This window comes from Sphingomonas adhaesiva (genome assembly GCF_002374855.1).
Taxonomy (GTDB): Bacteria; Pseudomonadota; Alphaproteobacteria; order Sphingomonadales; family Sphingomonadaceae; genus Sphingomonas; species Sphingomonas adhaesiva.
Genome location: NZ_NWVC01000006.1, coordinates 1 through 54,641, shown reverse-complemented (window position 1 = coordinate 54,641; position 54,641 = coordinate 1). Strand labels below are relative to the sequence as shown.

Below are 54,641 nucleotides of genomic sequence, written 5' to 3'. Positions count from 1 at the left end.
ACGCGATCGGGATAGGTCGCCGCCCAGCTGAGCGCCTGCATCCCGCCCATCGAACCGCCGACCACCGCCGCCAGCCGCGCGACGCCGAGATGATCGAGCAGCAGCGCCTGCGCACGCACCATGTCGCGGATCGTGATGACCGGGAAGTCCATGGCATAGGGGCGCCCGGTGGCGGGATCGGTGCTGGCCGGGCCGGAGGTGCCCATGCAGCTGCCCAGCACGTTGGCGCACACCACGAAGAAGCGGTCGGTGTCGATCGGCCGCCCGGGGCCGACCATCCGCTGCCACCAGCCGGGCTTTCCGGTGCGTGGGTGCGCGCTGGCCAGATGCTGGTCGCCGGTCAGCGCATGGCAGACCAGCAGCGCATTGCCCGCATCGGGCGCGAGCGTGCCATAGGTTTCGTAGGCGATCTCGACCGGCGCCAGCAGCGCGCCGCTGTCCAGCTTCAGCGGGCCGGGCAGCGTCACCCGCCGCGCAAGGCCGAACCGCTGGTCGATGGGGTCGGTGGTGGTAAGCATCGAACCACCGCCTTAGCCCCGTCGTCCCGGTGAAGTCGAGCAGCGCGGCACGCGCGCGCGCGTTGCCACGCGCGCGTCCGCCCCGTACAGCGCAGCGCCATGACGCAGACCCCCACCGCCCCCGTCGCCAAGCCCTGGATCATGGGCATCGCCCCGTACATTCCCGGTCGCGCCACGTCCGAGGACGGGCGCCCGGTGACCAAGCTGTCGTCGAACGAAAACCCGTTCGGCACGCCCGAGGCGGCGCGCGCCGCCTATCGCGATGCGGCGGGCGAGCTGGAACGCTACCCCGATGCCGCCGCCGCCGACCTGCGCGATGCGCTGGCGGCGCATTACGGGATCGAGGCCGACCGCATCATCTACGGCACCGGATCGGACGAGGTGCTACACCTGGCGGCGGGCACCTTCGCGGGCGTGGGCGACGAGATCGTGTTCGTCCGCTACGGCTTTGCGGTGTACGAAATCGCGACGCGGCGCGTCGGCGCGGTGCCGGTGGTGGCGCCCGACGCCGATTATGCGACCGATGTCGACGCGATCCTGGCCGCGGTGACCGAGCGGACGCGCGTCGTGTTCGTGGCCAACCCGAACAACCCCACCGGCACCTATACCCCCCGCGCGGAGATCGCGCGGCTGCATGCCGCGCTGCCGAGCGACGTGCTGCTGGTGATCGACCAGGCCTATACCGAATATCTGGAGCCGGAGGACGACGACGGTGCGCTGGAGCTGGCGCGCACCCAGCCCAACGTGCTGGTGACGCGCACCTTTTCCAAGATCTTCGGGCTGGCGGCGGAAAGGGTCGGCTGGGGCTATGGCGCGGCGGAGCTGATCCGGGCGATGCACCGCATCCGCGCGCCGTTCAGCTTCGGCATCGGCGCGCAGCGCGCGGCGATCGCGGCGCTGGGCGACGATGCCTTCGTGCGCCACAGCCGCGAGCACAACCGCCAGTGGCGCGCCTGGTTCGCGGACCAGATCGCCGCATTGGGCAATGCCGGGCTGCGCGCGGTACCCAGCAAGGCCAATTTCGTGCTGGTGCTGTTCGAAGGCGCGCTGACCGCGGAGGTCGCCTATCACGCGCTGATGGCGGCGGGCTATGCCACGCGCTGGCTGCCGGGACAGGGCCTGCCGCACGGGCTGCGCATCACGATCGGCAGCGAGGCGGACATGCGCGCAGTGCTGGCCGTGCTGCGCGCCGAGGTGGAGAAGGCGGGCTGATGCTGCCGTTTTCGCGGGTCAGCATCATCGGCCTGGGGCTGATCGGCAGCTCGATCGCGCGCGCGGTGCGCCAGTCGATGCCGACCGTGCGGCTGACCGGGCATGACGCCAGCGCCGAGGTGCGCGAGATCGCGCGGCGGATCGACCTGACCGACGATGTCGCCGACACGCCCGGCGCGGCGGTGATCGACGCCGACCTGGTGATCCTGTGCGTCCCCGTCGGCGCGATGGGCGACGTGGCCGCCGCGATCGCCGCCGACCTGCCCGACGACGCGATCGTCAGCGACGTGGGCAGTTGCAAGACATCGGTGGCGCAGGCGCTGTCGGCGGTGCTGCCCGAGGCGCGCGTCGTCCCCGCGCATCCGGTCGCCGGGACCGAGCAGAGCGGGCCGGAGGCGGGTTTCGCCACGCTGTTCCGCGGGCGCTGGTGCATCGTCACCCCCCTGCCCGGCAGCGACGCGGCCGCGACCGCGCGGGTCGAGGAATTCTGGCGCCGGCTGGGCGCCGAGGTGGAGCGGATGGCCCCCGACCACCACGACCTGGTGCTGGCGGTGACCAGCCACCTGCCGCACCTGATCGCCTATACGATCGTGGGCACCGCCGACGACCTGGAGCAGGTGACCCAGTCGGAGGTGATCAAATTCTCCGCCGGCGGCTTCCGCGACTTCACGCGCATCGCCGCATCCGACCCGACGATGTGGCGCGACGTGTTCCTGGCCAACAAGGATGCGGTGCTGGAGATGCTGCAACGGTTCAGCGAGGATCTGAGCCAGTTGCAGCGCGCGATCCGCTGGGGCGACGGCGATGCGCTGTTCGACCGGTTCGCGCGCACCCGCGCGATCCGCCGCTCGATCGTCGACCAGGGGCAGGACGACGCGGCGGCCGATTTCGGCCGCCGACACGACTGACGGGCACGACCGGCGGGCACGACCGGCGGGCGGGTCAGACCGTGCGAAAGAACAGGAACGTCCGGCAATGGCCATCGCCGGCGTCGATCCGCCAGGCGTAGTCGCACCCTTCTGCGAAGGCTTCGAGGTTGGCGAGCGCGCGATGGTACACCGCGCCCTCCCCGCGCGGCGTCGCGATCAGGCAGCCGAGCCGCTGGTCGGCGTGCGTCCGCTCGATCGCGCGCGCGCACGACCAGGCTGCCGCCAGCCCCTGTTCCAGGCGATCGGGCATGAAGCGCGTCTTGATCTGCTTGAACTCCAGCCCCCATTGGAAGCGGTCGCTCCCCATCCACATGTCCCAGCGGCCGCCGACATAGGGGCGCCCGCGCCCGAGGCCGCGCTTTTCCTGCGCGAATTCGGCCAGCGCCAGCTGACCCGAAGCGATCGCGGCGGAGCACAGCAGGCTGACGCTGGCGGTTTCATTATAGGCGAACGGATCGTCGTCGCATTCGCGGTAGAAGCGTTCGGCCAGCAAGGCCGCGTGATCCAGCCACGGCTGGAAACAGCGATATTCGCGGCGCGTTTCGTTGCCCTTCAGCTTTTCCGCCCCGACCTTCACCATCGTGATCTCCCTGCTGCGAGGGCGCAGGAGAGCGGGGGAGCGGCCGGGGACGCAAGCCGCGCGGAACCGTAACCGATCCGATCCGGATCAATCGTTGAGCGCGTTGATCGCCGCGTGGACGCGCGCCTCCACCTCGGCGCGCGGCAGGCCGGGGGGGATCGGCGCGCCGAAGCGCAGCGTCAGCGTGCCGGGCCGCGCGGTGCCCTGGCGCGGCACCAGCCGCCCGGAATCGCTGGCGATCGGCACCACCGGCAGCCCCATCGCCTTGTACAGGCCGACGAACCCGGGCTTGAGCGCGGGGCGTTCGCCATGTGGCACGCGCGTCCCCTCAGGGAAGATCAGCACCGATCGGCCGGAGGCGCGCACCGCCGCGCCCTCGCGCAGCAGCTGGCGCATCGCCTTGCCGCCCGCGTCCCGGTCGATCGCGACCGCGCCATAGTTGCTGGCCATCGCGCCCCACACCGGGATGCGCAGCAATTCCTGTTTCAGGACGATCAGCGGGCCGTCGATCCGGTCGACCAGCTCGAACGTCTCGAACATCGTCTCGTGCTTGGCGACGTAGAGCGCCGGGCCGTCGTACAGCGCGCCCTCCACCCGCACCCGCACGCCCAGGATCGCGCGCGCCAGCCAGCGGTGCATCCGCACCCAGCCGTGCGCGTAGCGCTGCACCGCGCGGCGCCCGAACGGGATCGTCAGCGGCCCGACCAGCACCACCGGCACCGACAGCGCGTAGAAGGCAAAGCGAAAGGCATAGGTGCGCAGCGCGTTCATGCGATCGCCGCCCACCACAGGACGACACGGCGCAGCAACAGCTTGTGATATTCGTTCATCGCCTGACCGATCGTCGGGAAACTGGGGACACCGTCGACCACCACCGACACGTCGCGCCCCAGCGCGGACCCCAGTTCCAGCCGCGCGCGGCGCGCATGCCAGTCCGACGTCACCAGCCGGATCGTGCGATAGCCGTGCGAGCGGACCCAGGCGGCGGTTTCCTCCGCATTGCCGCGGGTATCGACCGCCTCCGCGCCCAGATCGACGCAGCAGGCGATCGTGCGCGCATGGCCCGCGACCCGCGCCAGATCCGCGCGCGTCACCCCCGGGGCGGTGCCGGTCACCAGCATCCGCCGCGCGCGGCCATGTTCCAGAAGGTCCAGCCCGCGCGCGATCCGCCCGGCCGCGCCGGTCGGCACGACGATCGCATCGGTCGTCACCGCATCCGCCGCGGGGCCGGGCAGCATCAGCATGAACGCGGCGAACCCCAGCGCCCAGCCCAGCACCACCAGCGCCGCCAGCCGCCGGATCACAGCTGCCGCCCCATGGTGCGCATGATCGCGCGGCGCGCGACCAGCGCGGCGAGCGCGACGAACGCGAACGGCAGCGCGATCACCGCGCCCCAGCCGCCCTGCCCCAGCGTGACCCCGCCCAGCAGCTGCGATCCGCTGCCCGATGCCTGCATGCCCAGCCCGGCGACCACCAGCCAGCCGGCCACCCCGCCGACGCACGCGCCCAGCGCCGCGTCGCGCGCGATGCGCCGCTGGAACAGCCGCGCGACCTGCACGTCGGTGGCGCCCAGCCCGTGCATCACCTCGATCGTGCCGCGATGCGCATCCAGCCCGGACCGCGCCGCCAATACGATCACCGCCGCCGACGCCGCGGTCATCAACGCCACCAGCGCCGCCGCCAGCAGCGTCAGCAGCCGCAGCAGCCGCCCGACCGCGGCCAGCGCATCGCCATGCCGGTCGACCCGCGCGCCCGGCGCCAGCCGCGCCGCCAGCGCGCGGACGCGGTCGATCGCATCGGCGCGATCGGCCAGGTCGACGTCGATCAGCGCGGGCACCGGCAGGTCGGCATCGCGCGCGGCATCGCCCAGCCACGGCCCCAGCAGCCGCGCCAGTTCCTGCCGCGACACCGGGGTGGCGCCGGTCACCGCCGACGACTGGCGCAGCGCGGCCAGCACGCGCGCGGCGGCGGCGGTGCGTGCGGCGGGATCGGCATCGACGATCTGCACCGTCGCGCGGCCCGCCAGCGCCTGCCCCAGCGCCGCAGCGGCGCGCGCGGTGCCGATGCCCGCCGCGGTCGCCAGCACGGTAAGGAACAGCATGATCGCCAGCACCCACGCCATCGCGCGGCCCTGCCGGGCGGCATCGAGGATGCGGGCGGTCGCGGCGGTCATGCCGCCCCGCGCCCCGGCGGGAAGCGCAGCGCGCCGGTGGGATCGTGCAACTGGCCGTCGACGATGCGCATCATCTGCGCCGCCTTGATCCGGTTCAGCAGCGTCAGATCGTGGGTGGCGACCACCACCGTGGTGCCCAGGCCGTTGAGCGAGCCGAACAGCTGCATCAGCCGTTCGGCCATCGCCTCGTCCACGTTGCCGGTGGGTTCGTCGGCGACCAGCAGTTCGGGGCGGCCGATCACCGCGCGCGCGATCGCGACGCGCTGCTGTTCACCGCCCGACAGCGTCGGCGGGCGCGCATCGGCACGGTGCGACAGCCCGACCCAGGCCAGCATCTCGCGCACCGCGTCGCGCACCTCGCTTTCCAGGACCCCGGCGATGCGCAGCGGCAATGCGACATTGTCGGCGATCGACAGGTGCGGGACCAGCCGGAAATCCTGATAGACGACGCCGATCCGCCGCCGGAATCCGGGCATCCGCGCGCGCGGCAGCGTGACGACATCGGTGCCGAACAGCCGGATCACCCCTCGGCTGGGGCGCTGCGCCAGGTACAGCAGCTTGAGCAGCGAGGTCTTGCCCGCGCCGCTGGCGCCGGTGAGGAAATAGAATTCCCCCGCCGCCAGCGTGAAGCTGAGGTCGCGCAGCACCTCGTCGCCATGGCCGTAGCGCAATCCGACATTCTCGAACTGGACGATGCCCGCCACGCGGCCCTGACCTATCCCTGCCTTGTTCCGCGGCGCGGCGCCGCGCCGATGCCATCGCATGGGGCCGTGTGCGCATCAAGCGCGGCGACACCCGCTTGCCATTGCCGGTAAGCCGGTGTTTAGATTCCGATCCCGTCCAGCCGGTGCCCCGCGTCCATGATCCTTGAATGTCCCGAATGCCGCGCCCGCTATCTGGTGCCCGACAGTGCGATCGGCCCCACCGGCCGCACCGTGCGCTGCGCCAACTGCCGCCACAGCTGGCACCAGGACGGGCCGGAGCTGCCGCCGCCCCCGCCGGCCCCCGAACCCGCCGCCTTCGCGCCCGCCGACCTGCCGCCCGAAACCGCGGTGGTGACGGTGCCGGTGCAGCCCGAGCCGGCCTTCGCCGCGCCGCCGCCGCCGCCCGGCGTGACCGCGACCTATGTCGACCCGGCGGTCGATGCCGGCGCGGCGGACAACGCAGGCTATGACGCCTTTGCGCACCGTCCGCCGTTCAAGCGGACGCGCAACACCACGCGGATGCGCACCATCGCCAGCCTGGCGGCGGGGCTGCTGATGCTGGTGGCGGTCGGCATCATCCTGTGGACCACCGCGCCGGGGCTGGCGCAGCAGATCGGGCTGTCGATCGGCCCGGACGAGCTGCCGCTGACGATCGCCGACAATCCGATCGAGCGGCGCAAGATGGCCAACGGGTCGGAGCTGTTCGCGGTCAGCGGTCAGATCACCAACCCCTCCCCCACGCGCCAGCGCGTGCCCGACATCCGCGCCGACCTGCGCGATTCGCAGGGAAAGATCGTGTTCAGCTGGACGATCACACCGCAGCAACGCTCGCTGGCGCCCAATGCGGTGATCGACTTCAACTCCGCACAGGTGGACGTGCCGGCCAGTTCGAAGCGGCTCGACCTCAGCTTCGTCGGCGAGGCGAGCTGAGCGGCCGGGTGGGGGAGCGGGCCGGCACCGCCCGAAAACGCGCCCGCGAACATATCCGTTGCCAGCCCCCGGTGGCGATGCTAGGGGCGCGTCCCTGCCAAACCCCGGCGCTGCCCGGTGGTCATCACGTGCGGCCGTGGCGGAATTGGTAGACGCGCAACGTTGAGGTCGTTGTGTCCGAAAGGACGTGGAAGTTCGAGTCTTCTCGGCCGCACCAGAATGCCGGCATGTGACCGGCGGCGATGGCACGGGGCGCATGCCCCCTGACGCGGGTTCCGCGCGTTGTCCGCAGCGATGAACCCGCCCGCCCCCGGCACCACCCCGCATATCCACGCGATCGGCACCGCCGTGCCGACGCACGATATCCATGACGCGTTCCGCCGCTGGGCCGGCGCGCGGCTGCCGGTGCGCGAGGCGCAGCTGTTCGAGCGGATGGCGGCGCGATCGGGTATCCGGCATCGCTGGTCGGTGCTGCCGCCCGCGCCGGGATCGCCGGTCGACGACGGGGGCTTCTACGCGGTCGATCCGCTGCCCGGCACCGCCGCGCGGATGGCGATCTATGCCGAGGCGGCGCCCGCACTGGCGCTGGCGGCGATCGCCGACCTGGCGACGCGCGCGCCGGTCGACGGCATCACCCATCTGGTGGTGGCCAGCTGCACCGGCTTCGTCGCGCCGGGGATCGACCAGATCATCGCCGCGCGCCTTGGCCTGTCCCCGGCGGTCGAACGCACGCTGGTGGGGTTCATGGGCTGCTATGCCGCGGTCGCCGCGCTGCGCACCGCGCGGCATATCGTGCGATCCGAACCCGCCGCGCGCGTGCTGGTGGTGACGGTGGAGCTGTCGACGCTGCACCTGCAGGCGGTCGGCGCGCTGGAGCCGTTGCTGGCGATGCTGCAGTTCGGCGACGGCGCGGCGGCGGCACTGGTCAGCGCCGAGGCGCACGGCATCGCGATCGGCGCGCCGTTCGTCGCGACGCTGCCCGATTCGGCTGCACTGATCCGCTGGGACATCACCGATCGCGGCTTTGCGATGCATCTGTCGGGCGAAGTGCCGGGGCGGATCGCCGCCGCGCTGCGCGACCCCGCGCTGGTCGCCGCGATCACCGGCGGCGCGGCGGTCGACGGCTGGGCGGTCCATGCCGGGGGCCGGTCGATCCTGGACGCGGTGCAGCAGGCGCTGGCGCTGGACGAGGAGGCGCTGGCGGCGTCGCGCGCGGTGCTGGCCGATAACGGCAACATGTCGTCGGCGACGCTGATGTTCGTGCTGGCGCGCGTGCTGGCGGGGCCGCCGGTGGAGCGCGGCGTCGCGCTGGCATTCGGGCCGGGGCTGGCGGCGGAAGGCTTTGCGTTCGGGCATGCCGCGCCGTGACGCTGGCGACGCGCGCCTTGGCCGAGGAATGGATGGACGCGGACGACCTGCCCGCCGCCACCTATGCCGATGTCGTCGCCGATCTGGCGCGGGTGAACGTCGTGACGATGGCGGCGCGCCCGACGCTGGCGTTCCTGCGCCGGGTTTGCCGCCCGGGCGGGCGGTATCGCGTGCTCGACGTCGGGTATGGCGACGGCGACATGTTGCGCCGGATCGCGCGCTGGGGCGAGCGGCGCGGCATCGCGTTCGAGCTGGTCGGCATCGACCTGAACCCGCGCAGCGAGGCGGCGGCGCGCGCGCATACCCCGGCGGGCATCGCGATCGACTGGCGCACCGGTGATTATGCCGATCTGGCGGACGAGCCGTGGGACATCATCCTGTCCAGTCTGGTCGCGCACCATATGACGCATGCGCAGCTGGTCGCCTTCCTGCGCTTCATGCAGCGCCATGCGCGGGCCGGCTGGCTGGTCAACGACCTGCACCGCCATGGCTTCGCCTATCGCGGCTGGCCGCTGCTGGCGGCGCTGTTCCGCTGGCACCCGATCGTGCGGCACGACGGGCATTTGTCGATCGCGCGCAGCTATCGCCCCGGCGAATGGCCGCCGATCCTGGCGGAGGCGGGCATTACCGACGCGCGTATCCACCGCGCCTTTCCGTTCCGGCTGTGCGTCGAGCGCCGCTGATCCTGGGCGCCGGGCCGGCGGGCGCCAGCGCGGCGATCGTGCTGGCGTGCGCGGGCGCCGCGCCGCAGGTGATCGAGCGGCACCGCGATATTCCCGATGCGCTGTGCGGCGGGTTCCTGAGCTGGCGGACGCTGGCCGCGCTGGAGCGGCTGGGCGTCGCCGCCGACGCGCTCAACCCGGCGCGAATCGGCATCGTGCGCCTGTTCGCCGCGGGGCGGATGGTGGAGGCGCCGCTGCCCGCCCCCGCGCTGGCGGTATCGCGCCGGCGGCTCGACACCGTGCTGGCCGATGTGGCGAGTGCGGCGGGGGCGCGCATCGAGCGCGGGGTGACGGTGCGCGCGATCGACGATGCGGGCGTGCGCACCGCCGATGGCGCGACGCTGACCGGCGAGGCGCTGTTCCTGGCGAGCGGCAAGCATGACGTACGCGGCGCGGCGCGTCCGGCGGCGGCGCGCGGCGACGATCCGACGCTGGGGCTGCGCTGGCGCTGCCAGCCCGCGCCCGCGCTCACGCACATGGTGGCGGGCGCGATCGAGCTGCATCTGGTGGCGCGCGGCTATGTCGGAATCGCGTTGCAGGAGGACGGCAGCGCCAATGTCTGCATGGCGATCCGCCGCTCGCGACTCGATGCGGCGGGCGATCCGGCAGCATTGCTGCGCGAACTGGCGGCGGAGGCGCCGGCGCTGGCCGATCGGCTGGCGTTCGTGGGTGACGGCGGGGGCGCGGGCGATGCGATCGCCAACGTGCCCTATGGCTGGCGCGCGACCGCGGGGACGGCGGGGCGCTATCGGCTGGGTGATCAAGCGGCGGTGATCCCGTCGCTGGCGGGCGAGGGGATCGGGATCGCGGTGGCGAGCGGCGCGTCGGCGGCCGCCGCCTGGCTGCGCGACGGGTCGGCCGGCGCGCCGGCGTGGCAGCGCGGGTTCGCACGGCGCGCCGCCGCGCCGCTCGGCTGGGCCGGCGCGGTGTGGCGCGTCGCCGAGCGCCCCGCGCTCGCCGCGCTGCTGCTGCCCGCCGCGCGTGCGGGGCGGGTGATCCCGCTGGTCGCGGCGCTGACGCGGATCGACCGGGCGGGCCGATAGGCACGCGCCGCATAGATCTTGTTAACCATCGCCTAAGCCTCTATCCGCCAAGGGCGACGACATGGCCCGCGCCCGTTCCTCCACAACCCGTACCGCCGCCCCGCCGGCATGGCGCCGCCGGCTGATGCTGGCGGTCAAGATCTCCGCGTTCCTGGCGGTGCTGGGGCTGGGGGCGCTGGTGACCGCGGTGTTCATCGCGCGGTCGCAGCTGCCGAGTTTCGAGAGCCTGAAATCCTCCCCCAACGGGCAGATGATCCGCGTGCACGCCGCCGACGGTTCGGTGCTGGTGTCGCTGGGGCCGAGCTATGGCGAGTGGCTGCCGTACGATCGCATCCCCGCGGTGATGCGCGACGCGACGATCGCGGTCGAGGACCGGCGGTTCCGCAGCCACCTGGGCGTCGATCCGATCGGCATCGCGCGATCGGTGATGATCCGCATGGAACGCGGCCGCTGGGTCCAGGGCGGGTCGACCGTCACGCAGCAGCTGGCGCGCAACATCTTCCTGAACAACCAGAAGAAATTCGGTCGCAAATTCCGCGAATGGATCCTCGCGCTGGCGCTGGAGCGCAAGTTCGACAAGGACCAGATTCTCGAACTGTACCTCAACAAGGTCTATTATGGCGGCGGCGCGTACGGGATCGATGCGGCGAGCCGGAAATTCTTCGGCCATGGCGCCGATCGGCTGAGCCTGGCCGAGGCGGCGGTGATCGCAGGGCTGGTCAAGGCGCCGTCCAACTACTCCCCCACCGCCGACGCCGATGCCGCCAAGGGGCGCGCTGGCGTCGTGCTGCAGCAGATGGTGCGCAACGGCTTCGTCACGTCGGCGCAGGCCGCCAGCGCCGACCCGGGTGACGTCAAGCTGGCACCGCCCGCGCGGCAGAACAGCGTGCGCTATTTCACCGACTGGGCGCTGCCGCAGCTGGACCTGTTGATCGACGAGACGGTCAAGCCGCTGGAGGTGTGGACCACGCTGGACCCGGCGATGCAGCGCGAGGCGGATGCCGCGATCCGCGCCAACGTGCCCAAGGGGGCGCAGGGCGCGCTGGTCGCGATCGACCGCGACGGCGCGGTGCGCGCGATGGTGGGCGGCACCGATTACGTCAGCTCGATCTACAATCGCGCCACCCAGGCGCAGCGCCAGCCGGGATCGGCGTTCAAGCTGTTCGTCTATCTGGCCGCGCTGGAAGCCGGGCGCACGCCCGAGGACAAGGAAATCGACGAGCCGGTGACGATCGACGGCTGGTCGCCGCGCAACGATTCGCGCCGCAATTCGGGCGAGGTCACGCTGCGCACCGCCTTCGCCTATTCGCTCAACACGATCGCGGCGAAGCTGGGACAGGCGGTGGGGTTCCAGACCGTCGCGGACATGGCGCGCCGGTTCGGCATCACCACGCCGGTCAACACCCACCCGTCGATGGTGCTGGGCACGTCGGACGTGCGGCTGATCGACATGACGCACGCCTTCGCCAGCGTCGGCAACAAGGGCGTCGACGTCGCGCCGTTCGGCATCACCCGCGTCACCGCCGACAACGAGACGATCTACACGCATGAGGTGGACCGCAGCCGCGTGCTGGTGGCGCCCACCGTCGCGGCGCAGATGACCGACCTGCTGCAGACTGCGGTCAACACCGGCACGGGCCGCGCGGCGCAGATCGGGCGGCCGGTGGCGGGCAAGACCGGCACCACCACCAGCAGCAAGGACGGCTGGTTCCTGGGCTTCTCCTCCGGGCTGACCACCGGAATCTGGATGGGGCGCGACGATGCCCGGCCGATCGCCGGGCTGCATGGCGGCACCGCCCCGGCGCGCGCCTTCGCGCAATTCATGAAGGCGGCGGTCGCCAGCCGGCCGATCGAGCAGTTCGACACGCAGGTGACGCTGCCCGAGGCGCAGCTGGAGCCGGATGCGGAAAGCTATTACGGCGCGCCCGACAATATGAGCTTCGTCGACGACGACGGAAATCCGCTCCCCATGGATGCGCCCCGCGCGCCCGCCGGCGACCAGGATTATTATCCCGACCGCCCGGCCGGGCCGCTGCCGCCGAACGCCGGTATCCAGCAGCCGTTGCAACAGCCGCAGCGCCCGCGCGACGACCTGGCGCCGCCCGACACGGGGGGCGAGCGGCTGGACCAGGACTGGCTGGATCGCGTGACCGGCCAGGGCCAGGGCGCGGGCCGCCGGGATCAGGGCCGGGATCAGGGGCGTGACGCGGGCCGCGACCCGGCGCGCGCTCAGCCGCCGCGCACCCCGCCCGAACGCCCGAACCAGTGAAGCGCCGCGCCGTGCGCGCGCAGCCACGCACGCTCCGGCGCGGGATCGCGGCCGTAAAGCGTCGCAACCAGCGCGTGGAAGGCGGGCGAATGGTTCATGTGGACACGGTGCGCCACTTCATGAGCGGCGGTCGCGCGGCGCACGTCGGCGGGCGCGAGGATCAGCCGCCAGCTGTAGCGGATCGCGCCATGCGCGGCGCAGCTGCCCCAGCGACCGCGAGGATCGCCGACCGTCACCGTGGTCACCTCCACCCCCGCGCGTGCGGCGTAGAAGGCGGTATCGTCCGCCAGCACCGCCAGCGCGTGGCGGCGTAGCCAGGCGGCGACGCGGCGCGGCACCATCTCCGCCGGACCGCCGACGACCAGGCGATCCCCGTCCAGCCGCGGCAGGCGCCCGGCGGCAGCGTCCCAGACGATATGGCGGTCGACGCCCTCCACCGGCACTACCGCATCGGCGACGAACGGGCGTGGGCACGGCAGCAAGGCGCGCTGGCGCTCGATCCACTCCCGCTGCCCGCGCGCCCAGTCCAGCGCACGCCGCAGCGACGCGCGCGGCGGCAGCGTCAGCCGCGCGCGCCCGCTGACCGGATCGAACGACAGTTTGGTGCGGCGCGCCCGGGGATGGCGCACGACATCGACGTCGCCATCCTCCAGCCCGGCGGTCACAGCGTGCGGTCGACCATGTGATGTTCGAGGTCGCCGGCGTCATCCTCGCTGATCGTCCACCCGCGCACCGATTCGCCCGCGCGATGCACCGCCTCGCGATCGCCGGATACCAGATAATGCCAGTCGGGCAGCGGCAGCCCCGCGGCGCGCAGGCGATAGGCGCAGGTCGACGGCAGCCAGTCGATCGAATCGACGTTGCCCGCGGTCAGCCGCACGCATTCGCTGACGAACGCGCGGCGGTGGCGATAGTTGGAACATTGCCCGCTACGCCGGTCGAGCAGGCGGCAGGCGACGTTGGTGGCGATCAGCTCGCCCGTCTCCTCATCCTCCAGCTTGTGCAGGCAGCATTTGCCGCAGCCGTCGCACAGCGCTTCCCACTGCGCGCGGTCGAGCTTGCCCAGCGGCACGTCTTCCCAGAAGCGGCCGGTCAGCGCGCCCATTTCGTCACCTCGTCCGCGATCGCCTGCGGCGGGCCTTCGGGCAGCAGCGCGAGCGGCTTGCCGTCGGGATCGAACAGATAGATCTGGCGGCTGTGATCCATCATATAGCCGTCGGCAGTGCCCGCGCCGCGCGCATAATAGATGCCATATTCCTTGGCGGTCTTCGCGATCGCCTCCGCACTGCCGGTCAGCCCGACCAGCCGGGGGTGGAAGGCGGCGGTGAACTGTTTCAGCACCGCCGGCGTATCGCGCGCGGGATCGACAGTGATGAAGATCGGCACGATCCGCTTGCCCAGCGCCGCATCCTTCGCCTCCACCAGCTTCAGCGCGGCGGAGATGTTCTGGACGTCGACCGGGCACACGTCCGGGCAGAAGGTATAGCCGAAATAGACGATACGATAGCGGCCCGCGAAATCGCGGTCGGTGACGGTGCGGCCGTTCTGGTCGGTCAGCGTGAACGGCCCGCCGATCCGCGCCCCCGCCAGCGGCGGGGTGGCGGCGGGCTGGGCCGAACAGGCCGCGAGCGCCAGCGCAAGCGCGGCGGCGACCCGGCGACCCGCGGACGGGATGGGCATGTTCATGGCGGCGCCAGATGTGATGCGTTATAGGGTGGCGCGCAACCCCGCCTGCAACGATCGAGGCCTATGTTCCGTCGCTCCCTCCGCCCGCTCTTCGGCGCCGCCTTGCTGCTGGCCTGCGCCGCCCCCCTCACCACTCCGGCCGCCGCGCAGCAGCAGTCGCAAAGCTACAAGTTCCTCGACGCGGTCCGGAAGGGTGACGGCAATGCGGTGATCGCGATCCTGGACCAGCCGGGGCAGACGATCATCAACACGCGTGACGTCACCAACGGCGAAGGCGCGCTGCACATCGTCGTGAAGCGCGGCGATTCGGCGTATCTGCGCTATTTGCTGGCCAAGGGCGCCGACCCGAACATCCGCGACGGGCACGGCGACACGCCGATGCTGCTGGCGGTGCAGGCCGGCCAGCCGGAAATGGTCAAGATCCTGGCGACCGCGAAGGCGAATGCGAACCTGGCCAACGGCAGCGGCGAAACGCCGCTGATCCGCGCGGTGCAGCGCCGCGACCTGACGCTGGTGCGCGAAGTGCTGGCGGCGGGGGGCAACCCCGACCAGACCGACAATGTCGCGGGCCTGTCGGCGCGCGATTATGCCACGCGCGACGCACGCGCGACCGCGATCGCCAAGTTGCTGGACGATACGCCCAAGCAGGCGGTGCGCGCGGTGGCGGGGCCGAAACTGCGCTGAACCCGGCGGGCGGGTGGGGTCAGAACCCCTGCACCGCCTCCGGATCGTGCGCGGCGATCAGCCGGCGCGCGGCGCGGCGCGCGAAGGCGAGCGTGCAGCGTTTGCGGACATGCGCGGGGAGCGGATCGGTCCGCGCCTCGCGCACGATCGCGGCATCGTAGCGATCCGCGACGATAAGCCCGGTACGTTCGGGCAGGAACGCCGCGCCGTCGATCGGCGAGGCATCGAACCCCGCCGGCACCGCCCAGTAGAAGCGGTCGCAATGCGCCAGATAATCCTGCCACTTGGCATCGCCGAGCAGGTCGGCGCGCGACACCTTGATCTCCACGATCACCAATTGCCCGCGCGCGTCGATCGCCATCAGGTCGGCCCGCCGGCCGCCGTCGAGCGGCACCTCGCCGATCGCGGTCAGTTCGTGGCGCAGCAGCATCCGCGTCACGCCGCGCGCGACATCGGCGGCGCACAGCGTATCGGACGCGGGATCGAGGCAGGAGGGGGGCGTCGTCAGCATCGCCGCCCCGGATAGAACATCATGCGAACAGACGCAAAGCCTGTCCGCGCGACGCGCGACCGGTTCAGCGATAGAAGATGTGGTTGCCGATCGCCGCGACCTTGACCCGCGACGGGCCGCCGACGTGGCGGGCGTTGAAATACAGCGCCTCGGACGCGTTGCTTTCCCAGGCGTTCTTCAGCGCGACCTTGGCGACGGCGACCGCGGTGCGCCAGTCGTTGTTGACCGGGGCGGTGGGGATCTTCCCGCCCCGAACGAACGAGAACTGGCCGCGCTGGGTGATGACGTCGCACACGCTGCCGCCGAAGCGGCGCGACTGCGAGCGGTTGAGGATCACCTCCGCGACGGCGAGCTGGCCGGCGAGCGGTTCGCCGCGCGATTCGAAATAGATCGCGCCGGCCAGGCAGCGCAGGTCGTCGCCGGCGTTAGACGGCACCGACTGATCGGCGACGGCGGCGGCGAGGGTGGGATAGGCGACCTCTTCCTCGACGTCGTCGGACGGAGTGGCGGAGGCATCGGCGGGAAGCGGGGTCGTCGTGGCGACGATCGCGGGAATCGGGGCGGGAACCGGCGCCGGAGCGGCGAGTTGGTTCACCGAGGCGGTGGTAGGGAGCGTGGGCGACTCCGCGGCCAGGCCAGCGGAGCTCTGGGCGATCATCCCGACCAGCGAAAGAGAAAGCGCGGCAAAGGTAGCGACGCGCGAGGCAAACGACATTCGACAACAACGATATGCGGTGGGTATGCGGAAACGATCGCCGGTGAAGCGTTAAAGCCCCCAGGATCGCCCGGATTTCCCCCCGACTGCGTCACCGTCCGATATCGCACACCGGCGCGGCACAACGCGAAACACGATGCGCCGCCTATTCCCGACAGAAGTTAACAGGGTCAATCTGACAGGATCGTTTCAGCGACGAACCGTTCGGCGCCTGCGACGCTCAGTTCCACGACCCACAGATCGGGATCGCGCGCGCGGCGGGCGCGCCAATAATCCTCGACCTCGCGCTCCTCGCCGCTCGCCGGGCCGCACGCCACCATCGAGTCGCGATCGTCCAGCCCGCGCATCCGCTCGATCGCGCGCATGTGCCGCCCCTCCTCGATCAGGATCAGCAGCGCACCGGTCGCCGCGTCGCCCGACGCGCGCACCATCGCCATCCCGCCCGAATCGTTGACCCGCCGCAGCAGCGCCGCGACCGACAGGTGCGTGGGCAGCCGCGCGCTCACCCGGCGGCGTAGCCCGGCAGCGTGGCGAGCGGGATGCGCGAACGCATGAACGTGCCGGTACCGCGCGCCACTTCCTCGCCATCGGCGGCGACCAGCCGCGCCTCGGCGACGAACACGCGGCGCTGGCCGCTGATCCAGCGCCCCTCCGCCACCACCGGCCCTTCGCCCATCGGACGGGTCAGCAGCAGGCTGAACTGCGTGGTCAGCAGGAAGCGATCGGTGACCAGGCTGTTGCACGCGTAGAAGGCGGCGTCGTCCAGCATCTTGAAGTAACTGGTGCCGTGCGCGGCGCCCGCGGCGTGGAAATGCCGCTGGTCCACGGTGAAGTGGATGCGCGATTCGCCCGCCGCGGGAATCGCCAGCCGCGATTCGAAGAAACGGTTGATCGGCGCCGCGGCATAGAGCGATTCGAGCGCGCGATAATGCGCCTCTGCCCCTTCAGGCGGCGTCACGGCCGACATCCGATGCCAGAAGCGCGTAGATGGCGTCGGGCGACCCCGCCCCGCGCAGCTTTTCGACGAACAGCCGGTCGCGGAATCGCCGCGACACGCGCGCCAGCGCCTTGAGATGTTCGGCGCCGGCGCGCGGCGGCGACAGCATCGTCACCACGACGTCGACCGGGCGATCGTCGACCGCGTCGAAATCAACCGGTTGCGCCAGCCGCGCGACCCCGATGACGATCCGGTCCAGCCCGGCGACGCGCGCATGCGGAATCGCCACGCCGCCGCCGAAGCCGGTCGACCCCAGTTTCTCCCGCGCCGCCAGCGCCTCCGCCACGGCGCGCGGGTCCAGCCCCAGCGCCGGGGCCATCAGGCCGCCGAGCTGGGGAAACAGGCTTTTACGGGAGGCCGCGGACAGGTCCACGGCGACCAGCTCGGGCATGAGCAGGTCACTCAGGTCGGTCATGGACATCGTTTCTATGAAAGGGGCAGGGACGGCATCATCCGCCGCGCTGCGGTTCGACCCAGCCGATCGTCCCGTCCCCGCGGCGATAGACCATATTGTAGGAGCCGGTGCCGGCGTTCTTGAACAGCAATGCCTGGGTATTGCGCAGGTCCAGCATCATCACCGCATCGGACACGCTGGCGTCGGGAACGTCGACGCGGGTTTCGGCGATCACCAGCGGCGCATCGCCGGCGTCCTCCTCGTCCACCGGCTCGGCGAACAGCGTATAGCCGGCATTGTCATAGCCGTTGCGGTCCTGCTCCGCGGCGATCTCGGCATGGGCGGGCGAGCGATCCTTGAGCCGGCGGGTGTAGCGGCGAAGCTGCTTCTCGATCTTGTCGGCCGCGCCGTCGAAGCACAGATGCGCGTCGTGTGCGCCATGCCCGCCCTTCAGCACCAGTCCGCGCGTGACGTGCGCGACAATGTCGCACTTGAAGCCCGCATCGTGCGGACCCTTGCCGAAGGTGACCTCGGCGGAAATGGCGCGGGCGAAATATTTGTCCGCGATACCCTGGAGCCGGTCCTGCACGTGCGACTTCAGCGCATCGCCGATCGTCACCTGATGACCTGAAACCCGGATATCCATAAGCTGCTCTCCATGTCGTCGCACCGGCCAGGCCCCTTATCGCCGGTACGTCGGCGTCAACCGGACGCCGCGGTCCCCCACAACGGTTCTTTTATCTTCTGAACAAACGCCGCATGCGCCGCCAGTTCCTCGGGCGGTGCGGAAAAGACGCGCAACGGGCGCGCGCGCGGCGGCGCGGCGGGGGTGGCGGCGACGACGACCGGCGCCGCCGCCTCGCTGACCAGCCCCAGCCCGATCTGCCGCCCGCCCAGCAATTCGACATAGACCTGCGCCAGCAATTGCGCGTCGAGCAGCGCGCCGTGCAGCACGCGATGCGACCGGTCGACGCCGAAGCGGCTGCACAGCGCGTCGAGCGTGTGCTTCGCCCCGGGGTGGCGCGAACGCGCGATCTGCAGCGTGTCGACCATCCGCGACCGGCATACCGGGTCGCGCCCGCAGCGTTCCAGCTCTCCGTTCAGGAAGGAGAAGTCGAATCCGGCATTGTGCGCGACCAGCGGCGCATCGCCGATGAACTCCAGCAGCCCGTCGACCCCGGCGGCGAATACCGGATGTTTCGACAGGAAGTCGATGCGCAGGCCGTGCACCCGCGCCGCTTCCTCCGGCATGTCGCGTTCGGGATGGAAATAGGCGTGGAAGGTGCGCCCGGTTTCGCAGCGGTTGACCAGTTCGACGCAGCCGATCTCGACCATCCGGTCCCCGCCCGCGAAGCTGAGCCCGGTGGTTTCGGTATCGAAGACGATTTCGCGCATGGTCGTACCGTTATCCGCCCTCACCGCCCCGCACGCAAGCGATCACGCGCCGGACCGCCGCACGCGTTTCGTCCAGCGGCACGTCGGTGGGGATCACCCAGTCGGCGCGCGCGCGCTTGTCGGCATCGGGCAGCTGGCGCGCCAGCATCGCATCGAACTTCGCCGCGGTCATGCCGGGGCGGGCGAGCGTGCGCGTGCGCTGCACGTCGGGCGCGGCGGAGACGACCGCCACCTTGTCCACGCCCCGGTCGCCGCCGGTTTCGAACAATAGCGGCACGTCGAACACGACCAGCGGCGCAGCGGCGTGGCGCGCCAGGAAGGCCGCGCGTTCGGCCCCCACTGCGGGATGGACGATCGCCTCCAGCGCCTTCATCGCGGCATCGTCGCCCAGCACCGCCGCGCCCAGCGCCGCGCGATCGACGCCGTTCGCGCCGGTGGTGCCGGGGAAGCGCGCCTCGATCGCGGCGACGACCGCGCCGCCCGGCCCCTGCAAGCGGTGGACCGCGGCGTCGGCGTCGAAGACCGGCACGCCTTCGTCGGCGAACATCTGCGCCACGGTCGACTTGCCCATGCCGATCGACCCGGTGAGACCCAGCAGGACAGGGCGGGTCATGCCAGCAGCCGTTCGCGCAATTCCTCGTCATGGTCGCGCGGGGGGGCGGCGCCGAAGAACAGCTCGAACGCCAGCGCGGCCTGTCCGACCAGCATCTCCAGCCCGTCGACCGTATCCAGCCCGCGCGCCGCCGCCGCCGCGAGCAACGGCGTTTCGAGCGGGGCGTAGACGATGTCGTACACGACCGCATCGTCGGGCAGCGGCGACAGGTCGAGGTCGAGCGGCGGCTGGCCGGCCATGCCCAGCGCGCTGGTGTTGACCAGCAGCGCCGCCGCCGGCAGCCGCGCGGTCAGCGGCAGGGCATCGCCCTTCAGCCCGAATTGCGCGAGCAGGGCGGCGCCCTTAAGCGGGGTACGGTTGAGCAAAGTGACGCGCCCGACGCCGAGCCGCGCCAGCGCGAACAGCACCGCCCGCGCCGCGCCGCCCGCGCCGACCACCGCCACGGGTCGCCCGGCCAGGTCCAGCCCGGCGATCGGCGAGACGAAGCCGGCGGCATCGGTGTTGGTGCCGACCAGCGCGCCGCCTTCGTCGCGGAACACGGTGTTGATCGCGCCGATCGACGCCCGCAGCCCGCCGGGATCGGGAACGTGATCGAGCGCGGCCACCTTGTGCGGCACGGTGACGTTGCAGCCGCGCCACGCCGGATCGTCGGCACGCGCGGCGAAGAAGCTGGCCAGATCGTCCGGCGCGACGCGGGTGGCGCGATAGTCGGCGGCGATGCCGAGCTTTTCGAGCCAGAAGCCGTGGATCAGCGGCGATTTGGAATGCGCGATCGGATCGCCGATCACCTCGGCATAGGCTTGGGTCACGCCGGCAGCACCTTTCGCACGCGCAGGTAATCGAGCACCGGGAGCAGCGGCATTCCCAGCACGGTGAACTGGCTGCCGTCGATCCGCGCGAACAGCTGCGCGCCCGGCCCCTCGATCCGGTAGCAGCCGACGCAGCCGGCGATCGCGGGCCATTCGGCGTCGAGATAGGCGTCGATGAAGGCATCGGACAGCGGGCGGACGAACATCTTCGCCTTGTCCACCACGCGCCACACCGGCTGGCCGTTCTCCGCGATCACCGCCGCGCTGACCAGATCGTGGCGCGCACCGGACATGCGGCGCAGATGGTCGCGCGCGTCGTCGCGGCTGGTCGGCTTGTCGAGGATCGCGCCGTCGGCGAGCACCGCCAGGCTGTCCGACCCCAGCACCAGCCGGCCCGGATGGCGCGCGGAAACCTTCAGCGCCTTCAGCTCGGCCAGCGCATCGGCCACCTCGCGCGGGTGGGCGCCGGCCATCGCGGCCTTCAGCGCCCCCTCGTCGGCGTGCGCGGGTTCGGCGGTGAACGGCACGCCCGCGGCGGACAGCATCGCGGTGCGCGACGCGCTCTGGGACGCCAGGATCAGCACGTCATTCTCCCGTCGCGCGCGGCGCCTGCCCGCGGCGTTCGTTGACCAGCGCGATGATCGCGGCGGCGGTTTCCTCGATCGAGCGGCGGGTGACGTCGATCATCGGCCAGCCATTGTCCGCGAACATCCGCCGCGCGAAGGCGATCTCACGCGCCACCGCATCCTGATCGACATAATCGGTCTCCGCCGCCTGGTTGAGCGACAGCAGCCGGTTGCGCCGCACCTGGATCAGCCGGTCGGCGCTGGTGGTCAGCCCGACGACCAGCGGGTTCTTCAGTTCGAACAGGAAGCGCGGCGGCGGGCTTTCGACGACGATCGGGATGTTCGCGGTCTTGAACCCGCGATTGGCGAGATAGATGGAGGTCGGCGTCTTCGACGAGCGGCTGACCCCGGCCAGCACGATGTCGGCCTCCTCCCAATCCTCGTGCGCGATGCCGTCGTCATGCGCGATCGTAAACTGGATCGCATCGACGCGCGCGAAATAGGCCGCGTCCAGCACGTGCTGGCGCCCCGGCCGCGCCTTCGCCTGCTGGCCGAGCAGCATCGACAGCGCGTCGTTGACGGGATCGAGCGGGGCGACCGTCGGCAGCCCCAGCGCGCGGCAGCGGTTTTCCAGCGCCGCGCGCGTTGCCGGGTTCACCAGCGTGAAGATGACGAGGCCGGGGTTCTGCGCAATTTCCTGAAGGATGCGGTCGAGGTGCATTTCGGTGCGCACCATCGGCCAGAAATGGCGCACCGTCTCGACATCGTCATATTGCGCGAGCGCGGCCTTGGCGATGTTCTCCAGCGTCTCGCCAGTCGAATCCGAGAGGAGGTGGAGGTGAAGCCGGACCATCAGCGGGTCAGCGGGGCCGATCTGTGGACAACATGGGGACAGGCGCTAGCGCAACTTCGCCGCGCGGCCAAGCGAGCGATCCGACCGTGGATGGATGCGATTCCATCCACAATCCCGTCCCCAGCCGCGCCATTCGTCCACAGCCTGTGGATAACGGGGATGATCGGCGCCGAATCCGCCGCTTCGCGAGGGCGACCCCCGCGTCAAGCTGTTGGCATTTCCGGGGCGAACGCATAAGCCCCGCAACTCACCCGCCATCATCATCAACAATCCCTTTAAGAATCTCTTAATAGGAAGAAGGAACGGTCGCCGATCGTGGACAAGCCGCTGCTCAGCGTCCTGAAGGGCCATCGCCAGGCCCGCCCCCCGATGTGGCTGATGCGCCAGGCGGGGCGGTACCTGCCGGAATATCGCGCACTGCGGGCGGACAAGGGCGGCTTCCTGGCGCTGGCCACCGATCCGGTGGCGGCAGCCGAGGTGACGATGCAGCCGATCCGCCGCTTCGGCTTCGACGGCGCAATCCTGTTCTCCGACATCCTGATGGTGCCATGGGCGCTGGGGCAGGACCTGTCGTTCGGGGCCGGCGAAGGGCCGCGGCTGGCGCCCGCGCTGGTCGACCATGCGCTCGCGACGCTGGCGGCGGTGCCGCAGCGGCTCGACCCGGTCTATGCCACGGTGCGCGGCGTCGCGGCGCAGTTGCCCGCGGACGTCACCTTCCTGGGGTTCGCCGGATCGCCGTGGACGGTCGCGACCTATATGGTCGCCGGGCAGGGCAGCCGCGACCAGGAGGTGACGCGCACGCTCGCCTATCGCGATCCCGCGGCGTTCGATGCGATCGTCGATGCGATCGTGGCGATGACGATCGACTATCTGGCGGGGCAGATCGCCGCGGGGGTGGAGGCGGTGCAGCTGTTCGACAGCTGGGCCGGCAGCCTGTCGCCCGAGCAGTTCGACCGCTGGGTGATCGCGCCCAACCGCCGCATCGTCGAGGGCCTGCGCGCGCGTTGCCCCGGCGTGCCGGTGATCGGCTTTCCGAAGGGTGCGGGGGGCAAGCTGCCCGCCTATGCCGCGGGGACGGGCGTGGACGCGATCGGGCTGGACGAGACGGTCGACCCCGCCTGGGCCGATGCCGTCCTGCCCACCGGGCTGCCGGTGCAGGGCAATCTCGATCCGCTCGCGCTGCTGGCGGGGGGCGAGGCGCTGGACCGCGGGATCGACCGCGTGCTGGCGGCGTTCCCGGAACGGCCGCACGTCTTCAATCTGGGCCACGGGATCGGGCAGCATACCCCGATCGCGCATGTCGAGCGCCTGGTGGCGCGGGTAAGGGGTGAATGATGGCCGGTTTCCTGGGCGCCACCTATGACTGGGTGAAGGCCGCGCATGTGATCTTCGTGATCTTCTGGATGGCGGGGCTGTTCATGCTGCCGCGCTACCTGGTCTATCATCAGGAAGGGCTGGGCGATCCGGCCGAGGAAGCGCGCTGGATCGACCGCGAGGCCAAGCTGCGGCGCATCATCCTGACCCCGGCGATGATCGTCGTCTGGGTGCTGGGCCTGGCGCTGGCGTTCAACGCGGGGATCGCGGACGGGGTGCCGGGGCTGGGGTGGCTGCATGCCAAGCTGGCGCTGGTGCTGCTGCTGTCGGCGTATCACGGCTGGGCGGTCGGCTATGCGAAGAAGCTGGCGCGCGGGCAGGCCACCGTCGCCAACCGCACGCTGCGGATGCTGAACGAGGTGCCGGCGATCGGTGCGGTGCTGATCGTCGTGCTGGTGATCGTGAAGCCGTTCTGATCGGCGCCTCGTTCGGACACGATGCGACCGACCAAGATGCTTGACTAAGAGGATCGCGAATCCTACGTCGCGCCCACGGCGCAGACGGGTCCCCGGCGCGTCGCCTCCTCTACAGCTTCGTTTCTCGAGCGTTCTCCATCGCCGGCCGAGCTTCCCCTGACACCCCGATCATATCGGACACCCCGTAGATGCATCTGAAAGACCTGAAGAAGAAGGCGCCGGCCGAGCTGGTGCAGCTGGCCGAGGAACTCGGTGTCGAGGGCGCCTCGACGCTGCGCAAGCAGGACCTGATGTTCGCCATCCTGAAGGTCCAGGCCGAGAACGGCGAGCAGATCATGGGCGAGGGCACGATCGAGGTGCTGCCCGACGGCTTCGGCTTCCTGCGGTCGGCGCAGGCGAACTATCTGGCCGGGCCGGACGACATCTATGTCAGCCCCAACCAGGTGCGCAAGCACGGGCTGCGCACCGGCGACACCGTCGAGGGCGAGATCCGCGGGCCGAAGGACGGCGAACGCTATTTCGCGCTGACCCGCCTCACCAGCGTGAATTTCGAGGACCCCGACCGGGTTCGCCACCGCGTCAACTTCGACAATCTGACGCCGCTCTACCCCGACGAGCGGCTGAAGATGGAAATCGAAGACCCCACCATCAAGGACAAGTCGGGCCGCGTGCTCGACGTCGTCGCCCCGATCGGCAAGGGCCAGCGCTGCCTGATCGTCGCCCCGCCGCGCGTCGGCAAGACGATCATGATGCAGAACATCGCCAAGGCGATCAGCGCGAACCACCCCGAGGTGTTCCTGATCGTGCTGCTGATCGACGAGCGGCCCGAGGAAGTCACCGACATGCAGCGCACGGTGAACGGCGAGGTGGTGTCGTCCACCTTCGACGAACCGGCGACGCGCCACGTCCAGGTCGCCGAAATGGTGATCGAAAAGGCCAAGCGCCTGGTCGAGCACAAGAAGGACGTGGTGATCCTGCTCGACAACATCACCCGCCTGGGCCGCGCGTACAACACCGTCGTGCCCTCGTCGGGCAAGGTGCTGACCGGCGGTGTCGACGCCAACGCGCTGCAACGGCCCAAGCGCTTCTTCGGCGCGGCGCGCAACATCGAGGAAGGCGGGTCGCTGACGATCATCTCGACCTCGCTGATCGACACCGGCAGCCGCATGGACGAGGTGATCTTCGAGGAGTTCAAGGGCACCGGCAACGCCGAGATCGTGTTGGACCGCAAGGTGGCGGACAAGCGCATCTTCCCGGCGATCGACGTGGGCAAGTCGGGCACCCGCAAGGAAGAGCTGCTGGTCGAGAAGGGCCAACTGTCCAAGATGTGGGTGCTGCGCCGCATCCTGATGCAGATGGGCACCGTCGACGCGATGGAATTCCTGCTGGGCAAGATGAAGGATTCGAAGACCAACGAGGATTTCTTCGATTCGATGAACCAGTAACCGCGCGTGGGTCCTGCCGCGTGGTGCGGCGGGACTCGTGCTGGCAGTCTTCCTTCCGCCACCCCGGCGAAGGCCGGGGTCCATGGTGCCGCACAAGCAACGGCTGGTGCGTTCGCGGAAACATGGATGCCGTAACAAGTCCGGCATGACGGACGGGATTTTATACAGGTCGGATGATGGGGCCATGGCAGGGCCGACCCCTCTTCATGACGATTTCCGCCCTCGGTCCCATGGCATTTCGCGCCCGGAACGTTATCCCGCCCGCATCATTGATGCCGTTCGCTACCGGGAGTGACCTTCTTGAGCCTCATCGCCATGATCGCGGCCGCCGCCGCCGCGCCCATCCAGGGGCCGGGATCGCTGGGCGACATCTGGCAGCATATCGTCGCCGACTTCTCCAACCTGTCCGATCCGGCCGCGCTGGCGGCGTTCGGATCGGTGCTGATGATCGACCTGGTCCTGGCGGGAGACAATGCGATCGTCGTCGGTGCGCTGGCGGCCGGTCTGCCGTCCGACCAGCGGCGCAAGGTGATCCTGATCGGCATCGGCGCGGCGCTGGTGCTGCGTATCCTGTTCGCGCTGATCGTCACGTGGCTGATGGGGATCGTCGGGCTGATCTTCGCCGGCGGGCTGTTGCTGCTGTGGGTCAGCTGGAAATTCTGGCGCGAGATTCGCGCCGGTGCGCACAACGAGGGATCGGCCGAGATCGCCGGCGACGAAGCGTCGGGGCTGAAGCCGGCGAAGAGCTTCGCCGCCGCCGCCTGGGCGGTCGCGGTGGCGGACGTGTCGATGAGCCTCGACAACGTGCTGGCGGTGGCCGGCGCGGCGCGCGAGCATCCCGGCATCCTGGTCATCGGCCTGCTGCTGTCGGTGGCGCTGATGGGGCTGGCGGCCAATTTCATCGCGCGGATCATCGATCGCTATCGCTGGATCGCCTATGTCGGCTTGGCGGTGATCGTCTTCGTCGCGTTCCGCATGATCTACGAAGGCTGGGTGGGGGCCGAGACGACGCCGGGGCTGGTCACGCTGTTCAGCTGACGCGCGGCACGGACATTCGCGGGTTCAGTGCGCGTTCAACGCCGTACCCGCATCAGGCGGGCCGGTAATTTTCGGAGACCGCATGTCGAAGTTCCTTCTGCCGCTGGCGGCGGCGACGGTGATCGTCGCCCCCGTCGCCACGGCGCAGACCAATCCCGATCTAGCCGCGGTGCAGCGGCATCTGTCCGGCGTCGAATCGATGACCGCCGCGTTCAGCCAGACCGATCGCAACAATCAGGTACTGACCGGCACGCTGACGCTGAAGAAGCCGGGCAAGATCCGCTTCCAGTATCAAAAGGGCGTGCCGCTGCTGATCGTCGGCGATGGCAAGGCGTTGACCTTCATCGATTATTCGGTGCGGCAGGTGCAACGCTGGCCAATCGGCAATTCGCCGCTGGGCGTGCTGCTCGACCCGAAACGCGACATCACGCGCTTTGCCAAGATCGTGCCGTCTAACGCGCCGGGGGTGGTGTCGGTCGAGGCGTACGACCCCAGCCGCCCGCAATATGGGCGGATCACCCTGGTGTTCGCGCGGCAGGCGAATGCGCCCGCCGGGTTGATGCTGCAGGGCTGGGTCGCGCTGGACAGCCAGGGTAACCGTACCACGATCCGGCTGACCGACCAGAAGTTCAACGTGCCCGTCGACGATGCGGCATTCCGCTGGACCGACCCGCGCCGGCAGGGGCGCGCCGGCTGAACGGATACTGCCAGTTCCGTTCATCGGGGCGACAGCTACGCTTACCTAAAAGCAATCTGCGGTCGCGGGGCCGTTTCGGGATTTTCCCCCTGTTGCCCGACCCCCGCTTCCCGCCTGCGTGACGAACGCCAGGTCGGCCCTCGCTCCTTGCCCCCGGAGCGAGGGCCTTTCCGTATCGGCTGCATGGCTTGTCGATGAACCGTCCCCGGTCTAACCACCGCGGCGTGAAGATCGTCTCCTGGAACATCAACTCGGTCCGCTTCCGCCTCGACATCGTCGAGCAGTTCCTGCGCGAGGCGCAGCCCGACGTGCTGTGCCTTCAGGAAACCAAGGTCGTCGACGCGGACTTCCCGATCGCGGCCTTCCATGCGCTGGGCTACGATCATGTCCTGCTGCACGGCCAGCGGATGCACCACGGCGTCGCGATCGTCAGCCGCGTGCCCGTGGAGGCCGACGACCGGCTCGACTGGCAGGCCAATCGCGAGGCGCGGCACCTGGGCGTGCGGTTGCCGGGCGGGGTGCGGCTGGAGAATGTCTACGTGCCCGCGGGCGGCGACGTGCCCGATCGCGACGTCAATCCGAAGTTCGGGCAGAAGCTGGACTTCGTCGAGCGGATGACGCGCTGGTCCGAAACGCTCGACTGCCCGACGATCCTGACCGGCGATTTCAACATCGCCCCGCTGCCCAGCGACGTGTGGAGCCACAAGGCGTTGCTGAAGGTCGTCAGCCACACCCCGGTCGAGGTCGAGGCGCTCGACCGGCTGAAGGCGTCGAACGACTGGGTCGACCTGGGGCGGCATTTCCACCCGGCGCCGGCGCGGCTGCACACCTGGTGGAGCTATCGTTCGCCCGACTGGACGAAGAACGATCGCGGGCGGCGGCTGGACCATATGTGGGCGACCGGCGACGTGGCGAAGAGCGCGACCGCGCATACGGTGTTCGAGGCGTGCCGCAGCTGGCTGAAACCGTCCGACCATGTGCCGATCATGACCGAGTTCGCGTGGTGAGCGACGCGCGCGCCACGGCCCGCGCGATCGACGCGATGCGGCGCGGCTGGCCGATCGCGATCGCCGCCCCGGGCGAACCGCCGGTGACGCTGCTGGCGATCGAGACCGCCGACGCCGGGCGGCTGGCGGCATTCGGCCGCGATTACGCGCTGCTGATCTCCAGCGGGCGGGCCGAGACGCTGAAGCTGACCAATCAGCGCGCCGCCGCCGACCCCGACCTGCCGGTGGTGATCGACCGCGCGCCGTGGTTCGACATGGCCACCGCGACCGCGCTGGCCGATCCGCAGCTGGATCTGGCCACGCCGCTCAAGGGGCCGTTCCGCACCATCGCGGTTGATCGCCCGCATGCGCTGGCGGCGGCGCTGCGGCTGGCGCGTGTCGCGGGGCTGCTGCCGGCGTTCTTCATTGATGGCGATGCGGCGCCGGATGTGACGGTCGATGTCGCCGATATCGACGCGCATGAGGATGCGGTGCGGTTGCAGATCGCGGTGCGCGCGCGCTTACCGGTGGCGCAGGCCGAGGATGCCGAGATCGTCGCCTTCCGCTCCCCCGAAAGCGCCGACGAACATGTCGCGCTGGTGATCGGGACGCCCGATGGCCGTGCGCCGCTGGTGCGGCTGCACAGCGAATGCCTGACCGGCGACGTGCTGGGCAGCCTGAAATGCGATTGCGGGCCGCAGCTGGATGCCGCGATCGCCGCGATCAAGGCGTCGGGTTGGGGTATCCTGTTGTATCTGCGGCAGGAAGGGCGCGGGATCGGGCTGGTCAACAAGCTGCGCGCCTATGCGTTGCAGGATCAGGGGTTCGACACGGTCGACGCCAATACGCGGCTGGGCTTCGCGATCGACGCGCGCGATTTCGGCGTGGCGGCCCGGATGCTGAAGCTGCTGGGGCAGGTGCGGGTGCGGCTGCTGACCAACAACCCCGCCAAGGTCGCCGGGCTGGAAGCGGCCGGCGTGGCGGTGGCGGAGCGGGTGCCGCATGCGCTGCCCGCCAATCCGCACAACGAACGCTATCTGGCGACCAAGCGCGACCGCACCGGGCACCAGCTGTAGCGCGTCACGCCAGCAGCGCGGCGACCTCGTCGAAATCGCGGGCGATCGCATGGACGCCGATCGCGCGGAGGCGGTCGGCATGGTCGGGCGCGCAATGCGATCCGGCGACCAGCCCGATGACGAACGCGCCGCTGGCGACCGCGCCGGTCGCGCCGACGGGCGAATCCTCGATGATCGCGCAGCGTTCGATCGGCACGCCGAGTTTGTCGGCGCCCAGGAAGTAGAGGTCGGGCGCGGGCTTGCCGTTGGCGACATGCTCGGTCCCGGAATACAGGTGGTCGCCGAACACGTCGGCGATGCCCAGATGCGCCAGATGCGTGGCGATCCAGTGCACGCGGCTGGACGAGACGACCGCGCGCGGCAGGCCGGCGGGGAGCGACCGGACGAAGCGTACCGCGCCGGCCACCTCCTCGATCCCCTCTACAAGGCAGCGTTCGTTTTCGACCACGCGGGCGTCGTGGAAATCGTCGGGGACGGGGCGGCCCAGGAAGCCTTCCATCTCGCGCAGGAAATCCGCGCCCGACCGGCCCATGAAGCGCGCCATCGATTCCTCGGCGCTGATCGGGTGGCCGATCGCGGTGAGATAGTCGGCGATATGGCGGTTGCCGCTCGCCTCGCTTTCGATCAGCACGCCGTCGAAATCGAACAGCAGCGCGGCGAAGCGGGAGCCGGTCACGCGCGCGCCCCGAACAGGGCGGAGCCGACGCGGATGTGCGTCGCGCCCAGCGTCACCGCGGTATCCAGATCGTCCGACATGCCCATGCTCAACCCCGTAACCCCTTCATCACGCCCGATTTTCGCCAGAAGCGCGAAATAGGGCGCGGCGTCCAACCCGGCGGGCGGAATCGCCATCAGCCCGGCGATCGGCAGCGCGGCGGCACGTGCCTCCGTCAGCAATGCCGGCACGTCGGCGATCGCGCAGCCGCCCTTCTGTTCCTCCATGCCGATATTGACCTGAAGGAAGCAGGCGGGGCGGCGGCCGGTCGCGTCCATCGCGCGCGCCAGTGCGGCGATCAGCGAGGGGCGATCGACGCTGTGGATCGCATCGGCGATCGCCACCGCGTCCGCGGCCTTGTTCGATTGCAGCTGGCCGATCAGGTGGAGCCGCGCGTTGGGAAATTCGGCGCGCAATTCCGGCCACTTGGCCTGCGCCTCCTGCACGCGGTTCTCACCGAAATCGTGCTGGCCGGCGGCCAGGAACGGGCGGATCGCGGGCGCGTCATGGGTTTTGGAGACGGCGATCAGCGTCACCTCGGCCGGGTCGCGGCGGGCGAGGCGCGCGGCGCGGGCGATACGGTCGCGGATCGCGGACAGGCGGTCGTCGGGGGTCATCGGGGGCGCTATACGGGCGGCGATGCGCCCCCGCCACCCCATCCCGACGCCGATCCCGACACGCTGGCTGATGACCGACGAACGGCTGGGCGAGGGGCTGTGGCAGGCGCTGGAGCGGTTGCCGCGCGGGGGCGGGGTGGTGTTCCGCCACTATCGCACCGCGGCGCGGGAGCGGCGCGCGCTGTTCGAACGGGCGGTGCGCGTGGCGCGGCGGCGGCATCTGACGGTGGTCGCGGCCGATTCGCGGGGGCTGCGCGGGGCGGACGGAACGCACCATCGCGTTGGATTCGGTATGGTGACGTGGCCGGTCCACGATGCGCGAGAGGCGGTGCGCGCGCGCCGCGCGGGCGCCGACGTGCTGTTCGTGTCGCCGCTGTTCGCCACCCGGTCGCATCCGGGCGCGCGCGCCAAAGGGCCGGTGCGCGCGCGGCTGGCGGCGGGGCGGGGGCCGGGGGTGCTGATCGCGCTGGGGGGAATGGACGAGCGGCGGTTCCGCCGCGTCAGGCCGCTGGGATTCGCGGGTTATGCCGCGATCGACGCGTGGGCGGCTGGCCCCGTGTCAGGTCAGAAGCGGAAGGCGGTGCCCACATAGACCGCCTGGCTGTCGCGGCGATCGTCGTCGAGGCGCGCGAGCCGGTCACGCTCGGTCTTGAGCCGCATCCCGGCGGTCAGGTCGATATTGCGGGTGAGCGCATAGCTGCCGCCGACATCGAGCGAATAGCTGCTGGACGGTTCGCTGACGATGCGGGCGGTGCCCGGCAGCGCGCGATCGGCACCGGCGCTGATCCGGCCGGTCCATTTGGTGCCCGAATAGCTGAGCGCGACGTCCCCGGCCTCGCGGCTGCCCGGTACGGGGCCGAGATCGACCTTGGCCAGGTCGCCCGACACCGCGAATCGCTTCCACCCGACGGCAACGCCGAGGTTGTAGGCGATCGGCGCCACGCCGACGGTCGGCGCGCTGGCGGCGTAGCGGGTCGAGTCGCGACCCGCCGTCGCGGAGCGCGCACGGACCGCGACGGTGACCGCGCGGTTGCCGTTGCGCGCCTCAGACGGGGTGAAATGGAAATCGCTGCCGTCCAGCCCGCCGCGGGCGAACAGCGCGGCCAGTTTCGGATCGGCGGCGGAGGGGGTGAAGGAGCCGGCGATACGCGGCGTCGTCACCGATTTGCGGGGCGCGCGGACGGTCGTGTCAGCCGCGCCGATCGCCGGCACGGCAGCGACCGCAGCGACCAGAGCGGCCGCGGTCATTCCGACAGCGATGTGGCGCGCATATGCCACGAATCGAACCCATCCCCTTTTGCCCCGGCGTCATATACCGGACGACATGAAGGCGGCGTAACAGGAATCGGTTCCTTGTCCATTACCGCCGGCACGCTTTTCGACAGGCTGTTGCATCATGTCCACAATGTGGCGTGCTTGCGGGGGGCGGGGGGCGCGGGTACTAGCGACAGGGATAGACCCGATTTCCTGAAGGACGATGCCGATGTTCCGCCCCTCGCGTACCGCGGTTGCGCTGTGTGCCGCTCTTGCCCTGGCCGCGTGTGGCGGCGGGCGCGGCGCCCGTCCGCAGGGCGATATCGCCGCGTCGAAGGTGACGACGATCGGCGTCAACAGCTACCTGTGGCGCGCGACGCTGGACACGCTGAGCTTCATGCCGTTGGTCCAGACCGATTCCAACGGCGGCGTCATCGTCACCGACTGGTACGTCAACCCGCAGCTGCCGACCGAGCGGATGAAGCTGACCGTGTCGATCCTGGACCAGGACCTGCGCGCAGACGCGGTGCGCGTCGCGGCGCTGCGCGAGATCAACCGCGGCGGCCAGTGGGTGGCCGCCCCGGTCGAGGCGGCGACGACGCAGAAGCTGGAAGACATCATCCTGACCCGTGCGCGCGACCTGCGCCGCGGCGCGATCACCGGCTGAGGCGGGCGACCACGCGACCATGGCATCCCGTTTCAACGCCCTGAAGGCGGACGCGCACTGGCAGCAGGTGTGGGACGAGGCGCGCACCTTCGCCGCCGACGACCACAGCGCCAAGCCCAAGACCTATGTGCTGGAGATGTTCCCCTATCCGTCGGGGAAGATCCACATGGGGCACGTGCGCAACTATACGATGGGCGACGTGCTGGCGCGGTATCGCCGGATGACCGGGCATGAGGTGTTGCACCCGATGGGCTGGGACGCCTTCGGCATGCCGGCCGAAAATGCCGCGATGGAAAAGAAGGTGCATCCCGGCACCTGGACCCGCGCCAATATCGCCACGATGAAGGCGCAGCTGAAGCGGCTGGGCTTCGCGCTGGACTGGACGCGCGAACTGGCGACGTGCGAGCCGGACTATTACGGCCACGAACAGGCGCTGTTCCTCAATTTCTATCGGTCGGGGCTGGTCTATCGCAAGGAATCAGCGGTCAACTGGGACCCGGTCGACATGACCGTGCTGGCCAACGAACAGGTGATCGACGGGCGCGGCTGGCGTTCCGGCGCGCTGGTCGAGAAGCGCAAGCTGAGCCAGTGGTTCCTGAAGATCACGCAATTCGCCGACGAGCTGCTCGACGGGCTGGGATCGCTGGAACATTGGCCGGACAAGGTGCGGCTGATGCAGGAAAACTGGATCGGCAAGAGCCAGGGGCTGCAATTCCGCTTCGCTTTGTCGGACGGCGGCAGCGTGGAGGTGTTCACGACGCGCCCCGACACGATGTTCGGCGCCAGCTTCGTCGCGGTCGCCGCCGATCACCCGATCGCGCAGGCGGTGGCGGCGGGCAACCCGGACGCGGCGGCGTTCATCGAACGGTGCAAGCAGGGCGGGACCACCGCGGCCGAGCTGGAGACGCAGGAGAAGCTGGGCTTCGACACCGGGCTGACCGCGACGCACCCGTTCGGCGCGGGCGAACTGCCGGTATATATCGCGAATTTCGTGCTGATGGATTACGGCACCGGCGCGGTGTTCGGCGTGCCCGCCCACGACCAGCGCGATTTCGACTTCGCCACCAAATATGCGCTGCCGATCCGGCGCGTGGTGTCGGACGGCGACAAGACCGACGCCGATTTCGCCGAGGCGGAGGCCTGGACCGGGCCGGGGACGCTGGTGAATTCGCACTTCCTGGACGGCATGGACGTCGAGGATGCCAAGCGCGCGGTGATCGCGCGGGCCGAGGATGGCGGCTGGGGCAAGGGCTCGACCGTCTATCGCCTGCGCGACTGGGGCGTCAGCCGCCAGCGTTACTGGGGCACGCCGATCCCGATCATCCACTGCCAGTCGTGCGGCGAGGTGGCGGTGCCGCGCGAGCAATTGCCGGTGACACTGCCCGAGGACGTCACCTTCGACGTGCCGGGCAATCCGCTGGACCGGCACCCGACGTGGAAGCACGTGGCGTGCCCGCAATGCGGCGGTGAGGCGCTGCGCGATACCGACACGCTCGACACGTTCGCCGATTCGTCGTGGTATTTCATCCGCTTCGCCAGCCAGCCGGACGACCGGCCGTTCGACCGTGCGGTCGCCGAAAGCTGGCTGCCGGTGGCGCAATATATCGGCGGGGTCGAACATGCGATCCTGCACCTGCTCTATGCACGCTTCTGGACCCGCGCGCTGCGGCATGTCGGGCTGATCGACCTGGCCGAGCCGTTCACCGGGCTGTTCACCCAAGGCATGGTGACGCACGAGACGTACAAGGCGGCCGACGGGCGCTGGCTGGCGCCTGAGGACGTGCGCGACGGCGTGGAGATCGCAGGCGGCGGGCCGGTGACGGTCGGCCGCGTCGAGAAGATGTCCAAGTCCAAGAAGAACACCGTCGATCCCGAGCCGATCGTCGATCAGTACGGTGCTGACGCGGTACGCTGGTTCATGCTGTCCGACAGCCCGCCCGAGCGCGACCTGGAATGGAGCGAGAACGGCATCGAGGGCGCGTGGCGCTTCGTCCAGCGGCTGTGGCGGCTGTTCGATGGCGAGGCGGCGGGCGATCAGGCGGCGACCGGCAGCGATGCCGCGCTGGACCGCAAGCTGCACCAGACGATCGCGGGCGTGGGTGCGGATATCGAGGCGCTGTCGTTCAACAAGGCGGTCGCCAAGCTCTATGAACTGACCAGCGCGATCGAAAAGGCCGCGCCGTCCGCATCGCGCGACACCGCGATCGCCACGCTGATGCGGCTGGTGGCGCCGATGGTGCCGCATATCGCCGAGGAAGCCTGGGCCGCGCGCGCGCAGGGCGGGTTGATCGCGGATGCCGCGTGGCCGGCAGTCGACCCCGCGATGCTGGTCGAGGATGAGGTGACGATCGCGATCCAGGTCAACGGCAAGCTGCGCGAGACGCTGACGCTGGCCAAGGGGCTGCCCAAGGACGAGGTGGAGGCCGCGGCGCTGGCGGTGGACAAGATCGTCCGCGCGCTGGACGGCAAGCCGCCGCGCAAGGTGATCGTGGTGCCCGATCGCCTGGTCAACGTGGTCCTGTGATGCGGCGGGGCGCCTCCATGCTGGTGCCGCTGCTGCTGCTGGCGGCGGGCGGGTGCACGTTGCAGCCGCTGTACGCGGGCGGGGCCGCTGGGCCGGTGGCGGCGTCGCTGTCGGGGATCGAGGTGGCGCCGATCCAGGGCAAGGCCGGGTGGCTGGTCGCCAATGCGCTGCGCGACCGGCTGGGTGCGATGGGCGGGTCGGGGGCGGGCGCGGCGCGCTATCGCCTCAACGTCGTGCTCGACGACCAGATCATCGGCCTGGGCGCGCGGGCCGACGATGCGGTATCGCGCGAGCGGCGGACGCTGCGCGCACGCTTCCAACTGATAGAGGCGGGGAAGGGCACCGTGGTGCTCGACGCGACCGCCGGATCGGATGCGGGAATCGACGTGGTCGGTTCGGAATATGCGACGATCGCGGCGGAAAGCACCGCGCTGGAGCGATTGTCCGACACGGTCGCCGAACAGATCGTCGGGCGGCTGGCGCTGTACGCGCGGCGCACGCAGGCGGGGGCGGCGGGCACGCCCGCGCCATGAAGGTGACCGAGCCGCGGCTGACGGCTGCGCTCGACCGGCCGCCGGCGGATATCCGGCTCTATCTGCTCCACGGTCCCGACGAATCGACCGCGATGGCGTTCGCCGCGCGGCTGGGCAAGACGCTGGGCGCGGGGGCGGAGCGCGTCGACCTGGACGGCGCGACGCTGCGCGGCGATCCGGCGCGCCTGAGCGACGAGGCGGCGGCCATCTCGCTGTTCGGCGACGCGCGCTGGATTCGGGTGACCGGTGCAGGGGAGGAATCGGTCGAGGCGGTCGAAGCGTTGCTGGCGGCGGAGCAGGCGGGCAACCCGGCGGTGATGATCGCATCGGGCGTGAAGGCGACCGGCAAGCTGGTGAAGGCGGCGATCGAGTCGGACCGCGCGATGGCGTTCGCCTGCTACCCGCCCAATGCGCGCGATGCCGGGGGCGTGGTCAACGATCTGGCGCGTACGCTGGGGCTGCGGATCGCGCCGGCGGCGGTACAGCGGATCGTCCGCGCCGCCGATGGCGACCGCGCGGTGATGGCGCGCGAGGTCGAGAAGCTGGCGCTGTACCTCGACGCCGCGCCCGATCGGCCCGCCGACGCGGACGAGGCGGCGCTGGACGCGATCGGCGCGGACATTGCCGAGGGCGAGATCGGCGAGATCGTGCTGGCGGCGACCGCGGGCGAGGTGGCGGTGCTGGTCGAGGCGTTGCGGCGGATGAACGGCGCGGATGCCTCGCCGATCCCGATCCTGCGCGCGCTGGGGCGGCGGCTGGTGTCGCTGGCGGAGATGCGCGCCGCGGTCGAGAATGGCGAGGGCATCGACCAGGTGATGAAGCGCCACCGCGTCTTCTGGAAGGAAGAGGCCGCGACCGCGGCGGCGGTGCGCAAGTGGAAGCTGACCGATCTGGTCGCGGCGCAGGCCGCGGCGCGGCGCACCGAGCGCGAGGCGATCGCGCTGGGGCCGGCGGGGCGCGTCGCCGCGGACGCGTTCCTGCTGCGGCTGGCGCGGCGGGTCGGCTAGATACGCTCCCCGCTCAGCCGCTGGCACACCATGTCGAGCTGGTCGAGCGTGCTGTAATCGAGCGTGATCGAGCCATGGCCCTCCGGGTGGAAGGCGATATGCACCTTCAGCCCCAGCAGGTCGGCGAGCTGGCGTTCGAGCGCATCGATATCCGCGCTGCCGGTGGTGTGATCGGAAAAGCCCGCGCGGCGCGGCGCCGCGCCGCCGGTGCCGCCGCGCTTGACGTCGGCGGCGAGCTTCTCGGTCTGGCGGACCGACAGCCCCTGCGCCACCACCTGATCGGCGAGCGCCATCGGATCGGCCGCGCCCAGGATCGCGCGGGCATGGCCCATGGTCAGCGCGCCTTCGACCACGCGCGCCTGAATTTCGGCCGGAAGGTCAAGCAATCGCAACAGGTTGGCGACATGGCTGCGCGATTTGTGGACCGCCTTGGCCAGCGCCTCCTGCGTGTGGCCGAACTCGTCGAGCAGCCGCTGATAGGCCTGCGCCTCCTCGATCGCGTTGAGATCCTGACGCTGGATATTCTCCAGCAGCGCGATCTGCAGTGTCTCGCTGTCGCTATAGTCGCGGACGACGACGGGGACTTCGTGCAGCCGAGCGCGCTGCGCCGCGCGCCAGCGGCGTTCGCCCGCCACGATCTGATAATCGTGACCGTGCGGGCGGACGATGATCGGCTGGATCACCCCGCGCTCGGCGATCGAGGCGGCAAGTTCCTCGAGCGCGGCTTCGTCGAAATGGCGGCGCGGCTGGCCGGGGTGAGGGGCGATCGCGCTGACCGGGATCATCCGCACCGCGCCGCGTGCGGGGCCGTCCGCGGCGGTATCGCGCTCATCACGCGCGACATCGCCCAGCAGGGCGTTGAGGCCGCGGCCCAGCCCGCTGCGGTTCCGGCGTGCGTCGCTCATGCTACTTCCTTCTCTCTCGGCAGACGCTGGATCACTTCACGCGCCAGCGCCATATACGCCTCCGACCCGCTGCACCGGTGATCGTAGATCAAGGCGGGGAGGCCGTGGCTGGGCGCCTCCGACAGGCGGACGTTGCGCGGGATAACGGTGTCGAACACCACCTTGCCCAGCACCGCGCGCACGTCGTTCGACACCTGATCGGTCAGGCGGTTGCGGCGATCGTACATGGTCAGCGCGACGCCCAGGATCGACAGCGACGGATTGAAGCGCGCGCGGATCCGCTCAACGGTATTGAGCAGCTGGCTCAGCCCCTCCAGCGCGAAGAATTCGCATTGCAGCGGGACCAGCAAGGCGTCGGCGGCGACCATCGCGTTGATTGTCAGCAACCCCAGCGAGGGCGGGCAGTCGATCAGCACGATATCCCAGCGATCCTCCGCCGCCTCCATTGCACGATAGAGGCGGTGGGTACGCTGATCGAGTTCGACCAGCTCGATTTCCGCGCCCGACAGGTCGACGGTGGCGGGGACGATATCCAGCTTGGGGATGCCGGTCGGCACCGCGGCGGGGACCAGCCCGTCGCGTTCGATCAGCACGTCATAGCTCGATCGACCGCGCTGCGCCTGGGCGATTCCCAGGCCGGTCGAGGCGTTGCCCTGGGGATCGAGATCAATCAGCAGCACGCGATGCCCGGAGGCGGCCAGCGCCGTCGCGATGTTGATCGCGCTGGTGGTCTTCCCCACGCCACCTTTCTGATTTGCCACGGCGATGCAGAACATCAGCGGGTCACTCCCTGCCCGAGGATGATCGTCGATTCAGGATCGGTGAGACTCTGTTCCACGTGAAACAATCCCTGCCACTCGCGCCGTAGCGTTTCAAGGTCCGTGCGGCCGGATCGGCCACGCGGCAGGATATAACGGGTGCGGGCGTCGTGAACGTGACGGGTCATGTCGACGATATCATCGAGCGACGCGACCGCGCGCGCCGAGATGATCGCGAAGCGTGACGCGGCCATGGTTTCGACCCGCGACTGGATGACGGTGACGTGGTCTAGGCCGAGCGCGGTGGCGCTGTCCGACAGGAACATCGCCCGCTTTGCGCGCGGCTCTACCAAGGTGATTGGTTCCCGACGGAGCAGGGCGATTACGATGCCGGGAAATCCGGCGCCGGTGCCGACGTCCAGCCATTCGCCGCTCACGCCGTCGGCATGCGTCAGCAACTGCGCGGAATCGAGCAGGTGCCGCACCCAGATATGCGGGATGGTGGAGGGGGATATCAGGTTCTGGCGCGCCGTCTCTTCCACTACGATAGCGGCGAACCGGCCAAGCCGATCGACCGCCGCATCGCCGTGCTGCGCGGCGATCCATGCGCGAGCGTCGTCTTCGGTCGCGATCATGCGGACTTCCTTGCGTGCAGCCACAGTGCGGCGAGGGCGGCGGGCGTGACCCCGCGGACGCGCGACGCTTCGTCCAGCGTTGCTGGCGCGGCGGTGGTAAGGCGTTCGATCATTTCGTTCGACAGGCCGGCGATCGCGTGAAGCGCAGCGCCGGTGGGGATGGCGATCGCCCCGTCGCGGCGCATCCGGTCGATCTCCTCGGCCTGGCGCGCGAGATAGGGGGCGTAGCGCGCGTCCTCCTCGATCTCGCGTGCGATATCGGCGTCGACGGCGGATGGCGCGACCCGGCTAGCGCGCAGGTCGTCGCGCTGAGCCATGCGACGGGCGATGTGCGCGCGGCGCTCGTCACTGATGCAATTGGCGGCCTCGCCGATCGCGGACAGCCGCGTTTCGGCATTGTCGGCGCGCAGCGCGAGGCGATATTCGGCGCGGGCGGTGAGCATCCGATACGGTTCGCTGACCCCCTGAAGAACCAGATCGTCGATCATCACGCCGATATAGGCGCTGGCGCGATCGAGGATCACCGGCGCATCGTCGCGCGCAAGGGCGGCGGCGTTGAGGCCGGCAATCAGCCCCTGCGCCGCGGCTTCCTCATAGCCGGTGGTGCCGTTGATCTGGCCGGCGCAGAACAGGCCGGGCAGGGCGGTCAGCGCAAGCCGGTGATCGAGCGCGCGAGGGTCGAGGTGATCATACTCTACCGCATAGCCCGGCACGGTGATGACCGCGCGCTCCAGCCCCTCGACCGACCGGACCATTGCGTGCTGGACGTCGGTGGCGAGCGAGGTGGAGATGCCGTTGGGGTAGACGGTTTTGTCGTCCAGCCCCTCCGGCTCTAGGAAGATCTGATGCCCGTCGCGGTCGCCGAAGCGGTGGACCTTGTCCTCGATCGACGGGCAATAGCGCGGCCCCTGACCCTCGATCGCGCCCGAGAAGAGCGGCGAATTATCCAGTCCGGCGCGGATGATATCGTGGGTGGCCATGTTGGTGCGGGTCACCGCGCAGGCGAGCTGCGGCAGGCGGGGGCCGCGCGTCATCGGCGACATCCGCCACGGTTCGTCATCGGAGCGCTGGGGACTCAGCCGCGCCCAGTCGATCGTGCGGCCGTCGAGGCGGGGTGGGGTGCCGGTCTTGAGCCGGCGCATCGGCAAATCCAGCGCGCGAAGCTGGACGCCGAGTTCGAGCGCGGGTCGCTCGCCGACGCGGCCACCGTCCTCGCGCTCGCTGCCCCGATAGATGCGGCCGCCGAGGAAGGTGCCGGTCGCGAGCACGACGGCGGGGGCGGCGATCGTCGTGTCATCTCTGAGGCGGACGCCGCTCAGACGGCCGCTGGCGAGGGTCAGTGCGACGGCCTCGCCTTCGATGATCGAGAGGTTGGGGGTTGCAGCGAGCAGCTGGTGGATCGCGGCGCGATAGCGGCGGCGGTCGGCTTGGATGCGCGGACCTTGCACCGCCAGTCCCTTCGAGCGGTTGAGCATCCGGTAATGGATGGCCCCGGCATCGGCGGCGCGCGCCATCAGGCCATCGAGTGCGTCGACCTCGCGGACCAGATGCCCCTTGCCCAAACCGCCGATCGAGGGATTGCACGACATGGTGCCGATCTGTGCGCGCGACTGGGATACCAGCGCGACACGCGCGCCGCGCCGGGCGGCCGCCGCAGCCGCCTCCGTGCCGGCGTGCCCGCCGCCGACGACGATCACATCAAACTGTTTCACGTGGAACATCTATTTCCCGAGGCAGAAGCGGCCGAACAGCGCATCCAGCATCGCCTCCGTAGCGTCCTTTCCGAGTAGCGCAGCGAGCGGTCGGGTGGCAACGCGCAACTGCTCTGCGACGATGAGTAGATCGGTGGTGCGCCGCGCGAGGTCGAGCGCCGCGGCGGCCTCCGCGAGGCGGTCGCGCTGGGTCTGGCGCAGCGCCATGTCGCCGTCGATCGTCAGCATCGCGCCGGCGCGATCGGCGAGCAACGCCCAGAGTGCGGCGATCGTATGGGGCAGGCGCGCCGACACCGCGAGGTCGGCGCCGGTGTGATCTGCGCCGGGCAGATCCGCCTTGCCTGCGAGGATGACGGCTCCGGCGGGTGCCTCCACCGGGGCGCCCATCCACAGCAGGATATCTGCGCCCGCCATGGCGGTCGCCGCGCGATCAATGCCGATCCGCTCGACCTCGTCATCGGTCGCCTCGGCCAGCCCGGCGGTGTCGGTGAGGCGATAGGGGATGCCGTCGCGCATCACCGCCGCCTCCAGAACGTCGCGCGTGGTGCCCGCGATCGGGGTGACGATCGCCGCGTCACGATCGGCGAGCGCGTTGAACAGCGACGACTTGCCGGCGTTGGGTGGGCCGGCGATGACGACGCGCACGCCGTCGCGCAGCCGCTCGACACTGGGCGCCGCCAAGGTCGCGCGCCATTCCGCGAGCAGCGCGGCGATCGCGGGGGCGGGGTCGTAACCGCCGGCGTCCTCAACATCGGCCTCGTCCGCAAAATCCAGCTGCGCTTCCACCTGCGCGGCGATCGCGGACAGCCGGTCGAGCCAGCCGCCGACCGCGCGGCCGACCGCCCCCTCCGCCGCGGCAAGTGCGGTGCGGTGCTGGGCCTCGGTTTCCGCCTCCAGCAGGTCGGCCAGCCCCTGCGCCTGCGCCAGGTCGATGCGGCCGTTCTCCAGCGCGCGTCGCGTGAATTCGCCGGGCCGGGCATGGCGCAACCCCGGCACCGCCGCCAGCGCGCGTTCGACCGCGGCAACGACCGCGCGGCCGCCGTGGCAATGCAGCTCCACCAGATCCTCGCCGGTCGCGGTCGCGGGGCCGGGGAAATAGATGACCAGGGCGCGGTCGAGCGCCGCGCCCGCGGCGTCGCGCAGGGTGCGCAGCGACGCATGGCGGGGCGGGGGGCAGCGCCCGGCCAGCGCCTGGGCCGCCCCGCATGCGGCCGGGCCGCTGACGCGCACCACCGCGATCGCGGCGGGCGGGCGGCCGCTCGACAGCGCGAAGATCGTGTCGCTCACCCCGCGGGCTTGCCCGTGCCGGCGGAGAACAGCGCACGCCACATGTCCATCCCCGCGTCGTTCATCGGCGCCCAGCTCTTCAGCATCGCGCCGACGATTTCGGGGCCGATCGTGCCGTTCTCCACCGCCTCCTGCATCTTGGCGAGATAGCGGTCGTGGAGCGGTGTCAGGTCCGGCAGGCCCATCATGCGCCGTGCCTCCTCTGGGGTACAATCGACCTCGATGGTCACCTTCATGCGCGTTGATCCCTTGAGCGCGCCCGGCGCGCGCCATACCAATGGATCGATCTATGCCCGCGAACCGCCATGGATCGCAACGCCGTGCGGCCAGACGCGTCGCCGCGCGTTGGCACCGGAATGCCAAGGGAGACGACGACCATGACGAACGTGACCATCGCCACGCTCGACGGACAGCAGATGCCCGCCTATCGCGCCGATCCAGAGGGCGTTCCCAAAGGGGCGATCGTGGTGATCCAGGAGATTTTCGGCGTGAATGCCGGCATCCGCCGCAAGTGCGATACGCTGGCGGCGGCGGGATACCTGGCGATCGCGCCCGACCTGTTCTGGCGGATGGAGCCGGGGATCGAACTGGACCCGGATGTCGACGCCGAAATGCAGCGCGCGCTGTCGATCATGGGCGATTTCGACCAGGACGCCGGCATCCGCGATATCGAGGCGACGATCCGCCATGCGCGCGAGGAAAGCGGCGGGAAGGTCGGCGCGGTCGGTTACTGCCTGGGCGGGCGGCTGGCGTATATGACCGCGGCGCGCACCGAAGTGGATGCCTCGGTCGGTTATTACGCAGTCGGCATCGACGGGCTGCTGGGCGAAAAGCATGCGATCGCCAACCCACTGATGCTGCATATCGCGGGCGACGACGGCTTCGTTGACGAAGCGACGCAGGCGGCGATGCATGAAGGGCTGGACGATCACCCCAAGGTGACGCTGCACGACTATCCGGGCGAGGACCACGGCTTCGCCACCGAATTCGGCAAGCGCCGGTCGGATGCCGCGGCGACGCTGGCCGACGAGCGCACGGCGGCGTTCTTCGCCGAGCATATCGGCTGAGCCACTGATCCGCCGCCGTTCGCGATCGTGCGGGCGGTGGCGCGATCAGCCGATCGCCAGCTCGCCCAGCCGGATCAGCGCGGTCGCGAGCAGCTGCGCGAACAGCACGGCCACCGCGAACAGCAGCAGCATGCCGATCGCCTCGGCGCCATAATGGGGAATGTCCTTGATCGTCATGACCCGTCCTCTCCAAAGGAGCCGGGCCTTCCGCTCATCCGGGAAAGTCCCGGCCACACGGACGATATAGCAAATTTCGCCCCGTTTCCAAATCGGCGCCCGGATCACACCGGATTGCCGTCGGTATCGCGCAGCACTTCGCGGCGGCCGACATGGTCGGGGCGGCTGACGACGCCTTCCTTCTCCATCCGCTCGATCAGGCGCGCGGCGGAATTGTAGCCGACGCGCAGCTGGCGCTGCAGCCATGAGGTCGACGCCTTCTGGCTGCCGCAGACGAGCGCGACGGCGGCGCGATATTGCTGGTCCTCCTCCGAATCCTCGCCGGTGGGGGCGCCGTCGAGCGCGAAGCTCTGTTCCGGCTCCTCGGTGACCGATTCGATGTAATCGGGCTGGCCCTGCGCCCGCCAGTGGTCGGTGACCGCGCGCACTTCGTCATCCGACACGAACGGGCCGTGGACGCGCACGATGCCCTTACCGCCGGGCATGTAGAGCATGTCGCCGCGGCCCAGCAGCTGTTCGGCGCCCTGTTCGCCCAGAATGGTGCGCGAATCGATCTTGCTGGTGACGTGGAAGCTGATGCGCGTCGGCAGGTTCGCCTTGATGACGCCGGTGATGACGTCGACCGACGGGCGCTGCGTCGCCATGATGAGGTGGATGCCCGCCGCGCGCGCCTTCTGCGCGAGGCGCTGGATGAGGAATTCCACCTCCTTACCCGCGGTCATCATCAGGTCCGCCAGTTCGTCGACGATGACGACGATCTGCGGCAGCACGTCGTAGTCGAGCTGCTCTTCCTCGTAGATCGGCTGGCCGTTCTCGCCATAGCCGGTCTGGACGCGGCGGCCGAGCGGGGCGCCCTTCGCCCGCGCGGCGCGCACCTTGTCGTTGAAGCTGGCGAGGCTGCGCACGCCGACCGACGACATCTGGCGATAGCGGTCCTCCATCGTCTCCACCGCCCATTTGAGCGCGCGCACCGCCTTGGCCGGATCGGTGACGACGGGGGAGAGGAGGTGGGGGATATCGTCGTACATGCTCAGTTCGAGCATCTTGGGGTCGATCATGATCATCCGGCACTGGTCCGGGGTGAGCCGGTACAGCAGCGACAGGATCATGCAGTTGAGGCCCACCGACTTGCCCGACCCGGTGGTGCCCGCCACCAGCAGGTGCGGCATCGGCGCCAGATCGGCGATGACGGGATCGCCGGCGATGTTCTTGCCCAAAATGACGGGGAGCTGCGCGGCCTGATCCTCGAACGCCTGGCTGGCGACCAGTTCGTGGAGCGCGACCATCTCGCGCTTGGCATTGGGCAGTTCGATGCCGATCACCGTGCGACCCGGAATCGTCGCGACACGCGCGGAGATCGCCGACATGTTGCGCGCGATATCGTCGGCCAGGCTGATGACGCGGGTGGCCTTGATGCCGGGCGCGGGTTCCAGTTCGTACATCGTCACGACCGGGCCGGGGCGCACCTCGGTGATCGTGCCCTTGACGTTGAAATCGTCCAGCACGGTTTCGAGCAGCCGGGCGTTGCGTTCCAGCGCGGCCTTGTCGATCGGCGCGCCCTGCGGCGCGGGGGCGGGGGTGAGCAGGTCGATCGACGGCAAGGCGAAACTGTCGCGCAGGTCCAGCCGCTGCTGCTGCGCCTGCGGCCGCGCGCGCGCGGCGGAGGGGGCCAGGTTGCGGTCGGCGATCGTCGGGGCCGGGCGATCGTCGGGCTGCGCCACCGCGCGCGGGGCGGGGGTGCGCACGAACGGCGCGGCGTCCGCCGTGTCATCGTCGTCGAGGTCGTAAATATCGTCGTCGTCATAGCCGCCGATCGCGGCGCTGCGGCGACGCGGGGCGAAGCGCGCGAAGTCGATCTCCAGACTGCGCCCCCAGACGGCGGCGCCGGCGATCCCCGCGACGATCCCGAGCGCGACGACGCCCCACCACGTCACCTGCGCATCGCCGATCAGCGCCAGCCCGGCCCGCGCGCCCGCCACCACGCCCAGCCCGACCGCGCCGCCCCAGCCGAACGGCAGCGCCGGGACTGCGCCGGGGGCCACGCACCCCAGCGCGACCGCCATCAACGCGACGCCCAGCAGTGCGAAGCGCAGCATCCGCGGCCATTCCCCGGCGGGCTGCTCGCGCCACAGCCGCACCGCGACGATCGGCGGGATCGGCAGCAGCAACGCGATCGCGGGGCCAAGCAGCGTCAGCGCCAGATCCGCGAACCACGCGCCGGGCGCGCCCAGCAGGTTGCCGGTCACCCCGCCCGCCGCGGTGTTGAACGCCGCATCGCCGGGCCGATAGCTGGCGAGGCTGAGCGCCATCGCCACGGTACCCGCGAACAGCACGATCGCCAGCAGCAACGCCCCGCTGCGCAGCGCGCCCGCCTTGACCGTTTCACGCCACAGCGGCGCCCCAGCCCGGCTCGCCATCACCCAACCCCGCACCGATGTGAGAAAACAGCCGCCATTGTCCGCGCGCGAGAGTCCGACGTCAAGATGGCGTGGGGTGGGGAGGGATCGCGAGCGCGAGGCGGGGACACCGCTTCAAGTGGGCGTGACCCGTGACTTTCGCGTGGGGACGTTGGGCGCCATTCCCGTAAACGAGGGTAAAACGGCCCGGGCGGCGGCTTCCGGGCCTTTGCACCTGGAGGCCGCCGATCACGGGAACCGGCTAGAGCTTCACGGCAGCGTTGCCGCCATCTGCCCAGAGCGCCGATCCCGTGACGAAACTCGACATATCACTGGCGAGAAATAGCGCTGCCTGCGCGATCTCCTCGGGGCGAGCAATCCGCTTCATCGCGTGGAGACCGGCAGCCCATTCGCGCTGGGCGGCGTCGCCGGCCATGTCGGTCGCGGTGCCGCCAGGCAGGAGAGCGTTGGCGCGGATGCCGGCCGCGGCGTAATCGGCCGTGATGCCGCGGACCAAGCCCATGAGACCCGCCTTGGCTGCGCCATACGGCCCCATGCCCGGCAACCCCACACTGTTACCGACGAAGCTGCTCGTAAACACCAGCGTCCCGCCCCCTTGCTCGATCATGGCAGGAATCTGCGCGCGGGTACCCAGGAAGGCCGCGGTCAAATTCGCCGCCAGCACCTCCGCCCATTGGCGAGGTTCGATCTCCGCGAGCGGCCCCATGGTGCCGACCGAGCCGGCATTGTTGAACGCGACGTCCACGCCACCAAATGTCGCGCGTGCGGCGGCCACCGCCTTATCGTGCGTACCCGCTTCGGTGACGTCTCCAGCGACGGCGAGCGCGCGACCGCCTTGCGCCTCGATTTCATCGACCGCAGATGCCAGCGCAGCGTCGCGCCGGGCGACGAGCACCACAGACGCGCCGTGCGCGGCAAACAGTTCGGCGGCCGCTTTCCCGATCCCGGAACTGGCACCCGTGATGATCGCGACCTTGCCGTCCAGCATTCTCATTCGATGGCTCCCTTGATGGAGCCGATCAGCTAGCGAGCCTTTCCGCTGCACGCGTCTCGTTTCTTGTCATCAAATTGACGAGGCGGCTCTGCGCCCGACGAGCTTTCCCGAAGCGGTCGCCGGGTCACCGAATATCGGGAAAGCCGGGACGTCGCGGCGGCCTCGGGCGGATCAGAACGCGGGTTCTTCGCCCGGCTTCTCGGGGACATGGATGCCGCATTCCACCTTGTCCCAGCCGCGCCAGCGGCCGGCGCGGGGGTCTTCGCCGGGGCGGACCTTCGAGGTGCACGGCGCGCAGCCGATCGAGAGATAGCCCTGCGCCTCCAGCGGGTGGCGCGGCAGGTCGTGGGCGTCGAAATAGGCGTCGAGCCGGGGCTTGTCCCAGTCGGCGAGCGGGTTGATCTTCAGCCGGCCCTCGTCCGCCTCGAACCGCGGCAGCGCGCGGCGGGTGCCGGCCTGGAAGCCCTTGCGCCCCGAAATCCACGCGTCGAACGGCAGCAGCGCGCGGCGCAGCGGCTCGACCTTGCGCAGCTCGCAGCAGCCGTCGGGATCGTAGGACCAGCGCAGCCCCTTGTCGTCCTTCAGCCGCAGCAGCCGCGGATCGGGGCGGAACACGCGCAGGTCGGTGAAGCCCAGCCGCTCGGCCAGTTCGTCGCGATAGGCCAGCGTCTCGCCGAACATCTTCTGGGTATTGGTGAAGATGACCGGCACGTCCGCGTCGACCTGCGCGATCATGTGCAGCAGCACCGCCGATTCGGCCCCGAACGAGGACACCGCGGCGACGCGCCCCTTCAACTCGCCCGCCAGCAGCTCGGCCAGCAGATCCTGCGTCGCGACCCCGGCGAAGCGCGCCTCCATCGCGGCGGCGTCCTCCACGGTGAAGGCCGGGCGCACGTTGATCGTGTCGAGCTGGCGCGCGGGTTCAGCCATGACGCAGCTTCCACACCGGCACCGCGCCGTCCGCAGCCTTTTGATACGGCTGCGGATAGCGGGCGAGCGAGCGTTGCAGCACCGCCGCGTCGATCGGGGCGGCGGGGGCGAAGCTGTCGAAGCCGCAGCGGCGCATCAGCGGGATCTGATCGACCAGCACGTCGCCCTCGGCACGCAATTCGCCGCGATACCCGGCCTCGCGCAGGATTCGCGCGGTGGAATAGCCGCGCCCGTCGCGGAAGCTGGGGAACGACACCTCGATCAGCGCGAGCCGGTCGAGATGCGGGATCAGCGCGCGCGCCTCGTCCCCCGGCTCGACGCGCACCGCGGTCGCGTTCGACTGGTCGGCCAGGAACGAATCGAGCGTGACCGCCGGCTCCTCGTGCGGGCTGTCGTCGCGGAAGTGCAGATAGGCGGCTTCCTCAGCCATAGATCGCCTCCTTGAACGGCGTCATCCCGACGCGGCGATAGGTGTCGACGAAGCGTTCGCCGGTTTCCCGCACTTCCAGATACTTGTCGGTGACGCGCTCGATCGCGTCGACCACGCCGTCCTCGTCGAAGCCCGGCCCGGTGATCCTGCCCAGCGACACGTCCTCGGCGCCCGACCCGCCCAGCAGCAGTTGGAAGTTCTCGGTCCCCTTCCGGTCGACGCCCAGGATGCCGATGTGCCCGGCATGGTGGTGCCCGCAGGCATTGATGCAGCCGGAGATCTTGAGCTTCAGCTCGCCCAGATCGCGCTGCCGCGCCGGATCGGCGAACCGCTCGCCGATCTTCTGCGCCAGCGGGATCGAGCGTGCATTGGCGAGGCTGCAGTAATCGAGGCCCGGGCAGGCGATGATATCGCTGATGAGGTCGAGGTTCGCCTCCGCCAGACCGGCATCGACCAGCGCGCTCCACACCGCCTTCAGGTCGGCGATGCGGACGTGCGGCAGGACGATGTTCTGCGCATGGGTGACGCGCAGTTCGTCGAAGCCGTAACGCTGCGCCAGGTCCGCCATGACGTCGATCTGGTCGGCGCTGGCATCGCCGGGGATGCCGCCGACGGGCTTCAGCGAGATGTTGACGATCGCATAGCCCGGCTGGCGATGCGCGCGGACGTTCTGGTCCAGCCACACCGCGAAATCCGGGTCGCTGCGATCCGCGACGTCGCCGGCGGCCGCCGGGTCGAAGGCGGGGGGCGCGAACATCGCGGTGATCCGCGCCAGTTCGGCGGCGGGCGGGTCGATGCCCAGCGCCTTGACCTTGGCGAATTCCTCCTCGACCTGCCGGCGATATTCGTCGGGGCCGATCTCGTGCAGCAGGATCTTGATCCGCGCCTTGTAGATATTGTCGCGCCGGCCGTAGCGATTGTAGACGCGCAGGCACGCCTCCAGGTAGCTCATCAGGTCGTCCGCGGTGACGAAGTCCCTGATTTCATGCGCGATCATCGGCGTGCGGCCCATGCCGCCGCCGACGAACACGGTGGCGCCCAGCACGCCGTCGCGGCGCGTCAGGCGGATGCCGATATCGTGCAGCCGCATCGCCGCGCGGTCTTCCTCCGCGGCGATCACCGCGATCTTGAACTTGCGCGGCAGGTAGGTGAATTCGGGGTGGAAGGTGCTCCACTGCCGGATCAGCTCGGCCCAGGGGCGCGGATCGGCGACCTCGTCCGCGGCGGCGCCGGCGTACTGGTCCGAACTGATGTTGCGGATGCAATTGCCGCTGGTCTGGATGGCGTGCATCTCCACCGTCGCCAGCTCGGCGAGGATGTCGGGCGCCTGGTCCAGCCGGATCCAGTTGTACTGGATGTTCTGGCGCGTCGTGAAATGGCCGTAGCCGCGATCATAGGTGCGCGCGACATGCGCCAGCATCCGCATCTGCCGGCTGTCGAGCGTGCCATAGGGGACCGCGACGCGCAGCATATAGGCGTGCAGCTGGAGATAGAGGCCGTTCATCAGCCGCAGCGGCTTGAACTGGTCCTCGGTGATCTCCCCCGCCAGCCGGCGGCGCACCTGGTCGCGGAATTCGTCGACGCGCGCGTCGACGATTGACTGGTCGTATTCGTCGTACCTGTACATCAGATCACCCAGCTTCCCGCCGCCGGATCGGCGGGCTTCAACGTGAGGTCAGGGCGCACCGTCGGCCCCAGCGCGCGGATGCGGTCCTTGATATGCGCGGGGCGCGGGCCGTCGGCGGTCGCGGTCGCCGCGATCACATAGGGGACGTTGACGCGGCGCGCGGCCTCTTCCTCGCGCGCGATCGCCTCGGCCCGCTCGCCCGCGTCCGCCGCCTGTTCGACATGCCGCGACCAGTCGGTGCCGGTCCACCACACCACGTCGCCGGTCGCCAGATCGTTGCCGGTAATCAGTCTCACGCGATATTCCCCACTGCCATGCCGTCCGCCATGCGCGCATAGCCGGCCAGACGGTCCTGCGCATCCGACAGTTCCACCACCTCGCCCACCACGATGATCGCGGGGCTGGCCACCTTCTCGCGCGCCACCATCGCGCCCAGATCGGCGAGCAGCGTGCGCAAGGCGCGGTGGCCGGGCAGCGTGCCCTTTTCCAGCACCGCGACGGGCATGTCGGGGGCGACGCCATCGGCCATCAGCTTGTCGGCGATCGCCTCCGCGGTGGCGACGCCCATGTAGATCACCAGCGTGCGCCCCTGGCCGGCCAGCCCGGCCCAGTCCTGTTCGGCCAGCCCCTTGCACTGGCCCGCGACGAAGCTGACCGCGCTGCTGTGGTCGCGGTGGGTCAGCGGCAGCATCGCCTCCGCCGCGCAGCCGAGCGCGGCCGACACGCCGGGGATCACCTCCACGGCAAGGCCCGCGGCGCGCACCGCCTCCACTTCCTCGCCGCCGCGGCCGAAGATGAACGGATCGCCGCCCTTCAGCCGGACGACGACGCTGCCCGCGATGACATGCGCGACGATCAGCGCGTTGATCGCCTCCTGCGGCAGGGTGTGGCGCGCACGGCGCTTGGCGACCGAGATGCGCTGCGCCCCCGGCGGCGCCAGGTCGAGCACGCGCGGGTCGATCAGCCCGTCGTGGACGACGACATCGGCCTGGCGCAGCGCCTCGACCGCGCGCACCGTCAGCAGGCCGGGGTCGCCCGGACCGGCGCCGACCAGGATGACGCGCCCGCGCGCCTCGGGATCGAGAAGACTTGCCATGATCGCCCAGATGGGCCGCCGGTGCCGGCTTCGCAAATCATCGCTGCTTGGCAGCCGCGTAGGACAGGTTTGCACTCCATTGGCAGGCGTGCGCCGGTGGCGTAGGGCGGGGGCATGGACCAGGCGACCGATCAAGCGGCGGATCACGCCGACGTGCTCATCCTCGGCGGCGGGCTGGTGGGCGCGTGCCTCGCCGTCGCGCTCGACCGGCATGGCCTGTCCTCGATCGTGGTCGATCCGGCGGACCCGGCGGTGACGCTGTCGGCCGGGTTCGACGGCCGCGCCTCCGCGGTCGCCAGCGCCAGCCACAAGATGCTCGACGCGATCGGCGTGGGCGCGGCGCTGGCGGGCAAGGGCTGCGCGATCCGGCAGATCCGCGTCAGCGACGGGCTGGCCCCCGGCAAGCTCGATTTCATCCCCGCGCCCGACGATGCCGCGCTGGGCACGATGTACGAAAACCGCCTGCTGCGCCGCGCGCTGTACGACGCGGCGGTGGCCGCGCCGCACGTCGACCTGAGGATGCAGACCCGCGCCACGCAGGTGGAGCGCGACGCCGACGGGGTGCGCGCGACGCTGTCGTCGGGCGCGCGCGTCACCGCCGACCTGCTGGTCGCGGCGGAGGGGCGGCAATCACCCACGCGCGAGGCGGCGGGGATCACCGTGGCGCGCTGGCAGTACGATCACACCGCGATCATCGGCGCGTTCCACCACGAACGCAGCCACCAGGATATCGCCTATGAGATCTTCTATCCCGAAGGGCCGTTCGCGCTGCTGCCGCTGCCCGACGACGATATCGGACACCGCTGCGCGATCGTGTGGACGGTGCCGGGGGAGCAGGGGGCGGGGCTGCTGAAGCTGGGCGACCGCGGCTTCCTGGCGGAAGCGGAAAAGCGGATGGGCGGGTTCCTGGGCGCGCTGTCGCATGCCAGCCCGCGCGCCAGCTATCCGCTGGGCTTCCACCATGCCGCGCGGATCACCGACACGCGGCTGGCGCTGGTCGGCGATGCCGCGCACGGCATCCACCCGATCGCGGGGCAGGGGGTGAACCTGGGCTATCGCGACGTCGCGACCCTGGTCGAGGTGCTGGTGGAGGGCCGGCGGCTGGGGCTGGAGGCGGGCGATGCGCAGCTGCTGGCACGCTACCAGAACTGGCGCAGCCTCGACACGTTCATGGTCGCCGCCGCCACCGACACGCTGACCCGGCTGTTCGGCCTGCCCGGCAAGGCCGCCAGCGCGATCCGCCGGCTGGGCATCACCGCGGTCGATCGCCTGCCCCCGCTGAAGGACCGCTTCATGGCCGAGGCGCGCGGCGAAAGCGGCGACCTGCCGCGGCTGCTCATGGGCGTGGCGGTCTAGCGGCGGACCAGCCGGCGGCTCCTGCCGCCACACCATTCGTTAACCAATAAAATTTACCGTCACCCCCGCATATCCGCCGACCGGCCTCCGCCGGGATCGGCGGCGCGTGAGGGGGCCGTTCGGGCATGACGACGTTTCACCGCATCTGGTTCGGCGACAAGCCGATCCCGCCGGCGTACGAGGATTATTGGCGCGCCTGGCAGCGCCAGTATCCCGGCCACGACTTCGTCACCTGGCGCGACGAGGATATCGACCGGCTGCCGCGGATGCGCGACCGGATCCGCCAGTTGCGCGTGCCGTCGATGCGTGCCGACCTCGGCTCGTTCGAGATCCTGCACGCGCATGGCGGCGTCTATCTCGATTGTGACGTCATGCCGTGGCACCGCTTCCGCCCGGAGGAGATGGCGCGCGAGCTGACCGTGTGCAACGAATCCGACTCGACCGACTATTGCTCGCTCGGCTTCGTCGCCTCGCCGCCGGGGCATCCGGTGTTCGACGAGATGATCGAATATCTGCGCGATGCCGATATCGACGAGGGCAATCCCCACATTGCGACCGGCCCGTGGCTGTTCGGGCGTTTCCTGGCCGGGCACGAATGCCGCCGGCTGCCGTCCAGCGCCTTCTACCCCTATGCCGCGGTCGAGCCGCTGTCGGTGGTGCGCCGCCGCGACCTGTCGGGGACGCTGGGCATCCATGTGTGGGGCGGATCCTGGCTGCCGGGCAGCGCCAAGCAGGACAAGGTGATGCAGATGATCGCGCGCGGCGACGTGGCCGAGCCGGCGCTGCTGCTGCGCGGGTTCGAGGGTGATGCCGACCATGCCGACTGGGCGCGCGACGTCGGCCTGATGATCGAGGCGGTGCGCGACATCCGCGAAAAGACGCTGCAGATCGTGCCGCTGCTCGGCTACGATTTCTCGGTGACGCCCAAGGATGCGCCGGTGTTCGAACTGGCCAAGGTGGCGCACTGGCTGTTCGGGCGCGCGCCCGACACCCGCCTGTGGCAGGTCGGCACCGCGCGCGAGCGCCCCGACCCCCTGCGGGCGGCGCTGGTCAACGACGATCCGCCCGCGCTGCTGATGGATGGCGATGCGGCGCGCATCGCGGCGCTGGCCGCCGATCATGCCGCCAACACCAATGCCCGCGTCGTCGCATTGGCGCCGGCGGAGGGCGGGCTGAGCTGGGACGAGTTATGGGTCGCGGAGGGCGATGCCGCGCCCGACGTGCTGGTGCTGCACGACGGCGCGGGCAGCGCGGCGGTGATCGCCGACGTGCTTGACCGCGGACACCGCCCGGCGGTGATCCATTTCGACATGGTCGGGATGGCCCCGGCCGACCTGCGGATGCTGCTGGGGCGGCTGGGCGACGATTATGCGACGCTGGAATATGGCGCGCACATGGCGGCGTACCGCTTCGACCTCATCATGGACTATGCCGGCGCGCTCTATGTCGAAAACGGCATCGCGACGGTGTTTTCCGAAGGCGTGAAGACCCTGAACGGAGTCGAGGCATGACGACCTTCCACCGCGTGTGGTTCGGCGAGAAGCCGATTCCCGATGCCTATGAGGGCTATTGGCAGGCCTGGCAGCGCCAGTTCCCGGAACATGACTTCGTCACCTGGCGCGACGCCGACATCGATCGCCTGCCGCGCGTCGCCGGGCGGCTGCGCACGCTGACCAGCATGGCGGCGCGCGCCGACCTGGCGCGGTACGAGATTCTCTATAACGAGGGCGGTATCTACCTCGATTGCGATATCATGCCCTACCGGCATTTCGACCCGGAGGCGCTGACCGCCGAGCTGACCGTCTGCAACGAGACGTCGTCGCGCGATTTCTGCTCGAACAGCTTCATCGGCGCGCCGGCCGGCCATCCGATCTTCGCGCAGATGATCGATCATGCGCTGGCGCACGACATCGACGAGGAGCGGCCCGACAAGTCGACCGGGCCGTGGCTGCTCGGCGCGTTCCTGAAGAAGCATTATTACGAACCGTTGCCGACGGCGACCTTCTATCCCTATCTGCCCGGCGAGCCGATGTCGGCCACCTACATGCGCGACCTCGGCAACACCTACGGCATCCACATCTGGAAGGGATCGTGGCTGTCACAGGAGGTGCAGCAGGACAAGCTGCTGCGGATGGTGGCGATGGGCGATCTGGCCTGTCCCGCCGGGATGCTGCCCGATTTCGCCGACGAATGGAGCCAGGACGTCGCGCTGATGCTCGACACGATCCGCGACGCGCGCCGCAACCTGGTGCAGATCGCGCCGGTCCTGTCCCCCGACCTGGGGCTGACGCCGGAGGATCAGGTTGCCTTCTGTTTCGCCAAGGTCGTCCACTGGCTGCTGGCGGCGGACCGTGATCGCATGGTGTGGCAGATCGGCGCGGCGGACGGCGTGCTGGTCGACCCGCTGCGCAGCGCACTGGTCAATTACGATCCGCCCGCGCTGCTGATGGAGCCGAACCCGCATCTGTTCGCGGCGCTGGAGCGTCATTACGCCAACAACCGCCACGTCCGGCTGCTGCCGCTGGCATACGGCATGGCGGTGGGCGAACTGGTGCTGAATGCGGTCGATCCGGCGAAGGTCGCCCCGCTAGGGCTGCCGGCATGGGTAGCGGGCATCTCGTCGGCCTACCAGGATCGCAATCCGTTGAAGGACGGTACCCACCCCGCGGAAATGACCGCGCGCATCTGGCAATGTATCGAACCGATCACCGTGCCTGTCGTGGACTATGACACGGTGCTGGCCCGGTCCGACGGGCGCGCGCCCGACATCCTGGTCATCGATGCCGAGGGGATGGACAAGGAGATCATGGAGGACGTGCTGGCGCGCGGCTGCCGCCCGCTGGTGATCCATTTCGAGGTACAGTGGATGACGCAGGAGGAGCAGGACGCGCTGCTCGACGCGATGGCGGGCGACTATGCGGTGCTGACCTTCGGCAACGACATGACCGCGTACCGCCACGACGTGCTGATGGACTATGCGCGCCACCTGTACGTCGAACACGGCCTGCCGACGGTGTTCGCCGACGGGCTGCGAAAGGCGGCGGGGCTGCCGCTGGCGGCGTGACGGGGGGCTCTTACGGCCACCTTCGTTGGTCCCGCGGCTTAGCACTACTTTGGCACTTTAGGATCGACCGCGTCTGCTAGGAGCTTCTCACAGTGAGGGCATCGCAGTGGCGGCGGCTGAGCGAAGAGGTTGAGGATCGCCTGTCTGATGGCTGGCAGGCTCGGCT

61 protein-coding genes and 1 tRNA gene (1 of these 62 running past the window's edge) are annotated in these 54,641 nt (G+C 70.1%); 25 read left to right on the top strand and 37 right to left on the bottom strand.

Annotated features, from left to right (window positions below; all coding sequences use genetic code 11):
- Window positions 1-518, bottom strand: the 5' portion of a protein-coding gene (gene metX, locus COA07_RS12590) for a homoserine O-acetyltransferase MetX (protein ID WP_066711575.1). Its footprint begins 613 nt before the window's first position; the window shows 518 of its 1,131 coding nt (coding positions 1-518); it begins with the start codon at window positions 516-518; its stop codon lies off the left edge, out of view.
- A 99-nt stretch (window positions 519-617) separates the two neighbouring features.
- On the opposite strand from metX, the gene hisC reads away from it, so the two are divergent.
- Both hisC and COA07_RS12580 read left to right on the top strand, forming a co-directional pair.
- Window positions 618-1,730 (top strand): histidinol-phosphate transaminase, encoded by a 1,113-nt coding sequence (gene hisC, locus COA07_RS12585; RefSeq protein WP_066711574.1) that lies wholly within the window; start codon window positions 618-620, stop codon window positions 1,728-1,730.
- Window positions 1,730-2,638: a prephenate/arogenate dehydrogenase family protein gene (locus tag COA07_RS12580; RefSeq protein ID WP_066711573.1), complete on the top strand. Its 909-nt coding sequence runs from the start codon at window positions 1,730-1,732 to the stop codon at window positions 2,636-2,638. Before hisC ends, COA07_RS12580 begins: the two co-directional genes overlap by 1 nt.
- Window positions 2,639-2,672: 34 nt before the next feature.
- Here the strand turns inward: COA07_RS12580 and COA07_RS12575 are convergent, their stop codons facing one another.
- From COA07_RS12575 to ftsE, 5 genes are all read right to left on the bottom strand, one after another.
- Window positions 2,673-3,239, bottom strand: coding sequence for a hypothetical protein (locus COA07_RS12575; protein ID WP_066711572.1), 567 nt, complete (start codon window positions 3,237-3,239; stop codon window positions 2,673-2,675).
- An 87-nt stretch (window positions 3,240-3,326) separates the two neighbouring features.
- Window positions 3,327-4,010: a lysophospholipid acyltransferase family protein gene (locus tag COA07_RS12570; RefSeq protein ID WP_066711579.1), complete on the bottom strand. Its 684-nt coding sequence runs from the start codon at window positions 4,008-4,010 to the stop codon at window positions 3,327-3,329.
- Window positions 4,007-4,543, bottom strand: coding sequence for a YdcF family protein (locus tag COA07_RS12565; RefSeq protein ID WP_066711571.1), 537 nt, complete (start codon window positions 4,541-4,543; stop codon window positions 4,007-4,009). Before COA07_RS12565 ends, COA07_RS12570 begins: the two co-directional genes overlap by 4 nt.
- The gene (locus COA07_RS12560; protein ID WP_096641130.1) at window positions 4,540-5,412 is read right to left on the bottom strand and encodes a cell division protein FtsX; all 873 of its coding nucleotides are present in this window, start codon (window positions 5,410-5,412) and stop codon (window positions 4,540-4,542) included. The genes COA07_RS12565 and COA07_RS12560 overlap by 4 nt, the downstream gene beginning before the upstream one ends.
- Entirely contained in the window at window positions 5,409-6,116 is a 708-nt protein-coding gene (gene ftsE / locus COA07_RS12555; RefSeq protein WP_066713950.1) for a cell division ATP-binding protein FtsE, read from the bottom strand. The genes COA07_RS12560 and ftsE overlap by 4 nt, the downstream gene beginning before the upstream one ends.
- A gap of 156 nt (window positions 6,117-6,272) precedes the next feature.
- Between ftsE and COA07_RS12550 the strand changes: the two genes are divergently transcribed.
- From COA07_RS12550 to COA07_RS12525, 6 genes are all read left to right on the top strand, one after another.
- Complete coding sequence (locus COA07_RS12550) at window positions 6,273-7,046, top strand: zinc-ribbon domain-containing protein (protein WP_096641128.1); 774 nt, start codon at window positions 6,273-6,275, stop codon at window positions 7,044-7,046.
- Window positions 7,047-7,176: 130 nt separating this feature from the next.
- Window positions 7,177-7,263 (top strand) — tRNA-Leu (locus tag COA07_RS12545).
- Between the two features lie 77 nt (window positions 7,264-7,340).
- Window positions 7,341-8,414, top strand: a complete 1,074-nt coding sequence (locus tag COA07_RS12540; protein ID WP_066713372.1) for a type III polyketide synthase — start codon at window positions 7,341-7,343, stop codon at window positions 8,412-8,414.
- Window positions 8,411-9,097 carry a methyltransferase domain-containing protein gene (locus COA07_RS12535; protein WP_066713369.1) on the top strand — a complete coding sequence of 229 codons (687 nt, stop codon included), beginning with the start codon at window positions 8,411-8,413 and terminating at the stop codon, window positions 9,095-9,097. The genes COA07_RS12540 and COA07_RS12535 overlap by 4 nt, the downstream gene beginning before the upstream one ends.
- On the top strand, window positions 9,079-10,179 hold the full coding sequence (locus COA07_RS12530) for an NAD(P)/FAD-dependent oxidoreductase (protein WP_096641126.1): 1,101 nt from the start codon (window positions 9,079-9,081) through the stop codon (window positions 10,177-10,179). Before COA07_RS12535 ends, COA07_RS12530 begins: the two co-directional genes overlap by 19 nt.
- 61 nt (window positions 10,180-10,240) lie before the next feature.
- Complete coding sequence (locus COA07_RS12525; protein WP_096641124.1) at window positions 10,241-12,448, top strand: transglycosylase domain-containing protein; 2,208 nt, start codon at window positions 10,241-10,243, stop codon at window positions 12,446-12,448.
- On the opposite strand, the gene COA07_RS12520 is transcribed toward COA07_RS12525, so the two are convergent.
- From COA07_RS12520 to COA07_RS12510, 3 genes are read right to left on the bottom strand one after another with little or no spacing between them, the layout of a single operon-like run.
- The gene (locus COA07_RS12520) at window positions 12,409-13,113 is read right to left on the bottom strand and encodes a M48 family metallopeptidase (RefSeq protein ID WP_245842147.1); all 705 of its coding nucleotides are present in this window, start codon (window positions 13,111-13,113) and stop codon (window positions 12,409-12,411) included. The genes COA07_RS12525 and COA07_RS12520 overlap by 40 nt on opposite strands.
- On the bottom strand, window positions 13,110-13,553 hold the full coding sequence (locus tag COA07_RS12515; protein ID WP_066713800.1) for a YcgN family cysteine cluster protein: 444 nt from the start codon (window positions 13,551-13,553) through the stop codon (window positions 13,110-13,112). The genes COA07_RS12520 and COA07_RS12515 overlap by 4 nt, the downstream gene beginning before the upstream one ends.
- The gene (locus COA07_RS12510) at window positions 13,541-14,128 is read right to left on the bottom strand and encodes an SCO family protein (RefSeq protein ID WP_096641187.1); all 588 of its coding nucleotides are present in this window, start codon (window positions 14,126-14,128) and stop codon (window positions 13,541-13,543) included. The genes COA07_RS12515 and COA07_RS12510 overlap by 13 nt, the downstream gene beginning before the upstream one ends.
- A gap of 69 nt (window positions 14,129-14,197) precedes the next feature.
- Between COA07_RS12510 and COA07_RS12505 the strand changes: the two genes are divergently transcribed.
- Window positions 14,198-14,818 (top strand): ankyrin repeat domain-containing protein, encoded by a 621-nt coding sequence (locus tag COA07_RS12505; protein WP_066708423.1) that lies wholly within the window; start codon window positions 14,198-14,200, stop codon window positions 14,816-14,818.
- Window positions 14,819-14,837: 19 nt separating this feature from the next.
- Here the strand turns inward: COA07_RS12505 and COA07_RS12500 are convergent, their stop codons facing one another.
- The 11 genes from COA07_RS12500 to COA07_RS12450 form a co-directional block, all read right to left on the bottom strand.
- A complete protein-coding gene (locus COA07_RS12500) occupies window positions 14,838-15,329 on the bottom strand; it encodes an MmcB family DNA repair protein (RefSeq protein ID WP_066708413.1) in 492 nt (163 codons plus the stop codon).
- 64 nt (window positions 15,330-15,393) lie between these two features.
- Entirely contained in the window at window positions 15,394-15,924 is a 531-nt protein-coding gene (locus tag COA07_RS12495) for a cell wall hydrolase (RefSeq protein WP_342747665.1), read from the bottom strand.
- Window positions 15,925-16,214: 290 nt separating this feature from the next.
- Window positions 16,215-16,550 carry a DUF1491 family protein gene (locus COA07_RS12490; protein WP_066708409.1) on the bottom strand — a complete coding sequence of 112 codons (336 nt, stop codon included), beginning with the start codon at window positions 16,548-16,550 and terminating at the stop codon, window positions 16,215-16,217.
- Entirely contained in the window at window positions 16,547-17,011 is a 465-nt protein-coding gene (locus COA07_RS12485; RefSeq protein ID WP_066708407.1) for a PaaI family thioesterase, read from the bottom strand. The genes COA07_RS12490 and COA07_RS12485 overlap by 4 nt, the downstream gene beginning before the upstream one ends.
- Window positions 16,989-17,456: a PTS sugar transporter subunit IIA gene (locus tag COA07_RS12480; protein ID WP_066708405.1), complete on the bottom strand. Its 468-nt coding sequence runs from the start codon at window positions 17,454-17,456 to the stop codon at window positions 16,989-16,991. The genes COA07_RS12485 and COA07_RS12480 overlap by 23 nt, the downstream gene beginning before the upstream one ends.
- Window positions 17,457-17,490: 34 nt before the next feature.
- Window positions 17,491-18,081 (bottom strand): ribosome hibernation-promoting factor, HPF/YfiA family, encoded by a 591-nt coding sequence (gene hpf / locus COA07_RS12475; protein ID WP_066708403.1) that lies wholly within the window; start codon window positions 18,079-18,081, stop codon window positions 17,491-17,493.
- A 56-nt stretch (window positions 18,082-18,137) separates the two neighbouring features.
- Window positions 18,138-18,830, bottom strand: a complete 693-nt coding sequence (gene dnaQ / locus COA07_RS12470) for a DNA polymerase III subunit epsilon (RefSeq protein WP_066708400.1) — start codon at window positions 18,828-18,830, stop codon at window positions 18,138-18,140.
- A 10-nt stretch (window positions 18,831-18,840) separates the two neighbouring features.
- A complete protein-coding gene (gene coaE, locus COA07_RS12465) occupies window positions 18,841-19,443 on the bottom strand; it encodes a dephospho-CoA kinase (RefSeq protein WP_066708398.1) in 603 nt (200 codons plus the stop codon).
- Entirely contained in the window at window positions 19,440-20,252 is an 813-nt protein-coding gene (locus COA07_RS12460; protein ID WP_066708396.1) for a shikimate dehydrogenase family protein, read from the bottom strand. The genes coaE and COA07_RS12460 overlap by 4 nt, the downstream gene beginning before the upstream one ends.
- Window positions 20,249-20,797: a Maf family protein gene (locus COA07_RS12455; protein WP_066708445.1), complete on the bottom strand. Its 549-nt coding sequence runs from the start codon at window positions 20,795-20,797 to the stop codon at window positions 20,249-20,251. The genes COA07_RS12460 and COA07_RS12455 overlap by 4 nt, the downstream gene beginning before the upstream one ends.
- A gap of 40 nt (window positions 20,798-20,837) precedes the next feature.
- The gene (locus tag COA07_RS12450) at window positions 20,838-21,671 is read right to left on the bottom strand and encodes a pyruvate, water dikinase regulatory protein (protein ID WP_066708394.1); all 834 of its coding nucleotides are present in this window, start codon (window positions 21,669-21,671) and stop codon (window positions 20,838-20,840) included.
- A 315-nt stretch (window positions 21,672-21,986) separates the two neighbouring features.
- Here COA07_RS12450 and hemE point away from each other — a divergent pair, with 315 nt between their 5' ends.
- From hemE to ribA, 7 genes are all read left to right on the top strand, one after another.
- Window positions 21,987-23,006: a uroporphyrinogen decarboxylase gene (hemE, locus tag COA07_RS12445; RefSeq protein WP_066708393.1), complete on the top strand. Its 1,020-nt coding sequence runs from the start codon at window positions 21,987-21,989 to the stop codon at window positions 23,004-23,006.
- Entirely contained in the window at window positions 23,006-23,461 is a 456-nt protein-coding gene (locus COA07_RS12440; protein WP_066708392.1) for a CopD family protein, read from the top strand. Before hemE ends, COA07_RS12440 begins: the two co-directional genes overlap by 1 nt.
- Window positions 23,462-23,649: 188 nt before the next feature.
- Window positions 23,650-24,906, top strand: a complete 1,257-nt coding sequence (rho, locus tag COA07_RS12435) for a transcription termination factor Rho (RefSeq protein WP_066708391.1) — start codon at window positions 23,650-23,652, stop codon at window positions 24,904-24,906.
- A 315-nt stretch (window positions 24,907-25,221) separates the two neighbouring features.
- Entirely contained in the window at window positions 25,222-25,944 is a 723-nt protein-coding gene (locus COA07_RS12430) for a TerC family protein (protein WP_066708390.1), read from the top strand.
- Window positions 25,945-26,026: 82 nt separating this feature from the next.
- On the top strand, window positions 26,027-26,641 hold the full coding sequence (locus COA07_RS12425) for a LolA family protein (RefSeq protein ID WP_066708389.1): 615 nt from the start codon (window positions 26,027-26,029) through the stop codon (window positions 26,639-26,641).
- 224 nt (window positions 26,642-26,865) lie between these two features.
- On the top strand, window positions 26,866-27,648 hold the full coding sequence (locus COA07_RS12420) for an exodeoxyribonuclease III (RefSeq protein ID WP_066708388.1): 783 nt from the start codon (window positions 26,866-26,868) through the stop codon (window positions 27,646-27,648).
- A gap of 35 nt (window positions 27,649-27,683) precedes the next feature.
- Window positions 27,684-28,703, top strand: a complete 1,020-nt coding sequence (gene ribA, locus COA07_RS12415) for a GTP cyclohydrolase II (RefSeq protein ID WP_066708442.1) — start codon at window positions 27,684-27,686, stop codon at window positions 28,701-28,703.
- Between the two features lie 4 nt (window positions 28,704-28,707).
- Here ribA and COA07_RS12410 read toward each other — a convergent pair whose 3' ends face one another.
- Both COA07_RS12410 and COA07_RS12405 read right to left on the bottom strand, forming a co-directional pair.
- A complete protein-coding gene (locus COA07_RS12410; RefSeq protein ID WP_066708387.1) occupies window positions 28,708-29,379 on the bottom strand; it encodes an HAD family hydrolase in 672 nt (223 codons plus the stop codon).
- Window positions 29,376-30,035 carry a YggS family pyridoxal phosphate-dependent enzyme gene (locus COA07_RS12405; RefSeq protein ID WP_066708386.1) on the bottom strand — a complete coding sequence of 220 codons (660 nt, stop codon included), beginning with the start codon at window positions 30,033-30,035 and terminating at the stop codon, window positions 29,376-29,378. The genes COA07_RS12410 and COA07_RS12405 overlap by 4 nt, the downstream gene beginning before the upstream one ends.
- Window positions 30,036-30,057: 22 nt before the next feature.
- Here COA07_RS12405 and COA07_RS12400 point away from each other — a divergent pair, with 22 nt between their 5' ends.
- Window positions 30,058-30,627: a thiamine phosphate synthase gene (locus tag COA07_RS12400; protein WP_066708383.1), complete on the top strand. Its 570-nt coding sequence runs from the start codon at window positions 30,058-30,060 to the stop codon at window positions 30,625-30,627.
- Here the strand turns inward: COA07_RS12400 and COA07_RS12395 are convergent.
- On the bottom strand, window positions 30,600-31,283 hold the full coding sequence (locus tag COA07_RS12395) for a hypothetical protein (RefSeq protein WP_066708381.1): 684 nt from the start codon (window positions 31,281-31,283) through the stop codon (window positions 30,600-30,602). The genes COA07_RS12400 and COA07_RS12395 overlap by 28 nt on opposite strands.
- A gap of 235 nt (window positions 31,284-31,518) precedes the next feature.
- Here COA07_RS12395 and COA07_RS12390 point away from each other — a divergent pair, with 235 nt between their 5' ends.
- From COA07_RS12390 to holA, 4 genes are read left to right on the top strand one after another with little or no spacing between them, the layout of a single operon-like run.
- Window positions 31,519-31,956: a DUF3576 domain-containing protein gene (locus tag COA07_RS12390; RefSeq protein WP_066708434.1), complete on the top strand. Its 438-nt coding sequence runs from the start codon at window positions 31,519-31,521 to the stop codon at window positions 31,954-31,956.
- 19 nt (window positions 31,957-31,975) lie between these two features.
- On the top strand, window positions 31,976-34,480 hold the full coding sequence (gene leuS / locus COA07_RS12385) for a leucine--tRNA ligase (protein WP_066708430.1): 2,505 nt from the start codon (window positions 31,976-31,978) through the stop codon (window positions 34,478-34,480).
- Window positions 34,481-34,497: 17 nt separating this feature from the next.
- The gene (lptE, locus tag COA07_RS12380; protein ID WP_375182608.1) at window positions 34,498-35,013 is read left to right on the top strand and encodes an LPS assembly lipoprotein LptE; all 516 of its coding nucleotides are present in this window, start codon (window positions 34,498-34,500) and stop codon (window positions 35,011-35,013) included.
- Entirely contained in the window at window positions 35,010-36,020 is a 1,011-nt protein-coding gene (holA, locus tag COA07_RS12375; RefSeq protein ID WP_096641120.1) for a DNA polymerase III subunit delta, read from the top strand. Before lptE ends, holA begins: the two co-directional genes overlap by 4 nt.
- Here holA and COA07_RS12370 read toward each other — a convergent pair.
- The 6 genes from COA07_RS12370 to COA07_RS12345 are packed head-to-tail and all read right to left on the bottom strand — an operon-like array spanning window position 36,017 to window position 41,553.
- The gene (locus COA07_RS12370; protein WP_066712412.1) at window positions 36,017-36,925 is read right to left on the bottom strand and encodes a ParB/RepB/Spo0J family partition protein; all 909 of its coding nucleotides are present in this window, start codon (window positions 36,923-36,925) and stop codon (window positions 36,017-36,019) included. The genes holA and COA07_RS12370 overlap by 4 nt on opposite strands.
- Complete coding sequence (locus tag COA07_RS12365; RefSeq protein WP_066712414.1) at window positions 36,922-37,701, bottom strand: ParA family protein; 780 nt, start codon at window positions 37,699-37,701, stop codon at window positions 36,922-36,924. The genes COA07_RS12370 and COA07_RS12365 overlap by 4 nt, the downstream gene beginning before the upstream one ends.
- On the bottom strand, window positions 37,701-38,318 hold the full coding sequence (rsmG, locus tag COA07_RS12360) for a 16S rRNA (guanine(527)-N(7))-methyltransferase RsmG (RefSeq protein WP_066712416.1): 618 nt from the start codon (window positions 38,316-38,318) through the stop codon (window positions 37,701-37,703). The genes COA07_RS12365 and rsmG overlap by 1 nt, the downstream gene beginning before the upstream one ends.
- Window positions 38,315-40,039, bottom strand: coding sequence for a tRNA uridine-5-carboxymethylaminomethyl(34) synthesis enzyme MnmG (gene mnmG / locus COA07_RS12355; protein WP_066712419.1), 1,725 nt, complete (start codon window positions 40,037-40,039; stop codon window positions 38,315-38,317). The genes rsmG and mnmG overlap by 4 nt, the downstream gene beginning before the upstream one ends.
- Window positions 40,040-41,317, bottom strand: coding sequence for a tRNA uridine-5-carboxymethylaminomethyl(34) synthesis GTPase MnmE (gene mnmE / locus COA07_RS12350; RefSeq protein WP_096641119.1), 1,278 nt, complete (start codon window positions 41,315-41,317; stop codon window positions 40,040-40,042).
- Window positions 41,314-41,553: a DUF6489 family protein gene (locus COA07_RS12345; protein WP_066713222.1), complete on the bottom strand. Its 240-nt coding sequence runs from the start codon at window positions 41,551-41,553 to the stop codon at window positions 41,314-41,316. The genes mnmE and COA07_RS12345 overlap by 4 nt, the downstream gene beginning before the upstream one ends.
- A gap of 141 nt (window positions 41,554-41,694) precedes the next feature.
- Here COA07_RS12345 and COA07_RS12340 point away from each other — a divergent pair, with 141 nt between their 5' ends.
- Entirely contained in the window at window positions 41,695-42,384 is a 690-nt protein-coding gene (locus COA07_RS12340; RefSeq protein ID WP_066713219.1) for a dienelactone hydrolase family protein, read from the top strand.
- 45 nt (window positions 42,385-42,429) lie between these two features.
- On the opposite strand, the gene COA07_RS18700 is transcribed toward COA07_RS12340, so the two are convergent.
- The 8 genes from COA07_RS18700 to cobA form a co-directional block, all read right to left on the bottom strand.
- Entirely contained in the window at window positions 42,430-42,561 is a 132-nt protein-coding gene (locus COA07_RS18700; RefSeq protein ID WP_255266838.1) for a hypothetical protein, read from the bottom strand.
- Between the two features lie 104 nt (window positions 42,562-42,665).
- The gene (locus COA07_RS12335; protein ID WP_096641117.1) at window positions 42,666-44,978 is read right to left on the bottom strand and encodes an FtsK/SpoIIIE family DNA translocase; all 2,313 of its coding nucleotides are present in this window, start codon (window positions 44,976-44,978) and stop codon (window positions 42,666-42,668) included.
- A 241-nt stretch (window positions 44,979-45,219) separates the two neighbouring features.
- Window positions 45,220-45,966, bottom strand: a complete 747-nt coding sequence (locus tag COA07_RS12330) for an SDR family oxidoreductase (RefSeq protein ID WP_245842145.1) — start codon at window positions 45,964-45,966, stop codon at window positions 45,220-45,222.
- Window positions 45,967-46,143: 177 nt separating this feature from the next.
- Window positions 46,144-46,902, bottom strand: a complete 759-nt coding sequence (locus COA07_RS12325; protein WP_066711625.1) for a phosphoadenylyl-sulfate reductase — start codon at window positions 46,900-46,902, stop codon at window positions 46,144-46,146.
- Complete coding sequence (locus tag COA07_RS12320; protein ID WP_066711626.1) at window positions 46,895-47,332, bottom strand: DUF934 domain-containing protein; 438 nt, start codon at window positions 47,330-47,332, stop codon at window positions 46,895-46,897. The genes COA07_RS12325 and COA07_RS12320 overlap by 8 nt, the downstream gene beginning before the upstream one ends.
- Window positions 47,325-48,959 carry a nitrite/sulfite reductase gene (locus COA07_RS12315; RefSeq protein WP_066711627.1) on the bottom strand — a complete coding sequence of 545 codons (1,635 nt, stop codon included), beginning with the start codon at window positions 48,957-48,959 and terminating at the stop codon, window positions 47,325-47,327. Before COA07_RS12315 ends, COA07_RS12320 begins: the two co-directional genes overlap by 8 nt.
- On the bottom strand, window positions 48,959-49,255 hold the full coding sequence (locus tag COA07_RS12310) for a DUF2849 domain-containing protein (RefSeq protein ID WP_066711628.1): 297 nt from the start codon (window positions 49,253-49,255) through the stop codon (window positions 48,959-48,961). The genes COA07_RS12315 and COA07_RS12310 overlap by 1 nt, the downstream gene beginning before the upstream one ends.
- Window positions 49,252-50,055, bottom strand: a complete 804-nt coding sequence (gene cobA / locus COA07_RS12305; protein ID WP_066711629.1) for a uroporphyrinogen-III C-methyltransferase — start codon at window positions 50,053-50,055, stop codon at window positions 49,252-49,254. Before cobA ends, COA07_RS12310 begins: the two co-directional genes overlap by 4 nt.
- Window positions 50,056-50,169: 114 nt before the next feature.
- Between cobA and COA07_RS12300 the strand changes: the two genes are divergently transcribed.
- The 3 genes from COA07_RS12300 (at window position 50,170) to COA07_RS12290 (ending at window position 54,475) form a co-directional block, all read left to right on the top strand.
- On the top strand, window positions 50,170-51,411 hold the full coding sequence (locus COA07_RS12300) for a UbiH/UbiF/VisC/COQ6 family ubiquinone biosynthesis hydroxylase (protein ID WP_066711630.1): 1,242 nt from the start codon (window positions 50,170-50,172) through the stop codon (window positions 51,409-51,411).
- A gap of 125 nt (window positions 51,412-51,536) precedes the next feature.
- On the top strand, window positions 51,537-52,922 hold the full coding sequence (locus COA07_RS12295; protein ID WP_096641115.1) for a glycosyltransferase family 32 protein: 1,386 nt from the start codon (window positions 51,537-51,539) through the stop codon (window positions 52,920-52,922).
- Window positions 52,919-54,475 (top strand): FkbM family methyltransferase, encoded by a 1,557-nt coding sequence (locus COA07_RS12290; RefSeq protein WP_066713658.1) that lies wholly within the window; start codon window positions 52,919-52,921, stop codon window positions 54,473-54,475. The genes COA07_RS12295 and COA07_RS12290 overlap by 4 nt, the downstream gene beginning before the upstream one ends.
- Window positions 54,476-54,641 lie beyond the last annotated feature (166 nt).

Coding starts and splice junctions, on each gene's coding strand:
- COA07_RS12510 (WP_096641187.1), bottom strand. CDS start 14,128: ATGCCCATCCCGTCCGCGGGTCGCCGGGTCGCCGCCGCGCTTGCGCTG.
- COA07_RS12290 (WP_066713658.1), top strand. CDS start 52,919: ATGACGACCTTCCACCGCGTGTGGTTCGGCGAGAAGCCGATTCCCGAT.
- COA07_RS12345 (WP_066713222.1), bottom strand. CDS start 41,553: ATGAAGGTGACCATCGAGGTCGATTGTACCCCAGAGGAGGCACGGCGC.
- coaE (WP_066708398.1), bottom strand. CDS start 19,443: ATGACCCGCCCTGTCCTGCTGGGTCTCACCGGGTCGATCGGCATGGGC.
- COA07_RS12505 (WP_066708423.1), top strand. CDS start 14,198: ATGTTCCGTCGCTCCCTCCGCCCGCTCTTCGGCGCCGCCTTGCTGCTG.
- lptE (WP_375182608.1), top strand. CDS start 34,498: ATGCTGGTGCCGCTGCTGCTGCTGGCGGCGGGCGGGTGCACGTTGCAG.
- COA07_RS12340 (WP_066713219.1), top strand. CDS start 41,695: ATGACGAACGTGACCATCGCCACGCTCGACGGACAGCAGATGCCCGCC.
- COA07_RS18700 (WP_255266838.1), bottom strand. CDS start 42,561: ATGACGATCAAGGACATTCCCCATTATGGCGCCGAGGCGATCGGCATG.
- COA07_RS12485 (WP_066708407.1), bottom strand. CDS start 17,011: ATGTCGGCCGTGACGCCGCCTGAAGGGGCAGAGGCGCATTATCGCGCG.
- COA07_RS12365 (WP_066712414.1), bottom strand. CDS start 37,701: ATGTTCTGCATCGCCGTGGCAAATCAGAAAGGTGGCGTGGGGAAGACC.
- COA07_RS12515 (WP_066713800.1), bottom strand. CDS start 13,553: ATGGGCGCGCTGACCGGCCGCTTCTGGGAAGACGTGCCGCTGGGCAAG.
- dnaQ (WP_066708400.1), bottom strand. CDS start 18,830: ATGCGCGAAATCGTCTTCGATACCGAAACCACCGGGCTCAGCTTCGCG.
- COA07_RS12560 (WP_096641130.1), bottom strand. CDS start 5,412: ATGACCGCCGCGACCGCCCGCATCCTCGATGCCGCCCGGCAGGGCCGC.
- cobA (WP_066711629.1), bottom strand. CDS start 50,055: ATGGCAAGTCTTCTCGATCCCGAGGCGCGCGGGCGCGTCATCCTGGTC.
- COA07_RS12525 (WP_096641124.1), top strand. CDS start 10,241: ATGGCCCGCGCCCGTTCCTCCACAACCCGTACCGCCGCCCCGCCGGCA.
- COA07_RS12335 (WP_096641117.1), bottom strand. CDS start 44,978: ATGGCGAGCCGGGCTGGGGCGCCGCTGTGGCGTGAAACGGTCAAGGCG.
- COA07_RS12425 (WP_066708389.1), top strand. CDS start 26,027: ATGTCGAAGTTCCTTCTGCCGCTGGCGGCGGCGACGGTGATCGTCGCC.
- holA (WP_096641120.1), top strand. CDS start 35,010: ATGAAGGTGACCGAGCCGCGGCTGACGGCTGCGCTCGACCGGCCGCCG.
- COA07_RS12570 (WP_066711579.1), bottom strand. CDS start 4,010: ATGAACGCGCTGCGCACCTATGCCTTTCGCTTTGCCTTCTACGCGCTG.
- hisC (WP_066711574.1), top strand. CDS start 618: ATGACGCAGACCCCCACCGCCCCCGTCGCCAAGCCCTGGATCATGGGC.
- hpf (WP_066708403.1), bottom strand. CDS start 18,081: ATGGATATCCGGGTTTCAGGTCATCAGGTGACGATCGGCGATGCGCTG.
- COA07_RS12395 (WP_066708381.1), bottom strand. CDS start 31,283: ATGACCGCGGCCGCTCTGGTCGCTGCGGTCGCTGCCGTGCCGGCGATC.
- COA07_RS12330 (WP_245842145.1), bottom strand. CDS start 45,966: ATGCTGGACGGCAAGGTCGCGATCATCACGGGTGCCAGTTCCGGGATC.
- COA07_RS12440 (WP_066708392.1), top strand. CDS start 23,006: ATGGCCGGTTTCCTGGGCGCCACCTATGACTGGGTGAAGGCCGCGCAT.
- COA07_RS12500 (WP_066708413.1), bottom strand. CDS start 15,329: ATGCTGACGACGCCCCCCTCCTGCCTCGATCCCGCGTCCGATACGCTG.
- ribA (WP_066708442.1), top strand. CDS start 27,684: ATGCGGCGCGGCTGGCCGATCGCGATCGCCGCCCCGGGCGAACCGCCG.
- COA07_RS12405 (WP_066708386.1), bottom strand. CDS start 30,035: ATGACCCCCGACGACCGCCTGTCCGCGATCCGCGACCGTATCGCCCGC.
- COA07_RS12455 (WP_066708445.1), bottom strand. CDS start 20,797: ATGCTGTCCGCCGCGGGCGTGCCGTTCACCGCCGAACCCGCGCACGCC.
- COA07_RS12300 (WP_066711630.1), top strand. CDS start 50,170: ATGGACCAGGCGACCGATCAAGCGGCGGATCACGCCGACGTGCTCATC.
- COA07_RS12430 (WP_066708390.1), top strand. CDS start 25,222: ATGATCGCGGCCGCCGCCGCCGCGCCCATCCAGGGGCCGGGATCGCTG.
- COA07_RS12325 (WP_066711625.1), bottom strand. CDS start 46,902: ATGGCTGAACCCGCGCGCCAGCTCGACACGATCAACGTGCGCCCGGCC.
- leuS (WP_066708430.1), top strand. CDS start 31,976: ATGGCATCCCGTTTCAACGCCCTGAAGGCGGACGCGCACTGGCAGCAG.
- COA07_RS12575 (WP_066711572.1), bottom strand. CDS start 3,239: ATGGTGAAGGTCGGGGCGGAAAAGCTGAAGGGCAACGAAACGCGCCGC.
- rho (WP_066708391.1), top strand. CDS start 23,650: ATGCATCTGAAAGACCTGAAGAAGAAGGCGCCGGCCGAGCTGGTGCAG.
- COA07_RS12400 (WP_066708383.1), top strand. CDS start 30,058: ATGCGCCCCCGCCACCCCATCCCGACGCCGATCCCGACACGCTGGCTG.
- COA07_RS12480 (WP_066708405.1), bottom strand. CDS start 17,456: ATGACCGACCTGAGTGACCTGCTCATGCCCGAGCTGGTCGCCGTGGAC.
- COA07_RS12450 (WP_066708394.1), bottom strand. CDS start 21,671: ATGGTCCGGCTTCACCTCCACCTCCTCTCGGATTCGACTGGCGAGACG.
- COA07_RS12550 (WP_096641128.1), top strand. CDS start 6,273: ATGATCCTTGAATGTCCCGAATGCCGCGCCCGCTATCTGGTGCCCGAC.
- COA07_RS12540 (WP_066713372.1), top strand. CDS start 7,341: ATGAACCCGCCCGCCCCCGGCACCACCCCGCATATCCACGCGATCGGC.
- COA07_RS12295 (WP_096641115.1), top strand. CDS start 51,537: ATGACGACGTTTCACCGCATCTGGTTCGGCGACAAGCCGATCCCGCCG.
- COA07_RS12370 (WP_066712412.1), bottom strand. CDS start 36,925: ATGAGCGACGCACGCCGGAACCGCAGCGGGCTGGGCCGCGGCCTCAAC.
- mnmG (WP_066712419.1), bottom strand. CDS start 40,039: ATGTTCCACGTGAAACAGTTTGATGTGATCGTCGTCGGCGGCGGGCAC.
- COA07_RS12315 (WP_066711627.1), bottom strand. CDS start 48,959: ATGTACAGGTACGACGAATACGACCAGTCAATCGTCGACGCGCGCGTC.
- COA07_RS12580 (WP_066711573.1), top strand. CDS start 1,730: ATGCTGCCGTTTTCGCGGGTCAGCATCATCGGCCTGGGGCTGATCGGC.
- COA07_RS12320 (WP_066711626.1), bottom strand. CDS start 47,332: ATGGCTGAGGAAGCCGCCTATCTGCACTTCCGCGACGACAGCCCGCAC.
- COA07_RS12390 (WP_066708434.1), top strand. CDS start 31,519: ATGTTCCGCCCCTCGCGTACCGCGGTTGCGCTGTGTGCCGCTCTTGCC.
- rsmG (WP_066712416.1), bottom strand. CDS start 38,318: ATGATCGCGACCGAAGACGACGCTCGCGCATGGATCGCCGCGCAGCAC.